Genomic DNA, 56828 nt, shown 5'->3' on the forward strand with positions numbered 1-56828 from the left:
TGGTACAGCAGGTCCTCGAAACTGGCACGGTCCTGCTTGAAGCCGGTCGTGTTGGTGTTGGCGAGGTTGTTGGATACCACCGACATGCGCGTCTGCTGCGCGTCCAGTCCGGTCTTGGCGATCCACAGTGCCTGGTTCATGGTCGGTTCCTCTGCGTGGTGTCCGGCCCAGCGGGGCGGGGCAGGTACCTGCGAACGCTCGCAGGTGCTTCACCAGGGGTACTGCAAGCGGCGTGCCATTGCGGCGCGCCGGTATTCCGTCGTCGGCGTGGACTCAGCCGTTCAGCCGCAGCAGACTATTGGCGCTGCGCGCGTTTTCGTCGCCGTGCTTGATCACCTTCACCTGCATTTCGTACTGGCGCTGCAGCTGGATCATCTGCACCAGCGCACCGGCGGCGTCCACGTTGCTGCCTTCCAGCTGGCCGCTTTCCAGTGCCTTGCCCTGGGTCTGCACGAACGGCTGCTGCGGATCGGTGTTGCGGAACAGGCCATCGAGCCCGCGCTCCAGCCGCGCATCATCGGCCGCCACGACCTTGATCCGGCCGACCACCGCCATGGTCTGTGGACCTTCGCCGAGCGGGATGATGGAGATGGTGCCGTCGTTGCCGATCTCCATCGCCTGGTGGGGCGGGATGGCGATCGGGTTTTCGTTTTCATCCAGCACCGCATGGCCGCCGGCGGTGACCAGCTGCCCATTCGGGGTCAGCGACAGTGCCGCACCGCGGGTATAGGCCTCGCCACCGCCTGGTGCCTGCACGGTCAGCCAGCTGCCGGCCTGCAGGGACAGGTCCAGCGGATTGCCGGTGATGTGCTGGGCACCGACGCGGCGGTTGAAGCCGGCGTCGACATGGATGGCGTCCACACGCGAAGCAAAGCCCTGCCCGCGGATCGCGAAGGCTTCGGTGTTGGCCAGCGCTTCCTTGAAGCCGGGCGTATCGGTATTGGCGATGTTGTGCGACACCGTGCCTTGCGCCTGCAGGGAGGCGCGGGCACCGGTCATCGCGACGTAGAGGGCCTTGTCCATGATGGAAGCTCCGTGCTGCGGTCAGCCGGCCATCATCAACGGATGTTGATGATGGTCTGGGTGACCTGGTCCTGGGTGCTGAGCATCTGCGAGTTGGCCTGGAAGTTGCGCTGGGCCACGATCATGTTCACCAGCTGCTCGGTCAGGTCCACGGTGGACGATTCCAGCGCGCCGGCCTGGATCTTGCCCAGGTCCGAAGAGTCCGGCGCGGAGGTGCGCGGCGAGCCCGATGCGAAGGTTTCCACCCACATGTTGTCGCCGGTGGACTGCAGGCCCTGGGCATTGTTGAAGTTGGTCAGTGCGACCTGGCCCAGCGCCTTGTCATCGCCATTGGAATAGCGCGCATAGACCACACCCTGTTCGGAGACGCTGATCTCGTTGAGCTTGCCCGACGCGTAGCCGTCCTGCTGGAAGTTGCGCAGCGCGAACTTCTCGCCGTACTGGGTGGAGCCGGCCACGTCCAGGGTCAGGTTGAGCTGGCCGGCACCGGTGCCCGGGGTGAAGCCGTCCAGGGTGATCTGGCCGTTGGCCGGGGCCACCAGCGCGCCGCTTTCATTGAACTGCAGGGTGGTCGGTGCGCCGGCGGCCTGGCCGTCGACGTAGTTGTAGACCTGCCATTCGTTGGCGGCCGTCCCCTTCACGAAGTACGAGGTCTGGGTGTGGCTGACGCCGAGCGAGTCATACACCGTCACGCCGCCGCTGGACTGGCTGTAGCTGTTCGAATCGGTCGGGTCGAACGGGGTCACGGTGGGCTGGGTGCTGTTGGCCGGCAGGGTGAAGGCCAGCTGCACGCTGCCGGTCTGCTTGGGCGGGCTGTCGGTGGTCAGCAGCTGCAGGTCGGTCAGGCGACCGGAGTCGAAGGTGGTGCCGTCGGCATTCGGGGTGAACACCTGCAGGCGTGCACCGGCCGGGTTGATCACGAAGCCCTGCGCATCGGTCTGGAAATTGCCGGCGCGCGAGTAGGTACGCTGGCCGTTCATGCTCATGGTGAAGAAGCCTTCGCCGGACACGGCCAGGTCCAGGCTGCGCCCGGTCTGGCTGTTGTTGCCCTGGCTGAACTGCTGGGCGACGTTGGACACCCGTGCGCCGGAGCCCACCGCATTGCGTGACAGGCCATAGCTGGTGGCCGAGAACAGGTCGGCGAACTCGGCGCGCGACTGCTTGAAGCCGGTCGTGTTGACGTTGGCGACGTTGTTGGCGGTGACGCTGAGGTCGGTGTTGGCGGCGTTGATGCCGGACAGCGAGACATTGAAAGCCATGGTGGACTCCTCGATTATGCGGTCTGGGGGCTCAGCTGATGCGGAGCACGTAGTCGATCGGGGCGGCGCCCAATCCTTTGAGATTCAGGTACAGGCCGTCGGACCCGACGGTCACGCTTTCCACCGGGGCCTCCACGTAGGTGCCGAGCTTGGTCTGCGCACCGGCGGTGTCGGTGTGGTTGGCCACCAGCGAATAATTGCCCGGCGGCAGGCGGTTGCCGCTGCTGTCCTTGCCATCCCACTCGAAGCTGGTTTCACCGGCGGCGGTGGCTTCCACGCTGATCTGGGCGACCTTCAGGCCGTTGGCATCGGTGATGTCCACGTTGATCATGCCGGCGCCCGGTGCGGCGACCACGCCGCCGACGCTGCCTTCGGCTTCCAGCACCATCTTTTCCGACGGCACCAGCACGTCGTGGCCGACCAGCGCGGCGCCACGCAGCACCTGGTCGCTGGCCATCGAGGTCTGGAACCCCTGCACGGTGGTGTTGAGGTCGGTGATGCCCTGCACGGTGGACATCTGCGCCATCTGCGCGACCATCTGGGTGTTGTCCATCGGCTTCAGCGGATCCTGGTGCTGCAGCTGTTCGGTCATCAGGCGCAGGAAGTCGGCCTGCTCCAGGGTGTCCTTCTTCTTGCTGGCGCTGCTGTTGGGCGAGTTCAGGCCGAGGGCGGCGTACACGTCCTGGCTGGACTGGGTGGTGATGGCAGTACTCATGGGGAGATCCTTGCGGGCGCGCGTCAGCGGCCCATCGTCAGCGTGGCGAGGGCCAGTTCCTTGGCGGTGCTCAGCATTTCCACGCCGGCCTGGTAATTGCGCGAGGTGGAAATCAGGTTGACCATCTGCGCGACCGGGTCGACGTCGGCCTGGTAGATGTAGCCATCGCCGTCGGCCAGTGGATGGCCGGGCTCGTAGCGCTTGATCGGCGCGGCGTTGCTCTGGCTGATTTCCTTGACCTGCACCGTGGTGATGTTGGGATCGGTGCGGCTGGTGACGGCCTGGAAGATCGGTTCCAGCGGTTTGTAGACCGCCTCGGCCGAGCCGGCCACCGAATCGGCGTTGGACAGGTTGGAGGCGATGGTGCTCATGCGCACCGACTGCGCCTGCAGGGCGGATCCGGCGATGTCGAAGATCGGCAGGTTGCTCATGGCTTATTGCCCCGTGATGGCGGTGAGCATGGAGCGCACCTTGGATTCGACGAAGCTCAGCGAGGCCCGGTATTCCAGCGCGGCACGGCCGTAGGCGGCGCGCTCGGTGTCCGGGTCCACGGTGTTGCCGTCGAGATTGGGCTGGATGCCTTCACGGGAGATCTGGAAGGGGTTGAGGCCCCCGCCGATCGCCAGGTGCTGTTCGTTGGTGGTGGCCATCAGGCCGTTGCCGGACTGGCCCTGGGCGCTGCGCAGGGCGGCATCGAAGTCCAGGTCCTGGGCCTTGTAGCCGGGGGTGTCGGCGTTGCCGAGGTTGCTGGCGATCAGCTTCATGCGCTGCTCGCGCAACGGCATGGCCTGGGCATGGACACCCAGGTAGTCGGAAATCAGGTTGGACATGGCGCGCTCCCACGGAACTGTGCCGGGGAGGCTGCAACCTTTGTGCCAAAGCGGCGGCGTTGGGCTGGGGGCGGGGTGGCGTGGGGGCGTGGTGGCGGGCAGGCCTGGGCAGGACACGCCGCAAGTACGTCCGTGTAGGCTGCATCGCCGCATATATGCGGCTCAGCGTCCTGCCCAGGCCTGCCCGCCACCCCGCTTCATTTCATCGAACGCGGGAACGCTAGCGCCTGGCCGTGCTCGGCGGTGATGCCAGGGGGGCGTGGGGTCAGGCGGCTTCGGCGACGCGGCGCAGGCGGTCCAGGACGAAGTCGGCCAGTTCGTGCGGGGAATATTTGGCGACGAAGGCGTTGGCGCCCACCCGTTCGACCATCGCGTTGTTGAACACGCCGGACAGGGAGGTGTGCAGCAGCACGAATAGTCCGGACAGGCCCGGGTGGCGACGGATTTCGGTGGTCAGGGTGTAGCCGTCCATCGCCGGCATTTCAATGTCGGAGATCACCATGGCGTAGCGCTGGGCCGGGTCTTCGCCGGCGGCATGGATCTGCAGCAGGTGGTCAAGCGCCTGCTTGCCGTCGGACAGCAGGGTCGCGCCGACGCCCAGCTGGTCCAGCACGCTGCGGATCTGCTGGCGGGCCACGCGCGAGTCGTCCACCACCAGCACCTGCATGGGCGGTGCATCGGCGGGCAGGGCCATCGTCGGGTCCAGTATCGCTTCGCTGCGGGTCTGGGCGATGTCGGCCAGCACGCTTTCCACGTCGATGACCTGGATAAGCTCGCCCTGGAAGCGGGTCACCGCGGTCAGGTAGCTGGATTCGGCCCCCAGCTCCGGCGGCGGATGGATGTCCTGCACGGCGATGTTGACGATGCGCTCCACCCCGCTGACCAGGAAGCCCTGGATGGACCGGTTGAATTCGGTCACCACCAGATACCCCGGGCCTTCGCCATTGGTGCCGCGCTCGGGATGGCCGATGGCCACGCCCAGGTCCAGCACCGGTACCGAGCGGCCACGCACATCCGCTACCCCGGAGAACTGGCTGGGCAGGCCGGGAACCTGGAACAGGGCAGGGCGCCGCAGCACTTCCTGCACTTTGAACACGTTGACGCCAAAAAGCTGGCGTCCGCCCAGGCGGAACAACAGGAGTGCCAGCCGGTTGTGTCCAGCAAGCCGGGTGCGTTGGTCGATGCGGTTGAGCAGGTCATGTGACATGCAGGCTGTATCGGCGCGCCGGCGATGTACTTGAGCGGCGCGGCGGCGTTGCGATTGGCACGGCGCTTGCAACAGGGCGGCTGATCCCATGACCGGAGGTGGCATGCCATCCTTCAAGACGATGTGCTGGTTGATGCTGGCGATGGCCGCGCCCGCCGGGGCCGCGCCCTCGTGGCAGCCGGTGGACAGCATCCGCGCTGCCGCACTGTCCACGCTGGCGGCCGGTGAGCAGGGCGAGGCCGTGGTGGCCGATGCGCTGCGCCTGCCTGCGTGCGCGCAGGGCCTGGCCGCCCAGCCCACCGCCAGCACCACCGTGGAAGTGAGCTGCCCCGATGCCGGCGGCTGGCGCCTGTTCGTGCCGGTGAAGGTGCGCCGCGAGCAGACCGTGCTGGTGCTGGCGCGTGGTATTGCCGCTGGAGAAACGCTGGCCGCTGCCGATATATCCACCGCCCAGCGTGATGCAGCGCGGATTGCCGGCGCCGTGCTGGCCGACCCCGCCGCGGCCGTCGGCCGGGTGGCACGCCGGACGCTGCAGGCGGGCAGCCTGCTGTCCGCTTCTGACCTGGTCGCACAGCGGCTGGTCCGGCGCGGCGACAGCGTGGCGCTGGTGTCCCGTCGCGGCTCGGTGGAAGTCCGGGTGGCCGGCAAGGCGCTGGGCGATGCCGGCGAGAACGAACGCTTGTCGGTGGAGAACCTGACCTCGCGCAAGATAGTGCAGGGCACCGTGGACGCCAGTGGCGACGTTTTAGTGACGCGCTGAAAAAAATCGTAAAACCCGCTAAAGATCACGGTCCGGTGGCCGTTATCGTTACAGTACGGCAACCCTTGGAGCTCCAATGAGCCAAAAAATCGACGGTACCCTGCAGGCGGCGCAGACCCTGCGCGCGGTGGGTCCGGCCAGTCGGCCCGGCATCAGTACCGATGCGCCCGCGCGTCCGGTGCAGGCAGCCGACAGCTTGAAGCTGACCGGTGAAGCCACCAATCTGCAAGCCCTGGAACGCAGCCTTGCGGCCGCCCCGGCGATCGATGCCGAGCGCGTGGCCGCAGTGCGTGAGTCACTGCAGAACGGCAGCTACCGGATCAATCCAGAGGCGATCGCATCGCGCATGCTTGATCTGGACCAGCAGCTGCAGGGATGAGCACGCCCATGAGCGAGCCCATGCAACGGCTGAGCGAAGCCCTGGATGCCGAGCGCCAGGCCTTGGTCGCGCACGACGTGCATGCGTTGATCCGTGCCACCGGGGCCAAGCTGGATGCCCTGCGCGCACTGGACAGGGCGCTGCCGGTCGGCGAATCCAGCCAGTTGCAGGAACTGGCCGAACGCAACCGCGCCAACGGCGTGCTGCTGTCGCGCCGACGGCGCGAGGTCAACTGGGCGTTGCGCCAGCTGGGCCGCAGCGAGGATGCGCCGGCGTATGACAGCAAGGGGCAGTCCCAGCAGATGACGGCCGGACGTCCGCTCGCCGTCGCCTGAAGCCGAGCGGCGAAACGGGGCGCACCCGCGCCGCCTTGCGGCACGCAGGCATCGTATAGTGGCACTCATCCCTGCCACGCCGAGCGCCCGTGCCTGCCGCCTTCCCGAACCCGACGCCGTCCTTCCCTTCGCCCGCGCTCCTGCAGGCGCTGCTTGCGCCGGTGCGTGAAGGCCTGCTGCTTTTCACCGACGATGATTCAGTGATCCTGGCCAATCCGGCGGTGGAGGCGTTGCTGGCCTCCGGTCCGGCCAGTGGTGCCGGTCCGGCGCAGCGGCTGCGCGCGCTGCTGCCGCCCGATGCGATGGCTGTTGCGCGGCGCGAGGGGCAGTGGAGCGGCAGCCTGGTGATGGGCGAAGCGGTCGTCACCGCCCAGCTTTACCACCACCGTGACCAGGGTGCAGGGTATTACCTGGGCCTGTTCCGCCGGGTCGAAGGCCAGGAAGACTACGAACGCGAACTCCAGCAGCGGCACGCAGAGCTGCGCCAGGCCTATCTGCGCCTCAACGGCGCACAGGAAAAACTGCTGCAGTCGGAGAAGATGGCTTCGATCGGCCAGCTGGCTGCGGGCGTGGCGCACGAGATCAACAACCCCATCGGTTACGTGCATTCCAACCTGGGCAGCCTGCAGGAATACCTGCGCAGTCTGTTCACGGTGATCGAGGCCTACGAGCGCGCATTGCGTGCGCCGGATCCGAAGACGCTGATCCCGGAAATCGATGACATCCGCGATCGCCTCGACATCGACTTCATCAGCCGGGATCTTCCGCAGTTGATGGCTGAATCGCGCGAGGGAATCGAGCGGGTGACCCGCATCGTGCGCGACCTGAAGGACTTCTCCTATTCCGGGCGTGACGAGTCGTGGAAGCTGGTCGACCTGCACTCCGGGCTGGAGTCGACCATCAACATCATCTGGAACGAGCTCAAGTACAAGGTGGAACTGCACCGTGAGTTCGGCCAGCTGCCGCTGGTGGAGTGCCTGCCTTCGGAGCTCAACCAGGTCTACATGAACCTGCTGCTCAACGCGGGCCATGCGATCGCCGAACGGGGGGTGATCACCGTGCGTACCGGGGTGGAAGGCGAGCACGTGTGGGTGGAGTTCCAGGACAGCGGCGGTGGCATTTCGCCGGAACTGCGCCAGCGTATTTTCGATCCGTTCTTCACCACCAAGCCGGTGGGCAGCGGCACCGGCCTGGGCCTGTCGATCTCCTACAGCATCATCAACAAGCACAACGGCCGGATCGACCTGGACAGCACGCCGGGGGTGGGGTCCACGTTCCGGATCGTGCTGCCGATCAAGCAGCCACGGTAGTTGGTGTGTTGCCGGGCTGCGCCCGCACCTGCTCAAGCCAGAGCGACGGCAACGGCAAAAGCTGCATGGCTGTTGCGTTGGCGGGGCGGGGTGGGTTCGTGGGAATCGCCGTGAATCCGTCCATGGAGGCTCGCCATCCGCTTGCTCGCCGGTGCAGTCCTGCACAGGCGGCAAGACCTGCGCTGGGCTCCTGCCCAGCCCGTCCGGCGCATGCGCCGGACCCATGCGGATGAGCGTTCCCACGAACCCACCCCGCCCCACCTTCGACAGGTTCATGGCGGCCTTGGAACCGCGGTAGCGCCGACCCATGGTCGGCGGAATGTTTCCGCCAAGGGCCCGCTGCGCTCGCCGACCATGGGTCGGCGCTACCGCTTTTTCTTTCTTTATTACGCGGGTGGCGGCCACCGGAACCTGTCAGGGGGTCGGGCGGGGAGGGTGTGCGGGGCCTTGAGCGGCAGGAGCCGCGAAGAGCTACATGGACGTACTTGCGCGTGCCCCGCATAGCCTCCGCGCCCGGCCCAACCCATGGCTGTTGCTTTAAAGCCACCCGCGAGGGGGGTCCAACCCGTTCGACCCTCCCTCAGCGCAACACCGACCGATCATCCAAAGACTCCACCGGCTCCGCCGCAACGGAACCGCCATTGCTGCGCCGCTGTTCTTCGTACGTGCGGAACGCCTGGTGGATGTGCTTGCGCAGCTCATCGTCATTCCACGGCTTGGTCAGGAAGCGGTATATCGCCCCACGGTTGATCGCATCGGTGACCGTGTTGAGGTCGGTATAGCCGGACAGCACCAGCCGGATCGTGTCCGGGTAGAGCATCTTCACGCGGCCCAGGAACTCGGTGCCGCTCATGTCGCTCATGCGCTGGTCGGACAGGATCACCTGCACATCGTTGATCGCCAGCAGGTCGAACGCATCGCGCACGTTGCCCGCCGCCAGGATCCGGTAGCCGTCGCGGCGGAACAGGCGCACCAGCGAGCGCAGCACGTTTTCTTCGTCGTCCAGCAGCAGCAGGGTGCGGTCCGGACGGGTTTCGGCGAACGCTTCTGGGCGCAGGTAACGCCGTCGCAGGGTCATGCCCGCCGCATCGGCGGACATCGGCTCGCCGAACAGGTAACCCTGGAACACATCGCAGTCATTGCGGCGCAGGAAGCCGAGCTGGGCCTGCGATTCCACGCCATTGGCGATCACGGTCATGCCCAGCTGGTGGCCCATGGCAATGATGGCGCGGGCGATCGCCGCCTCACGATTGCCGGCCGGGGCGCTCTTGATGAAGCTGCGGTCGATCTTCAGCTTGTCCACGGGGTAGCGCACCAGCGCACTCAGGCTGGAGTCGCCGGTACCGAAATTGTCCAGGCTAAGGCTGATACCTTCATTGCGCAGGTTGACCAGGGTTTCGTGGACGAAATTGACATTGTTGGTCAATGCGCTTTCGTTGATTTCCAGGGTCAGCATCGGCGCCGGAACGCCGGCGGCCTGGATCAGGCCCATCACCTCGGTGAAGAAATTCGGGCGGAGCAGCTGCAGGGTGGAGACGTTGACCGCGATGGTGAAGTCATCGAAGCCCTGGTCACGCCACAGCCGCGCCTGCTTCAAGGCGCCTTCCAGCACCCACGTGCCGATCTGCACGATGATGCCCAGCCGTTCTGCCGTACGCATGAAGCGTTCAGGAACCAGCATCCCCAGCGTCGGCGACTGCCAGCGCAGCAGCGCTTCCATGCCGACCACGTGGCCATCGCGTGAACTCACCAGCGGCTGGTAGCGCAGCTTGAGCTCGCCATTGGGAATGGCGTCGATGATCTGCCGGGCGATGATGCTCTCGCTGTGCGCGCTGGGGACGGTATCCACGGCGTGGATGCGCACCGCGTTGCCGCCTTCGCGCGCCGCCTGGTAGAGCGCGTCCTCGGCGTGGTCGAGCAGGCGCGAGGCGGTGCTGGCGTGTTCCGGGCACAGGCTGACGCCCAGCTTGCCGGTCATGAAAAGGGTGTAGGGCAGCACCGAAAGGGGCAGCTCCAGCTGCTGCCGCAGCTCTTCGGCGAAGTCCTCCGGCAGGGCGACCTCGCCGGTACGCGGCACGGCCACCAGGAACTCATCGCTGCCATGGCGCCACAGCGTGCCACGGCCGCGCAGCCACGATTTCAGGCGCTGGGCCACCAGCACCAGCGCCTGGTCGCCCACTTCGGCGCTCATGTTCTCGTTGACCGATGCAAAGTGGTCGATGTCCACATGCATCACCATCATCGGGGTACCGCCCGCGGCCGCTTCGGCGACCATCGCCTGCAGCTCGGGGTTGCCGGCGCCCAGTCGGTCCGGGGCGTCCTCGATACTGACCGGAGGCAGGGAGGTATTCCACATCAAAGGCGTGATTCCAGCGGTTCGTCCGGCATCATGCCGACACGGTAGGGGAGATGCAGTTCGATCAGGGTACCTTCACCCGGAGCCGATTCGATGCGCAGCTGTCCGCCCACGCTCTGCGCACGTTCGCGCATCACGATCAGGCCCAGGCCGCGCGGTCCGTGCGGATCGAAGCCTTCGCCATCGTCGCGCACCTGCAGGTGCAGGCGGTCCTGGTCGATGTCGCGCAGGTGCAGCAGCACCTGGCTGGCCTTGGCGTGGCGCAGGGCATTGGTCAGGCTTTCCTGTGCGATCCGGAAGCAGGCCTGTTCGATGGCGTTGTCCGGGCGCTGGGGCAGGGTGTCGATGCGTGACAGCAGTTCGGCCTGCGAAGAGCGGAACAGCACGCCGGCCTGCCAGCGCAGCGCGGCCTCCAGGCCCAGCGCATCCAGCTGCGGCGGACGCAGCAGCGTGGACAGGTCGCGCAGCTTGGCCACGGTGCCATCGGCCAGGCTGACGATCTGCTGCAGGTCCTCGCGGCGGCGGGCGCCGTCTTCTTCATCCAGCGCTGCCCAGGCCGAAAGCTTGATCGCGGTGATCGCCTGGCCGATGTCATCGTGCAGGTCGCGCGAAATGGCGCGGCGTTCGTCTTCCTGCAGGGAGAACAGCCGGCCGGCCATCGCCTGCAGTTCGCGATTGCTGTTCTCCAGTGCCGCGCGCGTGCGCTCGGCATCACTGAGGTCGCGCACGATCAGCAGACGGCAGTCGCGCCCGCCGTAGCGCACTTCGCCCACCGCCAGCCCGGCCTGGAAACGGCTGCCATCGGCGCGCTGCATGCCGATGATCGCGATGTGGCCGGCGCTGGCTTCCGGCACCGGGTTGCGCAGCTGTGCGCGCACCGCAGGCAGGCATGCTTCACCCACCAGCGCCTGCAGCGGCTCGCCCAGCAGGGTGTGGCCTTCATAGCCGAACAGCCGCACGGCGAACGCATTGGCGTACAGCACGTGTTCTTCGGACAGGATCACCACGCCATCGGGCAGCACCCGCACCAGTTCGCGGAACTGTTCCTCGCGCTCGCGCAGCAACCGGCGCGACTGTTCGCGTTCGGTGACGTCCTGCAGCGTGCCCATCACCCGCGGACGGCCCAGCTCGTCCACGCCACTTTCGGCACGCAGGTGGGTCATCAACGGTCGTCCATCCATGCCCAGCAGGGGCAGCAGCACATCCACGTGGACCGGCTCGCCGCTGCTCATCCCGGCCAGCAGCTGTTCGGTCATCGCCGTGGTCGCCGCATCGGCCGGCACCAGCAGTTCATCGAAGCGGTGCCAGGTGCGTGCCTGCGGCGGACGCCGGCCCAGCAACTGGTAAACCTGCCGCGAGAAGCTGGCCAGGCCAGTGGCGGGGTCGAGCTGCCAGGCGCCGATGCGGGCCAGTTCATGGGCTTCTTCCAGCCGCTCCAGCGCTTGATCGCGGCGCGCCAGTGCCTCGTCTTCGGCCGTGCGGTCAATCACGATAAGCAGCCGCGCGGGGCGTCCGTCGACGTCGATCGCATTGCTGCGCAGTTCCATCTGGCGCAGGCGTCCATCGCGCAACTGCAGCGGCGCGCGCAGCAGGCAGGTCTGCTCCGGGTGCTCGCGCAGCTGTTCCAGGGTGGCCTCCAACGCGCCCTGTCTGCCCGCTGGCCAGAGCAGGCTGACCGACTCCTGCAGCAGTTCTTCCCGGCTCCAGCCGAACAGCGCGCAGGCGGCGGGGTTGGCGTCGAGGATCCGCACCGATTGCAGGTCGTAGATGAGGATCGGGCCGGGGTTGCCGACGAAAGCCTGGCGATGGCGCAGCTCGGAAGCAGCCAGGCGGGCATTGGCCTGCAGCACGTGGGCACCGAGCGGGCGCAGCAGCAGGTACAGCATCGCGGCACTGGCGAAGACGAAGAAGACGCCCTTGACGGTCTGCAGCCAGGCCGCCATGCGGGCATCGCCGATCATCGCGCCCACGGCTACGTCGCTGCTGACGATCCAGGCAACGGCCAGCAGCAGGTAGACCAGCACCACGCGCCGCCGTTCCCGCCGCAGGGTGTTGGCCAGCTGGGTCGGGCAGACCGTCATCGGGTTTTGCCAACAGGGTGCAGGGGCATGGCGGGACGGGGCCGGGTCGCGGAAGGAGGGCAGCAACGAATCGCATCTTAACTCGCCGCGATGACGCCCATGCAGCCAGCCGGTACTCAATTATCCCGCCCGCTGGCCGCTAACGATTTCGTTCCCGGCTGTCGGGGGCGTCATTGGAGCAAGTTGCGTGGACCAAGGGATCATTGCCAGCCTGTTGCAGCACCCGCTCGCCTCCGCGCTGGTGATCCTTGACCGCGATGGTGCGCCACTGGCCGCCAATCCCGCCGCGCGCGAGCACGGCCTGCCTGCGGCAGCGGCTGCCTACCAGTCCATGCTGGAAGACATCCGCCTGCAGGCCGCCGACGGGGGCATCGTGCCCTGCAGCCTGCCCGGCGGCCCGCGCGGTCGCCACGACGGTTGGATGCGCGCGGTGCATGACCAGGGCGGCCACCTGCTGGCCTTCACCCTGAGCATTCCACACCCCGACGGCAGCCCGTCCGGCGAGCGCTGGGAGCTTGCGCTGGAAAGTGCCGGGCACCGATTGTGGGACTGGGACCTGGCCAGCGACCGCGTGCTGCGATCGCCGCCGGTCGAGGGCAGGATCGAGGTCCAGGAACGCGCGGGTGCGCTGCTGGAGCGGATCCACCCCGACGACCGCGCCGGCGTGCATGCGCAGGTCCAGCGCCACCTGCGTGGCGAGGTCGACCAGTACAGCGCCGAATTCCGCTACCGCCAGCCGGACCAGAGCTGGCGCTGGGTACTGGATCGCGGACGGGTGGTGGCACGGACCGCCGACGGCCAGCCGTTGCGCATGGTCGGCACCCATACCGATATCGAGCACCAGAAGCAGTTGGAAGCCCACCTGCACGACCAGCAGCTTCACCTGCGCCAGGCGCAGCAGATCGCCAGCATGGGCAGCTGGTCCTGGGAGCCCGGCTGCCGTCGGTTCTGGTGGTCGGCGGAGCTGCATGCGCTGCTGGGCACGGCAGGCAACCCTTCCTTCAGTCCGCGCGCCTGGCTGCGGCGGCTGCAGCCGCGCTCGCGCGGTGCGCTGCGGATGGCCTGGCGCCGGCTGTGGCGGGACGGCCAGGCGGTCAACCTGGACCTGGAACTGCGCAGTCACCGGCAGCAACCGGCCCTGCAGCTGCGGCTGTGGATGCAGCCATTGCAGGCCGCCGATGGGCAGATCCAGCGCCTGCTCGGCCAGGTCCAGAACATCAGCGAACAGCACCAGACCGATGCATTGATCCGCTGGCGCACCGAATTGTTGAACCGTGTTTCCGCATTGGGGCGCATCGGCGGCTGCGAGATCGAAGTGGACACCCGGCTGATGCAGTGGACCGAGGAGTGCTATCGCATCCATGGCCTGCGCAAGGAGTCGATCAGCCTGGACCAGGCACTGGCGCTGTACACCGAGGACTCGCGCGCCGCCTTCGAATCCGCGCTTGAGCGCATCGCCGCCGGCGGCCTGCCCGAACAACTGGACCTGTGCTTTTACCGGCAATCCGGCATGCGCGTCTGGGTGCAGGTGTTGATCGAGCTGGACCGCCGTGACGGCCTGCCGCCGCGGTTCGTGGTGCTGTTCCGTGACATCACCCGCGAACGCGAGGCCAATGAACGCATCGAGCTGCTGGCCCACTACGACCTGCTGACCGGGCTGCCCAACCGCATGCTGCTGCGCGAGCAGACCACTGATGCGATCGAAGAGGCGCGTGGTCGCGGTACGCCGCTGGCGATGCTGTTCATCGACCTGGACGGCTTCAAGACCATCAACGACAGCTTCGGGCATGCCACCGGCGATACCCTGCTCAAGGCAGCGGCAAGCCGACTGCACCAGAACCTGCGCAACAGCGACCTGTTCGGGCGTTTCAACGGCGACGAATTCATCGTCGTGCTGCGTGACCTGGCCGAAGCCGAAGACGCCGGCCACGTGGCGCGCAAGCTGATCGCCTCGTTGGCCGAGCCGCTGCATCGCGGGCAGGACCTGCTGAAGGTCGGCGCCAGCGTCGGCATCGCGATGCTGGAAGACGGCCGCGAAGATTTCGATTCCCTGCTGCGTGCCGCCGATGCGGCCATGCACGCGGCAAAAGAGGCGGGCCGCAATACCTACCAGTACTACAGCCAGGATGCGCTCAGCCGGATCCAGCGCAGGCTGGATATCGAACACGCCCTGCACGGGGCCATCGAGCGTGAAGAGTTCAGCCTGGTCTACCAGCCGCTGATGCATGCCCAACCCGGGCAGCCGCCCGCTATCGAGGCGCTGCTGCGCTGGCACCGCCCCGGCCTGGGCTACTGCAGCCCGGCCGAGTTCATCCCCATCGCGGAGAAGTGCGGCGAGATCGTGCGCATCGGCGACTGGGTACTCAACGAAGCCTGTCGACAGGCCTCGGCCTGGGACCGTGCGGGCCTGCTGTTTGACCGGATCGCGGTGAACGTCTCGGCGGTGCAGCTGCGCGAGCGGGGATTCGCCGAGCGGGTCATCGAGGTCTGCCACGCGCATGGCCTGTCGCCGACCCGGATGGAGCTGGAGCTCACCGAGTCGGCGCTGATTCGTGACACCGAAGTGCTGCGGCACTGTTTCGACGTATTCGAGCGGCACAACGTGCCGCTGGCGGTGGACGACTTCGGCACCGGATTCTCCAACCTGCACTACCTCAACCGGTTCCCGGTCGGTCGGCTGAAGATCGACCGCAGCTTCGTGCAGGGCATGCTGGAAGATGCCGGTACCGCCGAAGTCACCCAGGCGATCGTCCACCTGGGCCACGCGCTGGGTATGAAGGTCGTGGCCGAAGGGGTGGAAACGGAGCAGGAAGAAGACCTGCTGCGCCGCCAGGGCTGTGACGAGATCCAGGGCTACCTGTATTCGCGGCCGCTGGTGCCGCGCGAGCTGGCGCACTGGCTGCGCGATGCAGCCACCGGGGCATCGATGCGGGACACCGCTGCGGTGCTGGCGGGCTGAACACGGTGGGCGTCGCGCATGCGGCGCCCGTTACCGGGGCTGATGATCGTCGCCCGCATGTTGCTCCGGACTCACCCTTCGTGGCGGCCTGCCGAGCGCGTCAGCGCACCGTTGCCCCCGATGCGTGACCTGCGCCGGCAGGCGCCAGGTCCCTTGCATCCAGCCCCAGGTCCCAGCACAGGCTGGCCTGCTCAAGGCTGTGTCGCTTGGCCGCCTGCCGGCCGGCCGTCAGCTCCAGCTGCGCCAGCTCTGCCTGCGCCAGGACCTCAAGCTGCTGCAGTTGCTGGCGCGGTGTCTGCGCTTGCGGCACGGTGCCAGCGGCGCGTGCGTGCTCGGCCGGCGCCGGGCACGACAAAGCCCCGGCAGTGCCGGGGCTTTGGGGTTCACCTGGGGCGTCAAGCACCACGCGGGATCAGAACAATTCCACCGTTCCGGCACCCATGCTCTGCTGGGTGACCGGCTTGTGCGGCGGGCGTTCCCATTCGCTGCGCAGGTCACGCAGGCGATTGCCGGTGCGGGCCAGGGCGGTGACCATTTCTTCGTCGGCCGCGCCGCCATGGCGATGCAGCAGCTCCTGCAGGGCCAGCGCTTCGCGGTTGATCGAGGTCAGGCGGTCCAGGTGGACATGCACGCCGCCGAGTGCCTGGGTGGCGATGTCTTCGAACTGCAGGGCACGCACCGCTTCGGCCACGCTGCCGTCGATGGCGCGGGCGCACTCGGACACTTCGCGCATGCCATCGCCCAGTGAGGCGTTGATCTGCGCCACGTTGTCGACCATGGAAGCGGCTTCCATGCGGGCTTCGCGGGAACGATCCATGTCGCGCGAGGCCATGTGGGTGACCGTCTCGCGGACCTTGGCGATGGCGTCCTTGGAGCTGTGGGCCAGCTTGCGGATCTGCTCGTTGAACGTGGTCGAACGCTCGGACAGGTTGCGCACCTCGTCGGCCACCACGGCGAAGCCGCGGCCGGCTTCACCGGCACGGGCCGCTTCGATGGCCGCGTTCAGTGCCAGCAGGTTGGTCTGGTCGGCGATCGACTTGACGTCTTCCAGCAGCGCGAAGATGCCATCCAGGTGCTGCGCCATCTGGTCGATGTGCTGCACGGTGTTGCTGCTCTGGCCGCTGACCTGTTCCAGCGCTTCCACCAGCTGTTCCATCTGGTGGCTGGCGTGCTGGGCGAAGCGCGCCACGTCCAGTCCGGCCGAACCGTCTTCACCGGTGCGGTCGACGATGCGGGCCAGTGCCTGGCTCTGCTGGCGGGACTTGCGGTTCATCGCTTCGAAGCTGCCGCCCAGGCCGGACACGGCCTGGCGGATCAGTTCGCGGGCGCGCTCGACTTCGCTGCGCGAGCCGTCGATTTCATTGCCGACGAAGTTGCGCAGTTCGGTCAGCAGCTGGTCCTGCTCGCGCAGGATGCGGTCCTGTTCCGGCGAACGCCCGACCGGAGCACGGGTGCTCCACCAGGCGTGGCCGAGCCAGCTCAGCGTCATCGTGGTAAGGATCGCCCAGCGCAGGGCCGCAGGCCACTCCAGAGCAAAGGCGAGGGGCAGAAGCAGGGTCAGCACCAACGGTGCGGCCAGACGGATGATGGTGCGAGAGTACATGGACGTTCCCGGGAGAGTCACAAATGCAGTATCGGCCGTACCCCGGTTCTCTTTAACGCCGATGTTGCATCTGCGTTTGGTTCGCCGCTGCGCTCGCCGAGCATGGCTCGGCGCTACCGGCCTCGGTAGTGACGGCCGCTGGCCGTCATGCTTCGGCCCTTGGTGGGTGACGACCGTTGGTCGTCACGCTGTTGCTTTGCCGCTGCGCTCGCCGAGCATGGCTCGGCGCTACCGTGCGGCTCAGCGCAGCGCGCGGTCCACCGCTTCCACCATCGCCTTGCGTGCCAGCAGGAAATCCCAGTAGCTGCCACCCACCTGGCGCCACAGCACCGCCGAGCGCACCGCCGCCAGCAGCAGCGCGCGGATTTCGGCCACCACCCCGGCCTGGCCCAGGTAATGCGGATTGCCCTGCACCATGACCCGCGGCTTGAGGTGGCTGATGGTGTCGGCATAGACGCCGCCCAGCGTGGCCAGCACGTCCGGGTGCCCGCTGTCGCCCAGCTCACGGCCCTGGCGGCTGGCGCGCTCGATGCCGGCGGTGACCTTGGCGATGGTGTCCGGCTCGCGCACGAAGCGGCGCTCCAGCTGCAGCACCGCCAGTGCCAGCTTGGGGAGGATCGGGTCCTGGCCCTGGTTGCGGAAGTAGTTGTGCAGCAGGCGCAGGCCCGGCTTCAGCGATTCGCGGTCGCCGTACACGTCCTGCGGTGATGCGGCGTCGATGCGGAACACGCTGTCCATGGCGGTGCGCACCGCACCCGCTTCGGAGTGGCCGGTATCGGCGATGCGGCGGACCTGTTGCAGGGCCTGTGCTATGCCGGCCAGGGCCAGTACGCGGTCGTCGACAGTGAAACTCATGCAGCAGGTACCTCGAAAGGAGAAGGAGTAGGGCGCAACCGCTGTTCAAGCGGCGCGTCGGTGGCGGCGATCACCGCACCACCGAGGCAGACATCGCCCTGGTACAACACCAGCGACTGGCCGGGGGTGACCGCCCGCTGGGGAGTGGGGAAGCGGACATGCAGGCTGCCATCATCGCGCACCTGGACCGTACAGGCCTCATCGGGCTGGCGGTAGCGGGTCTGGGCGGTGCACTCGAAGCGGGTGGCGGGCGGCGCACCGGCGATCCAGTGCGCGCTTTCGCTGACCAGCTCGGTGGACATCAACCAGCGGCTTTCGCGGTCCTGGTCGACATACAGCGTGTTGGAGGCCACGTCCTTGCCCACCACGTACCACGGCGCCGCCGGGCGACCACGGACCCCGCCGATGTTCAGCCCTTCGCGCTGGCCCAGGGTGAAGTAGAACACCCCGGGGTGCTCGGCGATCTCCGCCCCGTCCGGGTCCACGATGCGGCCCCGGCGTGCGGGCAGGTACTGGCCGAGGAACTCGCGGAAATCACGTTCGCCGATGAAGCAGATGCCGGTGGAGTCCTTCTTGGCATGCGTCGGCAGGTTGGCGTCACGCGCCATCCGGCGCAGGTCGCTCTTGTTCAGATCGCCGATCGGGAACAAGGTTGCCGACAGCTGTGCCTGGCCCAGCTGGTGCAGGAAATAGCTCTGGTCCTTGCTGCGGTCGGCGCCGCGCAGCAGCAGCCACTGGTTGCCGTCGCGGGCGATCCGCGCGTAGTGGCCGGTGGCGATGCGCTCGGCGCCCAGCTCGCGGGCGGCATCCAGGAAGTGTTTGAACTTCACTTCGCGGTTGCACAGCACATCCGGGTTGGGGGTGCGTCCGGCCGCATACTCGGCCAGGAAGTGTTCGAACACGCCTTTCCAGTACTCGCTGGAAAAGTCGCGGAAGTGGAACGGGATGCCGAGCAGTCCGCACACCGCCACCGCGTCGCGGCGATCATCCTCGGCGCGGCATTCGCCGCTGCCATCATCGGCCCAGTTCTGCATGAACAGTCCGGCCACCGGCTCGCCCTGCTGCACCAGACGCCAGGCGGCAACTGAAGAGTCCACGCCGCCGGACACGCCGACCATGATCCGTGGCGCGCTCATGGAGCGACCTCCTTGACCAAGGAGAGGGGATGGCGCTGGCCGGCGAGGAAGTCGGCCACCACCTGCCAGACCAGCGGGCTGCGCAGCCGCTGGCGCGCGGCCAGCAGCTCGCCGGGCTGCAGCCACAGTGCGCGTTCGATACCGGTATCCAGCGGGCGCAGCGGATCGTGCCGGAGCGGGCGCGCGGCATAGCTGAAGCGCAGGAACGGCGTGCCATCCGGAGCGGTCCACTGGTAGGTGCCGATGAACGCGGTCAGTTCGACCTCCCAGCCGGTTTCTTCGCGCGTCTCGCGCAGCGCGGCCTCGGCCAGCGACTCACCCGGTTCCAGGTGGCCGGCGGGCTGGTTGAGCACCAGCTCACCATCGATGCGTTCTTCGACGAGTAACAGCCTGCCCTCGTCGACCACCACGGTGGCAACGGTGACGCGGGGTGCCCAGCGCGGCGCAGCAGCATTCACTTCAGTATTCGTCCTGCTTGGTCAGTTCCAGTTCCATCGCATCGGCGGTCCGGCTGGCGGCCTCGATGGCATCGTCCAACGCTTCGGAAGAGGCATCGGCATCCACTTTCACCACGAACATGGCGACCTTGTCCTGCTTCACCCAGCCGCCCATTTTCGCATCCTGCGCATCTTCAAGCAGGCGGTTGGCCACCGCCACCGGGAACTGGTCGGCGTTGGCCTGGTAGCCGGGCGACCAGATTTCGCGCACATGCTGGCTGCCGAACTCTTCCACCACCGAGCGTACATAGACCAGCTGGGTGCGCTCGCCTTCCATGTCGAACACCATGCGGTAGTCGCCGTCCTCGTCGATCTCGTAGGGATAGCCCAGTTTGTCGAGATGGCGTCCGATGGCCTTGTCCGGCTCGGCGGCGAAGGAGGGGGCCGCCGCTGCGGCGACAGCCAGCAGCAGGGCGAAGCGAAGCGTCCTTTCCATGAGAATCCTGTGAAGGTAGTGCGGGGAGTCGCGCAGATTGTGAAGGCGCGTCGGCTTGCCGTCCAATCCGGCCAAGGCAGCCACTATAATAAGCGGATGCCTCGCGACACTTCCCACGAATCCCATTCCGACCATGGCGTGCTGCTTGAGCCGGCACGCCCGGAGGTCGCCCCCCCGCCGTTCTACCAGGTCATGCTGTTGAACGATGACTACACCCCGATGGATTTCGTGGTCGATGTACTGCAGCAGTTCTTCAACCTGGACCTGGACCGCGCGACGCAGGTGATGCTCCATGTGCACACCCGGGGCCGCGGCGTCTGCGGTGTGTTCACCCGCGAGGTTGCCGAAACCAAAGTGGCACAGGTCAATGAATATGCCCGGATGAACCAGCATCCGTTGCTCTGCACGATGGAAAAGGCCTGACCAGACCGGCATGACCGCAGCGTGGTAGTCCGGTGCGTTCCATGTACGGCACGATCGGGCTTCCCGCCGACGACGCAGTTGGCGGCAGCAATGCGCCTCTCCTCCCCTGGTTTGCGGCGCGACTGGCCGTGGATCGCCTCATGCGGGGTGGTTCAACGCGGGCAGGCAGCGCCCGGCGGGGAAGCGGTTTAGGTTATGGTGGAATCACCTTCGCCGGACGCGCGACGGGATGCTAACGCCGTATGAACGGGCAGTTCCGCTAGGGTGATGGAAAACGTGTGGTCAGGCCGCATATTGTCTTCAACTGCCGCCGGAGTAGAGCATGTTCAGCAAAGACCTCGAACACACCATTGGCCAGTGCTACAAGCGGGCACGGGAAGCGCGGCATGAATTCATGACCGTCGAACACCTGTTGCTGGCGCTGCTGGACAATCCCTCGGCCCAGGCCGTCCTGAAGGCCTGCGGGGCCGAACCCGAGCGCCTGCGCCAGGAGCTGGAGCAGGCCATCGAGGCGTCCGTCTCGCGGCTTGCCGAAGATGATGGGCGCGACACCCAGCCGACCCTTGGCTTCCAGCGCGTGTTGCAGCGCGCGGTCTACCACGTGCAGTCTTCGGGCAAGAAGGAGGTCACCGGCGCCAATGTGCTGGTGGCGATCTTCGGCGAGAAGGATTCGCACGCGGTCTACTACCTCAACCAGCAGGATGTCACCCGGCTGGACGTGGTCAATTACCTCTCCCACGGTATTGCCAAGCTTGGTGAGGAAGGCGAGCCGTCGTCGCCGGCCGATCCCGAGGGCCGTGCCGAAGCCGGGGAAGGCGAGGGCAAGGGCGATGCGCTGGCCGAGTTCGCCAGCAACCTCAACGAGCAGGCCCGCAACGGCCGGATCGATCCGCTGGTGGGCCGTGCCGACGAGATCGAGCGCACCATCCAGGTGCTGTGCCGCCGCCGCAAGAACAATCCGCTGTATGTCGGCGAAGCCGGCGTCGGCAAGACCGCCATCGCCGAGGGCCTGGCCCGCCGTATCGTCGAAGGATCCGTGCCGGAGGTGCTCGCCGATGCGGTCATCTACTCGCTGGACCTGGGCGCGCTGGTGGCCGGCACCAAGTACCGCGGCGACTTCGAAAAACGCCTGAAGGGCGTGCTGACCTCGCTGAAGAAGGTGCCGAACGCGGTGCTGTTCATCGACGAGATCCACACCATCATCGGTGCCGGATCGGCGTCCGGCGGTACCATGGATGCCTCCAACCTGATCAAGCCGGCGCTGGCCTCCGGTGATCTGCGCTGCATCGGCTCGACCACCTTCCAGGAATACCGCGGCATCTTCGAAAAGGACCGCGCGCTGGCGCGGCGCTTCCAGAAGATCGACATCGTCGAGCCGACCGTGGGCGAAACCTACGAGATCCTGCAGGGACTCAAGCCTAAGTACGAAGCGCACCACGGCGTGACCTATGCCGACGATGCGCTGCAGGCGGCGGTGGACCTGTCGGTCAAGCACATCGGCGACCGGCTGCTGCCCGACAAGGCGATCGACGTCATCGACGAGGCTGGCGCGCGCCAGCGGCTGATGCCGGAAGGACAGCGCAAGGAGCTCATCGACATCGAGGAGATCGAGGCGATCGTGGCCAAGATGGCACGCATCCCGGCCAAGCAGGTCAGCGCCACCGACAAGGACGTGCTCAAGCACCTGGAGCGCAACCTGAAGATGGTGATCTTCGGCCAGGATCCGGCCATCGAAACGCTGTCTTCGGCGATCAAGCTGGCCCGCTCCGGCCTGGCCAACCCGGAAAAGCCGATCGGCAACTTCCTGTTCGCCGGCCCCACCGGAGTCGGCAAGACCGAAGTCACCAAGCAGCTGGCCCTGCAGCTGGGGATCGAGCTGGTCCGCTTCGACATGTCCGAGTACATGGAAGGCCATTCGATCAGCCGCCTGATCGGTGCGCCTCCGGGCTACGTGGGCTTCGACCAGGGTGGCCTGCTGACCGAAAAGATCGTCAAGACGCCGCACTGCGTGCTGCTGCTGGATGAAATCGAGAAAGCGCACCCGGATATCTTCAATATCCTGCTGCAGGTCATGGACCGCGGCGTGTTGACCGATACCAATGGCCGTGAAGCGAACTTCAAGAACGTGGTGCTGGTGATGACCACCAATGCCGGTGCGGCGCAGGCCTCACGGCGTTCGATCGGATTCACCAAGCAGGATCACGCCACCGACGCGATGGAGACCATCCGTCGCAGCTTCACCCCGGAGTTCCGCAACCGGCTGGATGCGGTGGTGCAGTTCCAGGCATTGGGCTTCGAGCACATCCTGCGCGTGGTGGACAAGTTCCTTATCGAACTGGAAATGCTGCTGCAGGAAAAGCACGTCAGCCTCTCGGCCACGCCGACCGCGCGCGACTGGCTGGCCCAGCACGGCTTCGATCCGCTGATGGGCGCACGCCCGATGGCCCGTGTCATCCAGGACAAGGTCAAGCGTCCGTTGGCCGACGAACTGCTGTTCGGCAAGCTGGTCAACGGCGGCAGGGCCAGCATCGACGTGCGCGACAACGAGCTGTTCGTGGAAACCTTCGCCGAACCGGAGCGTCTGCTGCCGGCCACGGTGGAATAATCCGCTCCATGCTGCAGCGCCGGGTCCTGCCCGGCGCTGGGGCGGCTGGACGCCAGGCAGGGTTCGACACCAACGACATCCAGGCACGCCAAAAGGCCAGCTCGATGGCTGGCCTTTCTCGTCGACGCGGATGCGTCGGACCGCTTACTTCATGCGGTAGGTGATACGGCCCTTGGTCAGGTCGTACGGGGTCATTTCAACCTTGACCCGGTCACCGGTCAGAATGCGGATGTAGTTCTTGCGCATGCGGCCGGAGATATGGGCAATGATTTCATGACCATTTTCCAGGCGGACGCGGAACGTCGTGTTCGGCAGCGTCTCGCTGACGGTGCCTTCGAACTCGATGGAGTCGTCTTTCGACATGTAATCCTGTGCGGTTCAGAGAGCGGCCACGGGGGCCTAAGCCGCTGCATTTTACGCACATGCACCCCATTTTGCAAAGATTGCGTTAACCGTCATTCCGTTGCGGGATAGGCCCCTCCCGGGATCGGCCCACCATTCTCTCTTGGCAGGGTCAGAATTTGCCGTCTTGAGCTATTTCGAGCCCCATATCTCGTTGCTATCGTGCCTCTCATCACAGGATTCATCCGTCAATTCGCCCAGGTCGCCGACGTCGCGGCCACCTGGCGCAGCGCATCTGTAGGGAGAACGAGCAATGAGCCATCCTCAGCACGCAGCCGAGGCCGTTGTCCAGGCCATTGCCCGGACGCTGGCCTTCCACCAGCGGTGCGACCGGGCGAGGGCCCCCACCAACGCGTTGTCGGATCCGGTCACGGCGCGGTTACGCGGCTTCGTCCGGGCGGGGGAACCGGTCCACATGGTCCTCCCCGCATTTCCCGCCAAATCGCCCTCCCTTCGAAAGGTCCTGGGGCCGCTGCCTGACCTGGCCGAAGCGCTGTCGCTGGATGCACTGGATCGGATGTGCGCCCGTATTGCCGCGATCCACCCTGCAGGCGCCCGGCTGACGATCTGCTCGGATGGCCATGTATTCGGACCCACCATCGGCGTTTCCGACCCGGTCATCGATCACTACCAGGCGGCCATCCGCGCGATGATCGCTCGTCGCAGCCTGGCCCACCTGGACACTTTCTGCCTGTGTGACTGCACTTCAGTGTTTGCCGGCAGCACAAGCCACGATGATCGCCGTGCGGCATTGCTGGCGCGGCATGGCCAGTCGCTGGATGACATCCGGACCGGGCTGCTGCGATCCGAAGACGGAGTGCGGCAGCTGCGCGGCATCATCCGCTTCATGGCCGAAGATGATTGGTGCGCCGATGATGCGCGAAGTGCCACGCAGGTCCAGCGCGAGGCCAAGGCGCGCGCGTACCAGGTCGTGCAGCGCAGCCTGGCATGGGGCAGTCTTCTGCAGGCGGTCTTTCCGCGCTCGGTCCGCTTGTCCATCCATCCACAGGCGCGCAGCAGCGACAAACTGGGCATCCACATGCTGCCCACCGCTGACGCCTGGCTGACGCCCTGGCATGCGGTGGCGGTCGATCTCGGGGATCGCGCCGTGTTGATGAAACGGCACCAGGCGGAGAGCCAAGGAGCCAGGCTGATTCATGTGGACGGTCGTCCCAGCCACTACAGCGCGTGGACGGACGGACGTCCAAGCGCGCTCCACGAGCGTGCCGCAGCCTGAGTCCGTGCTCAGTCGGGGAGGTAATGCCGCAACGGGAGCCGGGCCCCTGCCGCCGACCAGTTGCCAGGCGCCACCGGCTGTTGGATGGCCTGCCGCACGTGCGCCAGGAAACGCTCGCGTGGCCATTGTGTCGCCCCCATCCGCACCAGGTGAGGGTTGTGCACCTGCGCATCCAGTACGGACACGCCCCCCGCATGGAGCAGCGAGGCCAGCGCAGCCAAGGCCACTTTCGAGCCCCCGCTGCGTGCGCTGAACATGCTTTCGCCGAAAAACATGCTGCCCAGCGCCACGCCATAGATGCCGCCAACAAGCTCCGGCCCCTCCCACACTTCGACCGAGTGCGCGTGCCCCAGTCGATGCAGCTCGGTATAGGCATGGATCATGTCGGTACCGATCCAGGTGCCGTCCTGACCTGGTCGCGGCACCGTAGCGCAGGCGCGGACGACCTGTTCGAAGGCGGTGTCGGCGGTGATCTCCCACTCCAGGGTCCGCAGCTGCCTGCGGAATCTGCGTGACAGATGCACGCCATCGGTAGCGAACACCGTGCGGGGATCCGGTGACCACCACAGGATCGGCTCACCCTGGCTGAACCACGGGAAGGCACCCTGCGCGTAGGCGTTCAGCAATCGCTGCGGGCGCAGATCACCACCGATGGCCAACAGACCGTCCGGGTGGCGCAGCGCCGTTTCAGCGGGTGGAAAAGCAGCATCTTCGGCCTCGCCCAAGCGCCACGGAAACTGACGGCTCATTGGCCGGCTGCTGCACGGTGGCAGCGGGACAGGCCGCGGCTGCAGGCTGTGACATGACGCAGGCGGCGGGTGTGGCCGTCTTTCCAGGGCGAAGCGGTGGCGTGCATGCGGGCAGGATACTGCAGCTTGCGCGTCACCGTGGCGCAGGCGGCAGTTCTTGCAGTGGACGTCGGAAAACCACTCGCTTTCAGGTGGTCGGATGCCTAGCGTGGTCCAGGCCGGGCACGGGCCCGAGAACAGGAACGCCGATGCCATGACGACTCCCGTCACCCCCCTTGAGCCGTTCGGCGTCATGCTGCAGGCCGCATCCCCGAATGACGCCGTCACTGACCTGTCCGTCGATGCACTGCGCATCCTCGCCCGACACCATCACCTGGTGCTGCTGCGCGGATTCTGCGGCCCCGAAGACCCTGCAGACCTCGTCGCGTACGGGGAGCGCTGGGGAAGCATCGCCGAATGGCCGTTCGGGAAAGTGCTGGAGCTTCTCGAACGGGAAGCGCCGCAGGATCATATCTTCGACAGTTCGGCCGTGCCGCTGCACTGGGATGGCATGTACCGCCGGCAGGTGCCGGAGTTCCAGATCTTCCAGTGCCTGCGTGCACCCGGACCCGGCTGCGGAGGGCGGACGCTGTTCTCCCACACCGCGCGCGCATTGGATCAAGCACCGGCGTCGGTCCGGCTGCTGTGGGAGCGCGCCACGGGGCGTTACGAAAGGAAGATGGAGTACTACCACAGCGTGGCCGAGGCGCCCGTCGTGACCCGGCACCCGGACCGTGACGCGGCGGTCATCCGCTACAGCGCACCACAGGACCAGCAGGGCGAGGCCTTCATCAACCCTGCATCGGCGTCGTTCACGGGGATGGAGGAAGCGGATGCCGCGCTGTTGCATCGCAGTCTCGCCGAGGCGCTGCACGCGCCCAGCTGCCTGTATGCACATGCCTGGGAGGCCGGTGACCTGGTCATCGCCGACAACCACACGCTGCTGCACGGGCGTGAGGCATTCACCAGTGGTGCGCCACGCCACCTTCGTCGGCTGCACATCCTGGGTGATCCGCCGCTGGACAACCCGCACCTGGTGGCCAGCGCATGATGGCCGCGGGCATGGACACCGACGTGGATGTGGTCGTCGCAGGCGCTGGACCTGCGGGGCTGATGTGCGCCTACCTCGGCAGCCAGCTTGGGCTTCGGGTGCTGATCGCCGACCACAGCGCCGGCCCGCTGCAGGCCGGGCGCGCGGACGCGCTCAATGCGCGCACCTTGCAGCTGTTGCAGATCGTGGACCTGTTCGATGATCTCTATCCGCACGGCAAGCCGTGCAACACCAGCTCAGTATGGGCCGAGGGCACATTCGTCTCCCGGCAGTCTGACTGGTGGGATGCCTTGCAGGGGTGCTTCCACAGGCATTTCCTGATGATCGGCCAGTCTTTCGTGGAGCAGCTGCTGGATCAGCGCCTGCGTGCGTCGGGCATCCCCGTGCAGCGCGGCACCTCGGTGAGCGGCGTGCAACAGCAGGCAGGGGGATGCGTAACCCGACTCTCGGACGGGCGGTCCATCACCTCACGCTTCGTCATAGGTGCTGATGGCGCACATTCGTTTGTCCGTGAACACCTTCAGATCCCATTCGAAGTGACCCGCCCGCGCATGACCTGGGCGGTCGTGGACGCGGTGATCGACACCGATTTCCCAAAGGTGCCGGAGATCATCGTCTTCCAGGCCGAATCCTCCGACGTGGCCTGGATCCCGCGTGAGGGCGAGCTGGATCGGTTCTACGTCCGCATGGATACCCGTGAGTTCACGTTCGAACAGGTCATGGCGCGGGTCAACCGGGCGACGTGGCCCTACAGCGTGCGATTCAGTGACGTGCGGTGGTTCTCGCAGTTTTCGGTCAAAGAGGCTGTGGCCGCACGCTTTGGCGTGGAAAACCGGGTCTTCCTGGTGGGCGATGCATGCCACATCCATTCCGTCCACGGCGGCCAGGGCCTCAACACGGCGCTGGCCGATGCCTTCAACCTGATGTGGAAGATCGGCATGGTGGTCAACCAGCTCGTCCCGGCTGGTCTTCTGGGCAGCTACGAATCCGAACGTAAACCGGTGGCGTTGGGCGTGGTGGAAACATCGCGCCTGCTGGGTCTTGCCACCCGTGACCCGTCCAGCCGGCAGCATGCGACGGACTACGTGGGCATCGTGGCGCAACGGTCCGGATACGTAACAGGGATGGGGGTGCGCTACGCGGGCGAAGGGCTGGCCGGCGAGCGCGTGCATGATGTCCTGATGGGGCCGGATGCAGGCCGTCCTTCACGGCTTTACCCGCTGCTGGACTATCGTTGCTTCACGCTGCTGGTATGCGGTACCCGGGGTGCCGTGCCCACGATGCCAAGCTTCGTGCAGGTCCTTCGGATCGACGATCCGTCCTGCCCGTATGCGGGCCTGCTGGTGCTGGTTCGTCCCGACAGTCATATCGCCACGAGTGCTGCGCTGGATGATCCCGCACCGGTGCTGGATTACCTTGCCGCGTTCGGATCAGCCACTGCGGAAGGGCGAGTGCAGTAGCAGTTCGTCACGATAGCGCGTGATGTCCGCACGCTCGTGCGCGCACCATTCGCGCAGGGCCTCGCTGAAATCAGCGTCGGCCATCCAGTGCCGGCTGCGCACCACCGTTGGCAGGAAGCCACGCGCCAGCTTGTGCTCGCCCTGCGCGCCAGGCTCGAACCGTGAAAGACCTTCGCGCAGGCAATACTCGATGCCCTGGTAATAGCAGGCTTCGAAGTGCAGGCCGGGCAGGGTGGTGCCGCCCCAGTAGCGGCCATACAGGGTCTGGCCACCGCGCAGGCACAGCGCGCCGGCGATCGGCTCGCCGTCCTGCTCGGCCAGGAACAGCACCAGCCCCTTGCCGAGCGAACTGGCGAGATGGCGCAGGAATGGCTCGGTCAGGGCAGGGGCGTTGCCATACTCCAGGAAGGTCTGCAGGTAGAACCGGTACATCGCCTGCAGGTCGGCACGGCTGGCCTCGTCGCCATGCACCACGCGGAAGCTGATCCCCTGCCGGGCGACCTTGCTGCGTTCCTGGCGGATGTTCTTGCGGTGCTTGTGGTTCATCGCGCCGAGGAAGTCATCGAAGGTCTGCCATTGCCCCGGGTTCTGCCACTGGAACTGGATGTCCTCGCGCAGCAGCCAGGCATCGCTGAAGTCGCCATCCTCGTCCTTGCGATGGAAGTTGATGTGCGCGGAGGAGACCCCGAGTGCGGGTAGCTTTTCCACCAGCGCGGCCAGCAGCGCTGCACGCGTGCCAGGGTCGCGGGCCAGTACGCGCGGTCCGGTCACGGGCGAGTAGGGCACTGCGCCCAGCCATTTGGGGTAATAGTCGTGACCGTGGCGGGCATAGGCATTGGCCCACGCGTGGTCGAACACGAACTCGCCGTGGGAGTTTTCCTTCAGGTAGCCTGGGACGGCGCCGATCAGCGTGTCGTCCTCCCACAAGGTGAGGTGCCGCGGACGCCAACCCCAGTCCTCGCGCAGGCAGCCGTACTGTTCCATGCCGGACAGGAAGGCGTGGCTGACGAACGGGTTGTCGCCGTCGTGGAGGGCGTCCCATTGGGACGCAGTGAGCGTCTGGAGGTCTTCGAGGAAGCGGATCTGCGGCATGGGGACAGGATAGAGCACCAGGCCTGAGTCCGGCACTCGCTTCAGATCTTGTGGCGACTGCTACTGATGAGCCCGATTCTATTTTTGAATAGCGTGAATCACAGCACGTTGATCTGCTGTGGCGCGGCCCATTCTCGTGCTCTCCCGCAGCCTGATTGGCTGCAAGTACCAGGAGCCATCTAGAAAAATGAACGGGATAAGTAAGTTGACCGAGACCGACCCGGCAGTCGTTTCACCGGCATGTGTCGCGTCTGCAGACGTGGCGGGTGGTGCCGGCGCATCGCCACGCTTTGGCGGGCGGAGCCTTGGCATGTCAATCACGCTGGCGACACTGCTATCGATGGTGGCAACATGCCAGGCCGGAGCAGGCGAGGCACGTGATCGCAGTTTGGATGCGGAAGTGACTCGTGAGGCGCAGAGGATTCTAGATCGACTTGATCGGATCGCGGGCCAGAGCAGCGGTGGGCGCGTCCACGCATCGGTTGATCTGGCTACATCCACCATCACACTTGAGTTTGGACGGGACCTTATCCCGCAGTACGCGGGGGCCGATTTCGAGCACCAGATGGACCTGTTCCGTCACGGCGTAACGGAGGCGGTGAGGAAATACACGCCACCTGGAAACGTCGAGTACAAGTTCGACGGGCGCGCGATCATGCATTACTTCCCTGAACAACAACAGGAGGACGCTGATGCGCGCAGACGCGGAATTCGGGGTTCGGGGATGGCGATGGTTTCCGCCGCGCATGGCTATTACAGGCATCAGCGCAAAGCAGCCTGGTTATGGCAGCGCCCTCTGATGAATGATGTGAGAGAGGACCTGGTTACGCCAGCTTACGCGGAGGAGCTGAAGCACTGGATCCAGGAGCGAGGCCGCATGCCTGTGGTAAGGCCCCGGACATCGTCATTTGATCTGCATGAAGAAAGTGGCGTGGAATGGTGGCAGGTCGCGGCCAAGTATCACCTGGAGGAGAGATTTCCGGCCAACCCAGAAATCTGGAACTCGCCAGTAGGCGATTCGAATCGTGACTATGATCAGGACCTGCGCAGTCGCCCTCTGCTGGCGAACCATCTCGGTGCAGATGTCGCCTTGCATCTGCACACCAACGGTTCCGACTCTGAAATTCCGAGCGGAACGAGGGTGGTTTATCAGACGGGGAGAGAAGAAGATCGCGCTTTGGCGCGCAGTGTTCTCTGCTACATGCGCGAGCTGATCACCGGCCAGGATGATTATTCCGGATTCAATGTTGAGTCGGATCCCCGTGCTGACAACAAAGGGGAGAACCGTATAGCGAATATGGCATCGATCATCATCGAAACAGCGTTTCACTCCAACCCCAACGACGCACTCGCCTTGCAGGATCCCGTTTTTCGAGAAGCTTCGATGAAAGGCGTCGAAAAGGGGTACCGCCTCTGGCGCGAGGGCAAGGGGTGCGACCCGCTGAAAGTTGATCCGATCCAGACCATCCGCGTGGCGGCCGGCCAATCCCGGGTGGTGGATCTTGCCTTCGCCGGCTTTCCCCAGTACCCCGTCGTGATCGAGACGAAGAACCTCGGATGCCCTCCCGGCTGGAAGTGCACGGATGGAGCGGTGACGCTGCCTGACGCAGACACCAAGCCAGCCCAGATCACCCTGCGTTGCGAGAACGCCGGAAGTGCGCCGATCTACTGGGACACCCGGATGGTTGACGACGACGGGGTGAAGTCACCGCCGGTCCGGCATATCGTGCAGTGCGTCCGGGGGCCGGGCATGGTCGCGCCACAGGCAACGCACGGTGAGGATGGCGGGGCGGCGACAGCCCGCAAGCTACCCTGAACCGAGAAAGCCGGCGTAGAAGCCGGTTCGGCTGGCAGGAGGGAGCGGTCGGATGAGTTCAATATGAATAACCATGGCGCGGGAGATGGCATTCAACCTGGGGTGTGCACTGGCCAGCGCCAGCGCGTGGGCGGGCGCATCTTCGCCGCCGCGGCGCGCGCTGAACATGCTTCCGCCGGAAGACACCTCGCCCACCGCCACGCCGGAGTTCCGCCGACAAGGACGTCATGCTGCCAGACCTCGATGGAGCGGCCACGGCCCAGGTCATGCAGCGTAACTTAGGCCTGAACCATCGTCTCGCTGATCCATGTGCCGTGCTGGCCTGGACGCGGCGTCTCGGCACAGGTGCGCATCTCTTGCTCGAAGGCGTTGGCTGCGTAGCTGACGCTGGAGCCGCCGCGACAGGTGCCACCGTCGGTCGGGAACCCAATGCGTGGTTCAAACGACCACCAGAAAATCGGCTCCTCGCCGCTGAGCCACGGGAAGATGCCCCTGCGTAGGCGTCGGGCAAGCGCGCGGATACACGGGCAACCAGCGTTTACCCGGCCCGCCGGACGCGCGTCGCATGCCACCCGGCGTGTCGGTGCCTGGCCTCGATGTGGCCTTCATCGATCAGCTTCGCCAAGCGACCGGCCAAGAAGGCTTCCGACAGTGGATTGCGCATGTCATCGTGCCCCATCACGTTGCCACACACGCGAGCGGCAGGCCACCACTCGCGCGGGCAATGCGCGAGTATTTCGTGATCGTGACACGAGATGGCGCGTAGCTCGAGGACGCCCTCCTGGCTGCATTCCCGCAGTCCTTCGGCAGCCGCCACGGTGGGGAATGCGGCGGCGAGCTGCCTGCGGCGGGAGGCGCTGAGCGGCGTGGCCCGTGCAACGAGTGGCGCCAGCACGCGCGGTGGATTCGCGCCCATGTTGTACAGGCCCTGGACGGGAGGTACGGATACTTCATGCATCGGCAGGAGCGATCCGGCAAGCCGGTGGCATGCCATGTGCAGGAACGTCTGGTCCTGGCCAGACCCGGTGTGCCATACCACGATCTGCTGCTGCGGCTGTTCTAGCAGATGGCTGTCCAGGGCGTCCCATGCAGCAAAGGGCCTGGCGGTATCCACCCCCGGTTCCGCAGTGTCGGGGAAGCCGGCGAGCCACCGCCGCCAGAAGTCGCTGCGCCGTCCTGCGTCCCGCAGCGGTCCTACGGCATAAAGCTCAGGCAGCGCCATTATGCGATGGCCATCCAGCCCGGGGCCGAGCCCGGCGCGCAGGGCCTCGGCAGAACCCTCGGAGGGAAACAGGTGCAGCAGCGGGTGCGTCATCAGCGTCCCTCGGAGGAAAGTCACCCGACGATCCTCTATGGGGGCGGGGTCAGGGCCACTCTCCCACGGCGCTTCTTCAGGCGCCGTGATCGGCGGACACCGTGCTCTCGCGCCGCACTCGATGCAGCGGGGAGGTGGCCCGAGTCCCTCGTTGTTGAAACGGAAAGGCCGGCACCAAGGCCGGCCTTTCAAAAACCGCCCTGCGGCATGCCTCAGCTCGCCTTACCCTGCGCGTCCAGGTAGCGCTCGGCATCCAGCGCGGCCATGCAGCCGAAGCCGGCCGAGGTGATCGCCTGGCGGTAGTGCTGGTCGGCCACGTCGCCAGCGGCGAACACGCCTTCCACCGAGGTCTGGGTGGCATTGCCGCCGAGGCCGGAACGGATTTCCAGGTAGCCGTGGTTCATCGCCAGCTGGCCGTCGAACAGGGTGGTGTTCGGGTGATGGCCGATCGCCACGAAGAAGCCATGGGCCTGGATGTCGCGCGTGCTGCCGTCCTGCACCGACTTCACCCGCACGCCGGTCACGCCGGCGTCGTTGCCCAGCACTTCGTCCACTTGGTGGTGCCAGACGGTTTCGATCTTGCCGGCGGCGACCTTGGCGAACAGCTTGTCCTGCATGATCTTTTCCGCCTTCAGCGTGTCACGGCGGTGGACCAGGTAGACCTTGCGGGCGATGTTGGACAGGTACAGCGCTTCTTCAACGGCGGTGTTGCCGCCGCCGACCACCACCACGTCCTGGTCACGGTAGAAGAAGCCGTCGCAGGTGGCGCAGGCGGACACGCCGCGGCCCTTGAAGGTCTCTTCGGACGGAATGCCCAGGTACTTGGCGGTCGCGCCGGTGGAGATGATCAGCGCATCACAGGTGTATTCGGCGCTGTCGCCGATCAGCTTGAACGGGCGCTGGGACAGGTCGGCGGTGTGGATATGGTCGAAGATCACTTCGGTTTCGAAGCGTTCGGCGTGGGCCTGCATGCGCGCCATCAGGTCCGGGCCCATCAGGCCATGGGCGTCGCCCGGCCAGTTGTCGACCTCGGTGGTGGTCATCAGCTGGCCGCCCTGCTGCAGCCCGGTGATCACCACCGGCTTGAGGTTGGCGCGGGCAGCGTAGACGGCGGCAGTCCAACCGGCCGGGCCGGAACCGAGGATGACAAGCTTCTGATGGCGGGAGGGCAGCGTGGTGCTCATGTAGACTCGCGAAAGGTAAGGGGATCAAGGCGCGGCGACGGTTTGCGCGCGCTGGGGGCAGACCATAGAGTGATGGCAGGGGCAGGGGGTTTCAACCCGCACGCCTGGAACGCGGCGATGCGCCGGACCGGTCAGGCCGTGTTCGACGGGGCCGGCCAGGCCATGGCGTATCGCGGTCAGCCAGCAGTGACGGAAAACCGACGCGCTTCGTTTATTATCAACCACTAACAGCGTATTCCAAAGGTAGTGTCCAAGGTGGCGAAGCAGGTCCCCGAACGCAGCCGATCGAGCGAAGGCAAAGCCCGTCGCCGCGATCCGTCTCCGTCTGAAAACCCCACGCGGCAGCGCTTGTGGCGCGATCTGGGTCTGATCGCAGTGGCCCCGGCGTTGCTGTACCTGGTGGCCAGCCTGTTCACCTATTCGGCGACTGATCCGGGCTGGTCGCACACCGGCAGCATCGTGGCGCCGGTCAACAACATGGGCGGGCGTGCCGGGGCGTGGATCGCCGACGTGCTGCTGCAGCTGTTCGGCTACATGGCCTTCGTGCTGCCGGTGATCCTCGGCGCGCTGGCCTGGTTTGCGATGTTCGGGCTGAAGCGCGAAGCCAAGGGCGAGAACGACCTCGACCCGGCGCTGCGGCTGGTCGGCCTGGTCGGCTTCCTGATCGCCGGCACCGGTTTCCTGCACCTGCGCCTGTTCAGTGCCGACGTGGCCTCGGCCGGCGGCATCCTCGGCAAGCTGGTGGGCTCTTCGCTGAGCGTCGGTTTCGGGGCGTTGGGTGCGAATCTGTTCGTGCTGGTGCTGCTGCTGGCCTCGATCACCTTGGCCACCGGCCTGTCGTGGCTGATGGTCATGGAACGCATTGGCAAGGGCGTGATGGCGCTGGCGCCGCTGCTGGAAAAGAAGAAAGAGCAGGCAACCGAGTGGAAGCAGACGCGCGTGATGCGCGAAGAGCGCCAGGAAGTGCGCAAGGTCGATGCCGAGGTGCGCGCCAAGCGCGAGCCGGTGAAGATCGAGCCGCGCCCGGAACCGGTGATCGAGAAGAGCGACCGGGCCAAGCGCGACAACCAGATCCCGATGTTCCAGGGCGTCAACGGCGATGGCTCGGACCTGCCCCCGCTGGCGCTGCTGGATGATCCCAAGCCGCAGCCCAAGGGCTACGACGAAGAGACGCTGGAAACCCTGTCGCGGCAGATCGAGTTCAAGCTCAAGGATTTCCGCATCGATGCGGTGGTCGTCGGCGCCTATCCGGGCCCGGTGATCACCCGCTTCGAAATCGAGCCTGCGCCGGGCATCAAGGTCAGCCAGATCAGCACGCTGGACAAGGACATTGCCCGCGGGCTGTCGGTCAAGTCGGTGCGCGTGGTCGATGTGATTCCGGGCAAGTCGGTGATCGGCCTGGAGATCCCGAACGTCACCCGCGAGATGATCTATCTCTCCGAGCTGCTGCGTTCGAAGGAATATGACAAGGCGACCAGCCCTCTTACCCTGGCCCTGGGCAAGGACATCGCCGGCCGCCCGACCGTGGCCGACCTGGCCCGCATGCCGCACCTGCTGGTGGCCGGTACCACCGGCTCGGGCAAGTCGGTGGCAGTCAATGCGATGGTGCTGAGCCTGCTGTACAAGGCCAGCCCGAAAGACCTGCGCATGCTGATGATCGACCCGAAGATGCTCGAACTGAGCGTCTACCAGGGCATCCCGCACCTGCTGGCGCCGGTGGTCACCGACATGAAGGAGGCCGCCAACGGCCTGCGCTGGTGCGTGGCCGAGATGGAGCGCCGCTACAAGCTGATGAGCGCGGTCGGCGTGCGCAACCTGGCCGGCTTCAACAAGAAGGTCAAGGACGCGCAGGACGCCGGGCAGCCGTTGATGGATCCGCTGTTCAAGCCGAACCCGGAGCTGGGCGAGGCCCCGCGCCCGCTGGAAACGCTGCCGTTCGTGGTCATCTTCATCGACGAATTCGCCGACATGATGATGATCGTCGGCAAGAAGGTCGAAGAGCTGATCGCCCGCCTGGCACAGAAGGCGCGTGCGGCCGGCATCCACCTGATCCTGGCCACCCAGCGGCCGTCGGTGGACGTCATCACCGGCCTGATCAAGGCCAACATCCCGACCCGCATCGCCTTCCAGGTCAGCTCGAAGATCGATTCGCGCACCATCCTGGACCAGTCCGGCGCCGAAACCCTGCTGGGCCACGGTGACATGCTGTACCTGCCGCCCGGTACGGCGATGCCGGACCGCGTACACGGCGCGTTCGTGTCCGACGAAGAAGTCCATCGCGTGGTGGAACACCTGAAGGCGATGGGGCCGGCGGACTACATCGAAGGCGTACTGGACGAAGTGCAGACCATGGGCGATGGCGTGGTGGTCGGTGCCGGCGGCCTGCCGGAAACCGCATCGTCGGGCGATGAATCCGATCCGCTGTATGACGAAGCGCTGCGGGTGGTGACTGAAACCCGCCGCGCCTCCATTTCCGGCGTGCAGCGCCGGCTGAAGATCGGCTACAACCGCGCCGCGCGCCTGATCGAGGCGATGGAAGCGGCCGGCGTGGTCAGCTCGCCCGAGCACAACGGCGACCGCACCGTGCTGGCCCCGCCGCCGCCCAAATAATGCAATCCCGGTAGTGCCGGCCGCTGGCCGGCATCCACCCCCTGACCAACCGGAACCCCTCATGGCACCCCTCCGCAACGGATTGCTGGCCGCCCTGCTGCTGCCTTTCGGGTCCGCCCTGGCGGTGGAGGTCCCCGCCATCCCCGCCGCCGCCCCGATGCAGGGCGCGGCGCCGGCCGAGGCCAGCAACAACTTCAGCTTCGCCCGTTACCGCGCCGATTACGTGGTCGATGCCGATGCCGGCAACACCCAGGCCGAGCACTACGACATCCTGCTCAAGACGCGCAGCGCGGTGGACCAGTTCAGCCAGGTGCGGCTGAGTTACAGCGAGAAAATGGAAACGCTGGAGGTGCTGGAGGCCTACACGCTCACCGCCGATGGCCAGCGCCGCGATGTGCCGGCAGACCGCATCTACACCCAGGAAAGTTATTCCAGCGCTTCGGCGGCAATGTACGCCGACCGCAAGGTGCGGGTGATCGTGTTTCCCAACCTGGCGCCGGGCACGCGCGTGGTCTATGCCACCCGCCGCAGCCAGCGGCAGCCGTACTTCCCGGGCTACTTCGGTCTGTGGGAAACCTTCAGCGTGTTCAACCAGTACGACGATGCGCAGGTCACCCTGAGTGCGCCAGCCAGCCTGCCGATGAAGGTGCTGAGCAGGGGCGTGCAGGGCAGCGATGCGCCCACGGTCCGCGCTGGCCGCGCGCAGTGGAGCTGGACCTATCGCCGCGGCACGCCGCTGCCGGCGCAGAACTGGACCGCCGCGCCGTGGGAGTTCAGCCCGACCATCATGGCCAGCACCTATGCGGACTGGCCGCAGATGGCGCGTGCTTACCAGCTCAAGGCAGGGCAGGCGGCGAAGGTCACGCCACAGCTGCAGGCGCTGGCCGAGGAAGTCACCCACGGCATCGCCGACCGCCGTGGACAGGTGGATGCGCTGTATCGCTGGGTGGCCCGCAACATCCGCTACGTGGCCGTCTATCTTGGCAACGGCGGGTTGGAACCGAACCCCGCGCAGAGCGTGCTGGACAACCACTACGGCGACTGCAAGGACCACGTGGTGATCCTGGAAGCACTGCTGGCGGCCAAGGGCATCGACAGCACGGCGGTGTTGATCGGCGCAGGCGGTGGGCCGACCCTGCCGGCGGTACCGACGCTGGGGCGCTTCAACCACGCCATCACCTACGTGCCGGAATTCGACCTGTACCTGGATTCCACCAGCGCTTGGGCACGTCCCGGCCAGCTGCCCGACGGCGACCTCGGCACGCCGGTGCTGCTGACCGGGCCGGCCAAGCTGGCGCGCACTCCGGCCAACGATGAGCTGCGCAATGGCATGGGCTTCGAGGCGGATTTCGTGTTCGATGCCGCCGGCAACCTGAAAGGCAGCACCCGGTTGCAGCCCGGCGACAGCGCGGAAATCGGCATGCGCGCCTCGTTCGCGCGTTTGAATGCGCAGAACCGCGCCCGCGCCGAGGCATCGATGGTGGCGGCCTCCGGCTTCGACGGGCAGGGCCGCCTGGAACTGCAGGGTGACCCGCAGGATCTGCAGCAGCCCTTCAATTACACCTTTGATTTCAGCGCCTCCGATTACGTGGATTTCAACCTGGTCGGCGGCATGCAGCTGCCCGATCCGCCCGGCGCGGAATCGTTCCGTGACGCCTACGCGGCGACCTCGGCGCCGGACAATGCCACCCCGTTCCAGTGCGATGCCAGCCTGCGCCAGGAAATCTACCGGGTAACCCTGCCGCCCGGCGTGCCGCTGATCGCGGTGCCGCATGACCAGCAGTTCAGCAACGCAGCCGGCCAGTATTCGGTCAGCTGGGAGCGTGAAGGGCAGCAGGTCATCGCCCGCCACCGGCTGCGCCAGAATGCAGTGCGCGGCAACGATGCGCTGTGCCAGCCCGCCGACTATGCCGCCTTCCGCGAGCTGTTCCAGCAGGTGCGGCGCGGCTTCCGCGGGCAGATCGTGTACGGTCGGGTACCTGCGGCAAGCGGCGGCTGAGCGCTGCGCCCACTGCAGTGGATCGCCCATTCAGGATGCTTTGGGCACACTTCATTCCATCCTTCCACGTTCTTTCTGGATACCCTCATGCACGCCAGCTTCCGCCGCACCCTCGCTACTTCCGTGCTCGCCGCCGCGTGCCTGGTTTCGACCAGTGCCTGGGCCGGCGCGCGTGATGAGCTGAAGACCTTCACCGCCGGCCTGAAGGGCCTGGACGGGCGGTTCAGCCAGCAGGTGTTCGATACCCGTGGCAAGGTCAAGGAAACCACCAGTGGCCGTGTCGCGCTGTCGGCGCCGCGCCTGTTCCGCTGGGAATACCAGCGTCCGCACGTGCAGCAGATCGTGGCCGATGGCACCAAGGTGTGGATGTACGAACCGGACCTGGAACAGGCCACCGTGCGTGCACAGGGCAAGGAAGAGCAGAACAGCCCGCTGACCGCACTGATCAATCCGGCGCTGCTGGAGCAGCAGTACGACCTGAGCGAAGAAGCCGCGCCGCGTGATGGCCTGCAGTGGCTGTCGCTGACCCCGAAGCGCGAAACCGAGGCCAGCTTCCAGTACGCCGCGCTGGGCTTCAATGGCAGCGGGCTGGCGAAGATGGAAATCACCGATGCGGTTGGCCAGCGCACGGTGATCGCCTTCACCGGCTGGAAGCGCAATCCGTCCTTCGCCGCCGGCACTTTCCGCTTCACCCCGCCGGCCGGTACCGACGTCATCGGTGAATGACGGTATGGCCAAGCGGTACAATGCCGCGTGGCCAGACAACGTACTTCTTCATTCCCCGGCCCTGATCTGCTGAGCGTGGATCGGGATCACCTGCGACCGCTTGCCGAGCGCATGCGGCCGCGCGCCCTGGACGAAATGGTCGGGCAGAAACGCCTGCTGGCCGCGGAGAGCGCATTGCGCCGCGCGGTCGAATCCGGACGCGTGCATTCAATGATCCTGTGGGGGCCGCCGGGCTGTGGCAAGACCACCCTGGCGCTGCTGCTGGCCGAATATGCCGACGCCGAATTCCGCGCGATCTCCGCGGTGCTGTCCGGCCTGCCGGAGGTGCGCCAGGTGCTGGCCGAAGCGGCCCAGCGTTTCGCCGAAGGCCGACGCACGGTGCTGTTCGTCGACGAGGTGCACCGCTTCAACAAGACCCAGCAGGACGCCTTCCTGCCGCACATCGAACGCGGCACCATCGTGTTCGTCGGGGCCACCACCGAAAACCCGTCCTTTGAACTGAACTCCGCGCTGTTGTCGCGCTGCCGCGTGCACGTGCTGGAAGGCGTGTCACCGCAGGACATCGTCGAAGCATTGCAGCGGGCGCTGGCCGATAGCGAGCGCGGGCTGGGCGGGGAGGGCGTGCAGGTGGAAGACGCGCTGCTGCTGCAGATCGCCAGCGCCGCCGATGGCGATGTCCGGCGCGCGCTCACCCTGCTGGAAATCGCCGCCGAACTGGCCGTCGACGAAGGCGGCCGGATCACCCCGCAGACCCTCACCCAGGTGCTGGCGGACCGCACCCGCCGCTTCGACAAGGGGGGCGAGCAGTTCTACGACCAGATCTCCGCGCTGCATAAATCCGTGCGCAGCTCCAACCCCGATGCGGCGCTGTACTGGCTTACGCGGATGCTCGATGGCGGCTGCGATCCGTCCTACCTGGCGCGCCGGCTGACCCGCATGGCGATCGAGGACATCGGCCTGGCGGATCCGCGCGCGCAGTCGATGGCGCTGGAAGCCTGGGATATCTACGAGCGGCTGGGCAGCCCGGAAGGCGAGCTGGCATTCGCCCAGCTGGTGTTGTACCTGGCGAGCACGGCCAAATCCAATGCCGGCTATGCCGCCTACAACCAGGCCAAGGCCGAAGTGCGCGCGTCGGGCACGCTGGAAGTGCCGCTGCACCTGCGCAATGCGCCGACCAAGCTGATGAAGAACCTCGGCTACGGCGCGGACTATCAGTACGACCATGACATGGAAGGCGGCATCGCGCTGGACCAGACCGGCTTCCCTGATGCGATGGGCGAACAGGTCTATTACCAGCCGGTGGCGCGAGGGCTGGAGATCAAGCTGAAGGAGAAACTCGATCGCCTTCGCGCTCAGCGCGAGCAGGCGCGGGCCGCCAAGCTCAGCGGACAGGGCGGCGGATGACCGCGGTCTGGTGGCAGCAGCTGGGGCTGGTCATGGCCGGTGGCGCACTGGGGTCGGCACTGCGTTTCGTCATCGGTGACGCCATGCTCCAGCGCTTCGGCCAAGGGTTTCCCTGGGGCACGCTCAGCGCCAACTTCATCGGCGCCTTCGCCGCCGGTTACCTGCTGGTGTGGCTGCAGCAGCGCGGCGGCAACGTGACCCTGCTACGTGCGTTCCTGGTGATCGGCCTGCTGGGTGGGCTGACCACGTTTTCCTCGCTGATGCTGGAGACCCTGGTGTTCGCGCGCAGCGACCGCGGCGGCATGGTGCCGCTGTACCTGGGCGTCAGCCTGGCAGGTGGCATGCTGCTGGTATGGCTGGGTGCGCGGCTGGCCGAGGCGGCGCGCTGACCCTTCGCGCGTGTGGCCCGGGGTAGGGGCGACCCATCTCACTGCGCGCAGCATTGCGCCCAGCGAAAGCGAGAACCATTCGCGTTTGATAGACTGCTCGGCGACCCCCGCTGTGAGCCGTGCCCCCCATGCTTCACCGTCTCCTTGGCCTTGCCGCGCTGTTCGCGCTGGCTGGCGCCTCGTTCTGCACCCATGCGCAGCAGCGCAATCCAGACCAGATGATGGGCCAGACGGTGCTGGACCAGCCCGCTGGCAGCTATCGTGTCGAACGTTTCGTTATAGGCAGCGCGGACGGCCAGCGCCGTTGGCGGGTCAATCTGCTGGTTCCCGGCAAGGCCTCCAGCGCGCCTTCGCCGGTGCTGTACGCCTTGGATGGCAACGCTGTGGCGATGGTGCTGGACCGGTCGATGTTGGACCAGCTGGCCGCCAGCAAGGCGCCGCCGGTGCTGGTGCTGATCGGCTATGACAACGAGCGTCGCATCGACTCGGCCCAGCGCACCCGCGACTACACCGCCTGGATCGACCGTGCCGATGATGAAAGCGGCACCCAGCAGGTGGTCGGCGGCGGGGCGTTCGCCTTCCAGGACGTGATCGAACGGCAGATCAAACCGGAAGTCACGCGCCGCGCAAACGTGGACACCCAGCGGCAGGCGCTGTGGGGGCATTCGCTGGGCGGACTGTTCGTGCTCAGCAGCCTGTACACCCGCCCGGCCGCCTTCCAGCAGTACGTGGCGGCCAGTCCGTCGCTGTGGTGGAGCCAGGGCGCCGCGCTCGGCGACCTGGAAAAACAGTTCGTCGAAAACCGCGCCGGCCAGCCGGCCCAGCTGTGGGTGATGCTGGGTGGCGATGAGCGCAGCGGCAACCGCGGCGTACGTGACATGGCCAACCCGCGCGTAGTCGCGCACCTGCGTCGCATCGGGGGCGCCGCACCGGATGCCGCGCACGCACTGGGCGAGCGCCTGGGTGCGCTGCCCGGCCTGCAGGTGCAGTACCGCGAGTTCCCCGGGCTTGGCCACGGGCCCATGTTGCCGGCATCGTTCAAGGCGACCTTGTCGGCGCTGTACGGCATCGCCGACCGTAGTGGCGAGGCCGCCACGCCGTGAACCCCGCAGGAGTAACGTCCCCATGTATTCGAATCTGATCCGCGCTGCCAGGACGCTGCCACCGTCGTTAGCGCTGGCGCTCGCGCTTGCCGCGTGTTCCGGCAGGGGCGAGCCTGCCGCGCCGGCACAGGCCAGCGCGACGCCGCCCGCTTCGGGTGCTGCGGCGGAGCACGACGCGCTACCGGCAGGCTGGCAGCGCGTCGGCGGCGAGACCGCCCCTTCGGTGGCGGCGGGCGCGGCCACGTTGCCGGCCACCGTGCATTCCGATGATGGCGTGGACGTGCAGGTCGACGATGCCAGCCGGATCATCGCCGGTGGCGACGACATCATCGCGGTGATCGAAGCACTGGGGCAGGGCAGCCAGGTATTCGCCGCACCGACCAATGCCACCACCAACGCCGGACGCGCCGCGCCACACCGGTTCCTGTTCAACCGCACCACCGGCGTGGAAGGCGTGCTCAGCCTGGGCGGCTCGCTGTTCCTGGGCAACAGCCTGCGTCGCCACAGCGACCTGGCCGAAAAACTGCGCGCGGTGGGCCAGGATGCGGTGATCATCGATGATCTGCAGCCGGCACCGGACAAGGTGCGCAAGGTCGCTGCGGCGATCGGGCGTGCCGAGGCCGGCGTGGCGCTGGCTGATGCGGTGCAGAAGCAGCTGGACGAGGCCGCCGGGGTCGCTACGGCGACAACGCGCAAGCCGCGGGTGATCCATGTCTCGGCCACCGGCGCAGGCGCCAACCCGACCGTGGCCGGCGCCGACAGCGCCTCGGGTAAGCTGATCGCGCTGGCGGGCGGCCTCAACATCGGCACCGAAGCGGGCGTCGCCAATTTCTCCGCTCTCAGCAACGAAGGCGTGGTGGCAGCGGCCCCCGAAGTGATCCTGGTCACCGAACATGACCTGCAGTTGTTCGGCGGTGCCGACGGGCTGTGGAAGGCCTATCCGACGCTGAAGCAGACCCCCGCCGGCCAGGCTGGCCGGGTCTGGGTAATGCCAGACCTGCAACTGAAGTACACCAGCGTGGGGTCCGGTGCCGGCGCGTTGGCATTGGCGCGCGCGTTGGCGGCGCTGCCGCCGGCATGACGCCACCGCGGTGGACGATGGCCGGTGACCGGCGCCGACGTCGCGGCCAGCTGATGCTGCTGCTGGTACTGGGCGCGTTGCTGCTGGCGGTGCTGGCGTCGTTCGCGGTGGGGCCGCTGCGGCTGCCGCCGTTGGCCGTGCTGCAGGCCATCGGGGTCAAGCTGGGGCTGCTGGATGCCGCGCACGCGAGCGCGCGCGACGTCGCGGTGGTGTGGCAGCTGCGCATCCCGCGCGTGTTGCTGGGTGCCATCGTGGGCGCCTCCTTGGCGATGGCCGGCGCCAGCCTGCAGGGATTGTTCGGCAATCCGCTGGCCGACCCCGGCATCGTCGGGGTCAGCCAGGGCGCCGCGCTGGGCGCGGTGGCGGCGATCGTGCTGGGTGCGGCGACGCTGGGCAGTTGGGTGATCCCGCTGGCGGCCTTTGCCGGCGGTGCGGCGGCGATCAGCCTTACCTACCTGCTGGCACGACCCGGGCGCGGCGATGGCAATGCCACCCTGCTGCTGGTCGGCATCGCGATGGCCGCCTTCTGTTCGGCGCTGATCGGCTTCTTCACCTATATCGCTACCGAAGCGCAACTGCAGTCGCTCGTCTTCTGGCAGCTGGGTTCGCTGGCGAGCGCCGATTGGCGCGACGTCGCGGCGGTCATGCCGCTGTTCGCCGTGGGCATGTTCTGCCTGCTGCGCTTGGCAACGCCGCTGGACATGCTGGCGCTGGGCGAGCGCCAGGCGCAGCACCTCGGGCTGGATGTCGCGCGTACGCGCCGGAGGCTGGTGGCGTACAGCGCATTGCTGGTGGGCGCGGCGGTGGCGTTCGCCGGGTCGATCGGCTTCGTCGGATTGGTGGTGCCGCACGTGTCGCGGCTGCTGGTCGGTCCGGGCCATCGCTGGCTGTTGCCGCTGTCCGGGTTGCTCGGTGCGTTGTTGATCGTGGTGGCCGACACCGCCGCGCGCACCCTGGATCCGCCGGCGGAAGTTCCACTGGGGCTTTTTTCTGCGGCACTTGGCGCACCGTTCTTCCTGTGGCTGGTGATGCAGCGCCGGGGCAGGGTGGGGGCATGACCAGTGCACTGCTTTCCTTGCGGCAGGTCGGCGTGGTGCGGCAGCAGCGGCCGATCCTGGCCGATGTCGAGCTGGTGTTCGAGCCCGGTACGTTGACCGCGCTTGTCGGCCCTAACGGGGCGGGTAAATCGACGCTGCTGGGCATCGCCTGCGGCGACCTCCGGCCGGACAGCGGTGAGGTGCTGCTGGCCGGCAGACCGCTTTCGGCGCTGCGTGCGGGGGCATTGGCGCGCCAGCGCGCGGTGATGCCGCAGGAACATGCAGTGCGCTTTGCCTTCAGCGTGGAAGAAGTGGTGGCGATGGGGCGCCTGCCGCATTTGCCAGCGCCTGCCGAGGATGCGCGCCACGTCGAAGCGGCGCTGGACGCGGCCGAACTGCAGGCCCTGCGCCAGCGCGAAGTGCAGCAGCTGTCCGGCGGCGAATCGGCACGCACCACTTTCGCGCGCGTGCTCGCGCAGGACACGCCGTTGCTGTTCCTGGACGAACCCACCGCCGCGCTGGACCTTCGCCACCAGGAACGCACGCTGCGCAGCGTGCGTGCGCTGGCGGACCGGGGTGCCTGCGTGATCGTGGTGCTGCATGACCTCAACCTGGCCGCCGGCCATGCCGACCGCATCGTGCTGCTGGAACGCGGCCGTGTGGCCGCCGATGGCACCCCGCGCGAGGTGCTGACCGAAGACACCCTGCGCCGCGTGTACCAGCAGGACGTGCTGGTGCTGCAGCATCCGCGGCGGCCGGTACCGCTGGTGGTGGTGACATAGCAAGCCTCCCCCTCAGCGTTCTATTTTTGCTGTCAATAGGCCCTTGCTTCCCCCGCAAACAGGCGCACACTAGCGGCTCCCATCCGTGGTGAGTCCAATGAACGCTTTTCCGCTGCTGACGTTTCAGATCCTGCTCCGCGCCTGCGCGGAACGGGTGCGTCTGCCCGGCGGAAGACAAGGCGGCTGACCGCATTGCGGTTGCCTTGGACCCCCAGCAGAGCGCCCAACCGGGCGCTTTTTTTATTTCCGATCCACCGATCCACCGATTTACCTGAAAAGCGAAGGAGAACGTGCCATGCACCCGCTCGACGACACCCAGACCTAGCCGCGCGCCCTGCCGCCAACCGGGACGCGCGGTCCTCCGTGGTTGGCATTGCAGGAGCAACTCATGAACACCCAGACCCTTTCGCTGCGTCGCAATCTCGGCATCATTGCCCATATCGACGCGGGCAAGACCACGTTGACCGAACGGCTGCTGTGGAAAACCGGCCAGATCCATCGCGTCGGTGAAGTGCACGACGGCGCGGCGACCACCGATTTTTCGGCAATCGAGCGCGAACGCGGCATCACCATCGGCGCGGCTGCCGTGCAGGCGCAGTGGGCGCCGCGCGACCTCCCAGCGCACCGGCTGACCCTGATCGACACCCCAGGCCACATCGATTTCGCGATCGAAGTGGAGCGCTCGCTGCGCGTGCTGGATGGCGCGGTGGCCGTGTTCTCGGCGGTGGACGGTGTGCAGCCGCAGTCGGAAACCGTCTGGCACCAGGCGCGCCGGCATGGCGTGCCGCTGCTCGCCTTCGTCAACAAGATGGACCGCATCGGTGCGTCCTTCGACCGCGTCGTGGCGCAGCTTGCTGATCGCCTGCAGGCGCGCCCGCTTGCGCTGGGCCTGCCGCTGGGCAGCGAAGCCGCGTTCGATGGCTGGGTCGACCTCGTGGACCGGAAGATGCTGCACTGGGATGCCGCCGGTTCGCTGCAGCAACAGCCGTGGACCGATGCGCAAGCGCTGCAGTGGCAGCCCCAGCGTGATGCGCTGGTGCAGGCCGCGGCCGAGCTGGACGATGTGCTTGCCGATGCCTGGCTGGCCGGCTCGGCGGTGGACGCCGATGCGCTACGTGCGGCGGTGCGACGCATCACCGTCAGCGGTGCCGGCGTGCCGGTGCTGGCCGGTGCGGCGTTCAAGGGCAAGGGCGTGGAATCGTTGCTGGATGCCATCGTCGATTACCTGCCCTCGCCGCTGGACAGGCCCTCGGTGAGTGCCATTGCCGGCGAAGAGACGGTGCAGTTGCTGCCTGACGCGGAGGGTCCGCTGGCCGCGCTGCTGTTCAAGGTCACCCACATGCAGCAGGGTGCGCTTGCCTTCATCCGGGTGTATTCGGGCACGCTGCGGGTGGGCGATCGCATCGCCAGTTCGCGGCACGACGCGCGTCGGGTGGGACGGCTGGTGCGAGTGCAGGCTGACCAGGTGCATGACATCGAACAGGCCGAGGCTGGCGACATCGTGGCGGTGATGGGCTGGAAGGATGCGATCAGCGGTGAAACGCTGTCCTCGCTGCAGCAGCCGTTGCTGCTGGAAGCCATCCACTCGCAGCCGGCGGTGCTGGCGTGGCGGCTGCAGGCCGGCCGCGCCGGTGACCTGATCCGGATCAGCCAGGGCCTGGCAAGCCTGGTCCAGGAGGACCCGTCATTCCGCGTCGAGGCCGATGCGGAAACCGGCGAAACGCTGGTGTGGGGCATGGGCGAGCTGCACCTGGAAGTGATGGTGGAGCGCCTGCGCAGCGAGTGGAAGGTCGAGGTCCAGGTCGGCCAGCCGCGCGTAGCCTATCTGGAGAAACCACGTAGCGCGGCGCTTGGCGTGGTCGGCCGGGTGGTCAAGCAGAGTGGCGGCCAGGGACAGTTCGCGCATGTAGTGCTGGAGGTGCGCCCGCGCGAGGATGATGCGGTGGAATTCAGCGACCGCATCGCCGGTGGCGTGGTGCCGCGCAGCTTCATCCGCGCGGCGGAGCAGGGCGTGCGCGCTGCGCTGCAGGACGGTCCGCAGGGCCATCCGGTGGTCGGCCTGGACGTGGTGCTGGTGGATGGCCAGACGCATGCGAAGGATTCATCCGAGCAGGCGTTCCATCGCGCCGGGATGGAAGCGGTGAAGGCGGCACTGGCCGAGGTGGGCACGCAGCTGCTGGAGCCGGTGATGGCGTTGCAGGTGCTGTCGCCCGCGGCCAATGTCGGTGATGTGGTGGGTGACCTGCAGCGGCGCCACGGACGGGTGCAGGCGATCGACGAGCGGGAAGGTCGTTCGCAGGTGAGCGGGTTCGCACCACTGGCGCAGCTGCAGGGCTACAGCACGGCCCTGCGTTCGATGAGCCAGGGCCGGGCAAGCAGCACCATGCAGTTGCACGGCTATGCGCCGGCGCAATGATCCAACGGGTAAGGGGCGGCTTCGGCCGCCCCTTTTTTTTGCGGGTAGCGCCGACCCATGGTCGGCGAGCGCAGCGGAAGGCAGGAGCGTGACGACCAACGGTCGTCACCCACCGAACGGCCGTCACTACCGAGCGTGTCTTGGTGCTACCAGCCCAATCGCGCGGTGGCCATCACCGTGCGGCCGCTGCCGTAGTAACACGACGACACCGTCGTACAGGTGGACACATAGCGCCGGTCCGCCAGGTTGCTCAGGTTCACGGCAAGCTGCAGGTCGCCGTTGCCAACCCGCCCGACGTCATAGCGGATCGCCGCATCGAACAACGTGTACCCCGGAATCCGGTACAGGTTCGCGCTGTCGCCGTAGCTGCGGCCGTTGTAGCGTGCACCCGCCGCCAGGCTCAGGCCCTCCAGGGCGCCGCCCGCGAAGGTGTAATCAGCCCAGAACGAGGCGGTGTAGTCAGGCACCATGATCAGCTGCCTGCCCTGGTATTGATCGGAACGGGTCATCTCCGACTCCATCCAGGTTGCTGCGCCGATCAGGCTGAAACCTTCGAACGGGGTCACCCGTCCTTCCAGTTCCACGCCGCGCACGCGGCCTTCGCCATCCTGGATGGAACAGCGTGCATTGGCAGTGGCGCCGCAGGTGTTGTGGGTCGGGTCGGGATCCTGGGTGAGCAGGTTCTGCTGGCGCAGCTCATACGCCGACAGCGTGACCAGGCCGTCGATGCGGGCCGGCTGGTACTTGAGGCCCGCCTCCCACTGGGTGCCGGTGACCGGATCGAACGCGCTGCCATCGAAGTTGTTCAGCGGGCTGGTGGAGGAGGGCTGGAACGATTCGGCGTAGCTGATGTACGGGGTAAGCCCGTTGTCGAACACGTACAGCACGCCGGCGCGGCCGGTGAAGGCTTCGTTCTTGATCACGCTGCGCGGCTGGGTCACCGTCGCACCGGTGACCGGGTTGCGGGTCGCACTCGAAGCATCGTCCTTGGTCCAGTCGTAGCGGCCGCCCACGGTGAGGCGCCACTGCCCCAGCGCCAGTTGGTCCTGCAGGTAGATGCCGCTCTGCCGGTTGCTGCCTTCGGTCGGGCTCAGGCTGGTCACCTGCGGCACGTAGCCGGTGTAGACCGGGTTGAAGATGTCGATCGGGCGCGGACTGCTCATCGCGCCGCGCACGCCTTCCCAATCGGCGCGTTGCCAGTCCCAGCCGAGCAGGGCGACATGGTCCACGCCGCCGGTGCGGAAGCGTGCCTGCAGGCGCGTATCCAAGGTGTCGCCATCGGAATCGCCGGTGCCGTAGGTGGCGCGTCGTGCCTGCGTGCGGCCATCGGCGTTGAGTGCGCCATTGGTGACCACGCCGCGGTAAAGCGAATCCACATGCGTGCGGCGCGCACTCTGGCTGAAGGTCAGGTGGTCGTTGAAGGCGTGCTCGAACATCCAGCCTGCGGTCCACAGCGTGCGGTTGAACGTGTTCCAGGACGGCTCGCCGATGAAGGTGGTGTTCTTCATGTGGCCATATGGCGTGGCGCGCAGCGTGCCGTCCATCGGCAGGAACTGGTAGGTCGATCCGCCATCGTCCTTCTGGTACATCCCCAGCAGCGTGATGCGGGTGCGTTCGGCCATCTGCCAGGTGTAGCTGGGGGCGAGGAACCAGTGCTCCTGTCCGGTATGTTTGATCTGGGTGTCGCCATCGCGATACAGGCCGACAAGACGCGCCAGGTGCACGTCGTCGTCGCTGCCTGTGCCCACGTCGAACGCGGCGCTGTACTGGCCGTGCGCGTCCAGCCCGAGTCGCAGCTGCTGCAACTGGCCCGGCTGCGGGGTCTTGCTGACCTGGTTGACCATGCCGCCCGGTGCGACCTGGCCGTACATCACCGCCGAGGGGCCCTTGAGCACTTCCACGCGCTCCAGGTTCCAGCTGTCGAACATGCTGCGGTTCCACTGGCTGCCCTGCGGCGCGCGCATGCCGTCCAGGGTCACGTTGTTGGCCCAGCTGCCGGCATCGAAACCACGGATGCGGAAGTCATCCACGCGGTTGTCGATGCCCGAACTTTCCAGGCTTACGCCGGCCACGTAACGCATTGCATCGTTGAGTGACTGCACGCCGCGCGCATCCAGTTCGGCGCGTTCGATGACCGACACCGATTGCGGCGTTTCGGCGACCGAGGTGCTGGTCTTGGTCGCGCTGCTGACACTGTTGGCCGCGCGGTAGGCGTTGACGCGCACCGCGTCCAGGTCGGTGGCGGCCTGCTGCGCGTGGACTGCAGGAGTGCATGCAGTGAGCGCGCAGGCAACGGCCAGCGGGCGGAAACGAAAGGGCGAGGGGAGTGCGGTGGGTCGGGTCATGGGCGTGCGCGGGCGTGCCTGCGTGCGCCGGATCGATGATCCGGAGGCCGCTAGCGATGCAGTCGGAGAGGTGGGCTCCAGTCTACTGCCGCACCACCGGCAACGCAATTGCGACCCATTCGCAACTCTCTTGGCGGTGGATCAGGGGGAGCTGGGTTTGGGCCGGGCGGTGGGGCTGGGCGGGGGACGGCAAAAGCCGCTCCTGCGGGCCTCGTTTCGCGCCATCCATGGCGCTCAACGCCCCCGCCCAGCCCCACCGCCCGACCCCCTGACAGGTTCCGGTGCCGCCACCCTTGGGATGAGAAAAGCGCTGGCGCCCGCGACCGGAAAAACAGCACTTTTCGTTCGAAAAGACTGGATTAAAGTGATGCCTCACGATAAAGTGCGCGGCCGTTTTCCGCTCTACTTCCGCATGCGCGACGACAAAGACCCCGGCACGTTCGAACTGGCGCTCCCGCGCAAGCGGGGCAGGCCGCCGAAATTCGGGTACGCGATGAGCGATGCGCAGCGTGCTGCCCGTTATCGCGCGCGCCGTGCGGGCCAGGCCAACCATGCCGACGTGCGCAAATGCTCGGACATGGTGCTGCTGGACAAGATCCGTGGCGCGATCAGGGGCAAGGATCCGGAGCTGACCGGCTTCCTGGTGCACGTGCTGTGGCAGCGTTATCCGCTGCAGCTCAAGTAAGGCGGCAACGGCGGGGTGGTGATTGCCACGTGGCTTGTTGATAATGCGGGCTTCATGTTCCACCCGCATTCGCGCCCGGGATGGCTGGCGCGTTCAGTAGAGATGGCTTTCTGATGACCACCGGCAACGACACCGCGCCTGCAGCAGGCTCCCCTTTGTTCTACAGCCGCCCGGTGCCGCTGCAGTCGGATATCCACGGCGACCTGCGCATCCTGCCGGGCAAGCTGGGTTTCGCTGCCAAGACCAACGCGATTCCGTTGATCGTCAACGAATTCTCGTTGGCACTGCACCACTTCCCGATCCTGTTCGCCGGTCCGGAAGCAGTGCCGATGGCCGCCCTCGGCGTGACCGAGGACAACCTGTTCGTCACTGACGGCCAGTGGGAGCCGGACACCTACGTGCCGGCCTATGTGCGCCGCCATCCCTTCATCTTCATCGACACTGACGGCAGCCAGAACTACGTGCTGGGCTTCGACGAGGGCACTGAGCGCATCGTCAAGGGCGGGACCGAAGGCGAGGCGTTGTTCGTCGACGGCAAGCCGAGCGAGCTGCTGCAGCAGGCCATGGAATTCTGCGGCCGCTTCACCGCCGACCACAACCATACCCAGGCCTTCTCCAAGGCCCTGATCGAGCAGGACCTGCTGGTGATGCGCAATGCCAACGTGCGCCTGCCCAATGGCCGCGAACTGACCCTGCAGGGCTTCAACGTGGTGGACGTGGAGAAGTTCCAGAAGCTGTCCGATGAGGTGGTGCTCGCTTGGCACCGCAATGGCTGGCTGGGCCTGGTGCACCAGCACCTGATGTCGCTGTCGCGTTTCGGCGATCTGACCCGCAAGCAGGCCCAGCGCGACGCCTGATGGCTCGGCGCTACCGGGCCTTCGGTGTACGTTTGCGCGTCGCTGCGGCCGTTGGCTGCGCTCGCTGCTCCATCCACGCCAGCGTGTCGGCGTAGGCAATGAAATGCCGCAGGTAGTCCGGTGACAGTGCCTGCATCGCGTCGAGCATGCGATGCACCAGCACGGCGGAATTCAACGGGCCACCTTCGGCCGGTGTCTGCTGCAGGGCGATACGCAGCCGACTCTCGGCGTGCAGCTGCTGCCAGGCATCGCGCATCGGCTGCAGCGCCGGCAACTGCGGATAGTGCTGCAGCGAAGCAGAGCCGGCGTCGAGGTCGCGCACCAATGCCGCCAGCCCCTCGCCAGCGGTGCGATCAGCGCGCTTCGCCCGCATCGTTGGCCTCCTTCGTGCCCGGCCGCGGCATCGGCGCGATTTCCACGCGTCGGTTGCGCGCGCGCCCGGCTTCATCGGCGTTGGAGCTGACCGGTTGCTCGGCGCCGAACGCGGCGGCGAACACGGAAGACGACGGCAGGCCCTCGGCGATCAAGGTGCGCGTCACGGTCAGCGATCGCTGCGCGGACAGTTCCCAGTTGTCGGCGAACTGCCGGTTGTGCGCGTGCACCGGCTGGTCATCGGTGAAGCCGCTGACCATCAGGATGTCCTGGCGTTGCGCCAACCATCCCTTCAACGGGCCGGCCAGGCTGCGCAGCACCTCGCGTCCCTCCGGCTGCAACTGGTCGGAATTCAGCGCGAACAGGACATTGCCGCTGATGCCGATGCGGCCATCCACCAGCGTGACCCGGCCGCCCGCCAGCGGTCCGGCCAAGGCCTGTTCCAGTGTCTGCTCGGCGGCCTGGCGCTGCTTAGTTTCCGCATCCAGTCGCCCGCTCAGCTCCAGCTGCATGGCCACCACGCCCACCAGGATCAGCACGAAAGCGCCCAGCAGCACCGACATCAGGTCACCGAACGCGGCCCAGATGGGCGTGCCGCTGTCGCCATCCAGTTCGTCGTGACCGCTCATGCGTTCCCTGCCGACGTGCGGCCATTACCGAGCTGGCGCAGCTCTTCGGTGATCTGCTTCTGCGACAGCAGGCTCAGGTCCACCACTTCGCGCGCCTGCGCCACGTAGTAGGCCAGTTGCTCATCGCTGCGTGCCAGCGAAGCGTCGAGGGCGCCGGCCAGCTGTTCCAGATGGGTCGACAGGCTGTTGCTGGTGGCGGTAAACGCGGTAACCGCGCCGTCCAGTCCGGCGGCCAGTTCGCGGCTGCCGGTGGCGGCGTCGGCAACGCTGCCCACCAGTGCCTGCAGGGTGCCCGCTTGGGCGTCAACCTGTTCGGCGAAGCGCTCGCCGGTGCGCTGCATCAGCCCGGCGGCGTTTTCGATCAGCTGGTCCACCGCCGTGCGCTGTGCACTGGACGTGGCCTGGATCGACTCCATCAAGCTGCCGACCGTGCCCAGCAACTGGGCGCGCTCTTCAAGCATTGATGTATCGCGCACCAGGCTGTGGGACAGCCGCTGGCGGAGCTCGGCGACCACTTCGGCGGCGGCGCGTGGCGCTTCGCTGGCGACATCCAGCAGGCGGGCGATTTCGGCGATGGTGGCGGCGGACTGTCGGCGCGCCTCTTCGCCGATGCTGCTGGCGGTCTGCTGCAGCGTTTCACTGATGTGCTGCTGCTGCGCGGTGGCCCGTTCGCTGTGCGTGGCCCACTGCACACCCGCCTGTTCGGCCAGCGCGGTGAAGGCCTGCGACCACTGCTGCAGGCGCGCCTGGTCGTCTTGTGCGCAGCGCTCCAGCAGGGCCTGGTGTGTGTTCTGCAGCTGGGTCACCAGCTCACGCGCATGGGCTTGCTGCGCCTCCAGTGCCGCCGCCCGCGCAAGTCCGTCGCGTTCGCTCGCCGCGCTGGCCGCGGCCTGCTGCTGCTCCGCCAGCGTGGTCCAGTGGGCGCCCAGCTGCTCGACCTGCCCGCGCAGGCGGCCATCGAGTTCGCCCAGCAGTCGATCAGTGCCGTCCTGCTGGCTGGCGATGACGTTGGACAGCGCGCTGCCAAGTGCGGTGACAAGCGCGGCATTGGCAGCCTGCTGCGCGTCGAGCGCGCCGTCGAACTGCGCGCGCAGGTCGCTGGATACCGTCTGCGTCGATGCCTGCAGTGCGTCAAGCTGGCGCTGCACCGCGTCGGTAACACTGGCCTGGGTGCGCGCGGCGGTGGCTTCGATGCTTCCCAGTGCATCCCGCAGCAGCGGTTGCAGCGTGGTGCCGATGGCTTCACTGCCGGTGTGCACGCCGCGCTGCAGGGACTGCTCCAGTTGCGCGGCCAGGCGCGCCTGCGTGGCGTCATGCCGGGCGATGAAAGCCTCCTGGCGTGCCTCCAGCTGTGCATGGCTGGCCGCAGCTGCCTGCTGCACGCCTTCCACCATCTGCTGCAACTGCTGCACAAGGGCAGGCAGCACGGCCGCCTGGTCCTGCATCAGGCGCAGGCCTTCCGAACGCTGCCACGCCGGGCCATGCACCGACAGGTCCGTGCGGATGTGCTGGTCAAGCACCTGCACGGCGGCCAGGCGCTCACGCCGCAGCAGGGCCGACAGCAGGCCGAGCATGGCCGATGCCGCGACACCGGCGATGGAGGTGCCGAACGCTACGGCCAGTCCTTCCACCGGCGATGCCAGCGAGCCGCGGATGGCCTGCAGGTCGGTCGCGCTCTGCAGGGCCATGCCGGTGCCGCGCAGCGTCGCCATCATGCCCAGCAGCGTCCCGAGCATGCCCAGCAGTACCAGTAGGCCGACCAGGTACGGGGTGAGCGCGGGGCCGGGCAGGGCGGTCCGGTTGCCTTCCACGCGCAGCCGCACCGGCCCGCGCAGGGGAGATGGAACGCGCGTGAGCCAGTCATCCAGGCTTTCCCGGTCGCCCCCATTGCGGGTGGCGCCAAGCAGTGCGTCGGTCGCGCGGCGGAACTGCAGCAGCTCCCACCCGCCAACGCAGTAGCACGCGGCGATGAGCAGTGCGACGGCGGCGCCGAGCGTGTTGTGGCCGATGTAGCCGATCCCGATCCAGACGGCAGCGGCAAGTCCGAGGAGGAAAACGATCAGGTGCAGTACGTTACGCAGCATGGGGCGGTGCTCGGTGCGGATGGACGGCGGCGGACAGCCCGTCGATCGGGTGGAAACGGAGGTCGAGTTCGGCCAGCAGCAGGTCGCGCACGGTATCGCGCAGCGCGGGCGGCCAGGGCGGCTCGGGCAGGGAGTCGGGCATCACGGCAGGCGATGTGGCGTCCGGGTTCGCGGAAGTGGCATCTGCGGTCGCGATGGCGGGCAGGCAGCCGGCCAGGTGGGCGGGCAGGCGGCTGAGCAGCCGGTACTCCCGCGGGGCCAGCACCTGCTCCATCACGGCATCGATCTCGGCCAGGCGTGCGCCTTGCTCGCCGGTCCGCGCCAGCACGTCGCGCAGGCGACCGCGAAGGCGGCCGGTGCTGGTCAGTTGGGCGCGCTGGAGCGCGGCGTGCCGCCGCTCGAGTTCGGCCGGCCCCATCGGCTGCAGCAGGGCGGTCACCAGCGCGTGGATGGCCTCGGCGTGGGCGCTGCGCGCACGCGCGCATTCTTCGACAAGGCGGTCAGCGTCGGTGTCCACCGGCGGCTCCGGGAGATCAGGAAGGCTGCCATCCAGCGCCCGTGCGAGGGCGACGGCGCGGTTCCAGTCGACCCAGCCGCCCAGCGCCGCAGGCAGCGCGGGGCTGTCTGGTGTACCGGAATGATGATCAAGCCGCTGCAGTGCGCGGATCAGGGGCGGCCCGGCAACGGGCGGCCGAGGTGACGGTTTCGCCATTGTCAGGAGGCCAAAAGACGCGATTTTACACGCTTGCCGGCGCGGCTGCCTGCGCCGGACCGCCATCCGCCACGTGAACGGCCGTTGCTTCACTCGACATAACTGTACAGGACGTCCGGTATAGTTACGTCCATCCCGCAAGCGTTGCCTATCGTCATGTCGTTGACTGCCCCCGCTCCTTCCACGTCCGCATTGTCTCCCGCACGCCGCTGGAGCCTGCTGTTCACCGTAGCGGCCGGCCTGTTGCTGGTCACCTTGGACAATTCGGTGCTGTACACCGCGCTGCCGACGCTGGCCAGCGAGCTGCATGCCAGCGACAGCCAGCAGCTGTGGATCATCAATGCCTATCCGCTGGTGATGGCCGGCCTGCTGCTGGGCGCTGGCACCCTGGGCGATCGCATCGGTCATCGGCGGATGTTCCTTGTGGGATTATCTGCGTTCGGCGCGGCGTCACTGGCGGCGGCGTTCTCGCAGTCCGCTGGCCAGTTGATCGGCGCGCGCGCCGCACTGGCGGTTGGTGCCGCCGCGATGATGCCTGCGACCCTCGCACTGATCGGGCTGACCTTCCATGAAGAACGGGAGCGCAACATCGCCATCGCCATCTGGGGTTCAGTGGCGATCATCGGCGCCGCGCTGGGCCCGATCATCGGCGGACTCCTGCTGGCGCGTTTCTGGTGGGGATCCGTTTTCCTGGTCAACGTGCCGGTGGTGGTGCTGGCCTTCATCGCCACGTTCGCACTGGCGCCGAAGGGCGTGCCTGACGGCAGCCGTCGCTGGGATTTCGTCTCTTCCCTGCTCGCACTGGCGGCATTGTCCGGGCTGGTGCTGGGGATCAAATCGGTGATTGCCGCGCCGCCGGCGTGGGTCACGGCCGCCATCGCGGCCAGCGTGGCCTCGATCGCTGCCGCCGCCTTCGTGCGCCGCCAGCGCGTGCTGCCGTATCCGCTGCTGGACGTTGCCATCTTCCGTAATCCGGCCTTCCTCTCCGGCACGCTGGCGGCGGTGTTCACCTTGTTCGCGCTCGCCGGACTGCAGCTGGTGACCACCCAGCGCTTCCAGCTGATCGCCGGATTCACCCCGCTCCAGGCGGGCCTGCTGGTCTCGGTGGCGGCGGTGGGCAGCCTGCCGAGCGCGCTGTTCGGCGGGATGTTCCTGCATCGGGTCGGCCTGCGACCATTGATCAGTGGCGGCTTGGCGTGTGGCGCCTTGGGCGTGGCGGTGGTCGCATTGGGATTCGCCCACGGACTGGGATGGGCCATCGCCGGCATGGCAGTCACCGGGGTGGGGATGGGTGCGACGATTTCCGTGGCGTCCACGGCCATCATCGGCAATGCGCCGGCCGACCGCGCCGGCATGGCCTCATCGGTGGAAGAGGTGGCCTACGAATTCGGCGGGCTGCTGGCCGTGGCGGTCCTGGGCAGCCTGGCGGCGGCGTTGTACAGCGCCTTCCTGCCCGCCGACGCTGCGTTGCCGGCGGCGGCACGCGATGGCATCGGCCAGGCGCTGCAGGCTGTGGGGACCCCCGCGCCGCAGTGGCTGGATGCGGTACATGCCGCGTATGACCGGGCGTACCGGTGGGTGCTGGCGGTCATTTCGGTGGCGCTGACCATCGGCGCGATGCTCACCGCGTTGCTGCTCCGCGGCGGGCCCGGTGGCCGCGAAGCCGCACCGGTTGCCGTACATTGAACGCATGAGAACGAGCAATAGAACCCGGATCCTCGATGCGGCCGTGCGGGTGATCAACCGCGATGGCGTACGTGCGGTGACGTTCGAATCGGTGTCCACCGAATCCGGACTGACCCGCGGCGGACTGCTGTATCACTTCCCTTCGCGTGAAGCGCTGCTGCGGGCTATCGACGAGCATCTTGTGCAGCGCTGGGAGGCTTCGATGCAGCAGCTGCTCGCGGTGCCAGCGAGCGAATCGAGCGCGATTGAACGGCACGCGGCCTACCTGCGGGTTTCGGCACAGAGCGCTACCCGCGCCGAGCTGATCTTCATGCTTGAATCGGTCGAGCCGGATACCGACGTGGCGCCCTGGAGCGAGGCCATGGCGCGCTGGGCGCCCGCGCCGCCACGGCCCGGCGAGACCGATCCGGCGGCTTGGGACAACTTCATTGCGCGGCTGGCCGCGGACGGCCTGTGGGTGTACGAGGGAATGTACAACGGCAAGATCGCCGAGGACGTGCGCGCCGGAGTCGTGCAGCGCTTGCTGGCGATGCTGCAGCCGGTGACGGCCGGGCCGGTCAGGTGACGATGCGCTCCACCAGCCCTGCTTCGCTTGGCTTCAGTGAATCAGCGTAAGGGAAGTCGAACAGGGTGAACATGTCGATGACCAGCAGGGCAGGCTGAGACGGACGCATCGGTTCGGTCCTCGCAGCCGCTCAATCGCCGGTCTGGCTGTGCGGAGCAGCCAGTGGCTTGGATTGGGGTGAGTCTTTCTGGCGCAGGAAGATGGTCAGGATCACCAGCGACAGCACGGCAAG

The 56828-nt window shown here is 66.9% G+C and carries 51 protein-coding genes (2 of these 51 running past the window's edge); 25 read left to right on the top strand and 26 right to left on the bottom strand.

Annotation, left to right across the window (positions count from 1 at the left end; all coding sequences use genetic code 11):
• The 7 genes from flgG to IFT63_RS05465 form a co-directional block, all read right to left on the bottom strand.
• Window positions 1-140: the 5' portion of a flagellar basal-body rod protein FlgG gene (gene flgG / locus IFT63_RS05435; RefSeq protein WP_042615437.1), read on the bottom strand. 646 nt of this gene lie to the left of the window's left edge; 140 of the gene's 786 nt are visible here — the first part of the coding sequence; it begins with the start codon at window positions 138-140; its stop codon lies off the left edge, out of view.
• Window positions 141-273: 133 nt separating this feature from the next.
• Window positions 274-1023: a flagellar basal body rod protein FlgF gene (locus IFT63_RS05440; RefSeq protein WP_042615438.1), complete on the bottom strand. Its 750-nt coding sequence runs from the start codon at window positions 1021-1023 to the stop codon at window positions 274-276.
• Window positions 1024-1058: 35 nt separating this feature from the next.
• A complete protein-coding gene (gene flgE, locus IFT63_RS05445; protein WP_042615439.1) occupies window positions 1059-2282 on the bottom strand; it encodes a flagellar hook protein FlgE in 1224 nt (407 codons plus the stop codon).
• A gap of 31 nt (window positions 2283-2313) precedes the next feature.
• Window positions 2314-2997 (bottom strand): flagellar hook capping FlgD N-terminal domain-containing protein, encoded by a 684-nt coding sequence (locus IFT63_RS05450; protein ID WP_192083454.1) that lies wholly within the window; start codon window positions 2995-2997, stop codon window positions 2314-2316.
• 23 nt (window positions 2998-3020) lie between these two features.
• Window positions 3021-3428, bottom strand: a complete 408-nt coding sequence (flgC, locus tag IFT63_RS05455) for a flagellar basal body rod protein FlgC (RefSeq protein ID WP_042615441.1) — start codon at window positions 3426-3428, stop codon at window positions 3021-3023.
• Between the two features lie 3 nt (window positions 3429-3431).
• Window positions 3432-3827, bottom strand: coding sequence for a flagellar basal body rod protein FlgB (gene flgB / locus IFT63_RS05460; RefSeq protein WP_042615442.1), 396 nt, complete (start codon window positions 3825-3827; stop codon window positions 3432-3434).
• A gap of 265 nt (window positions 3828-4092) precedes the next feature.
• Window positions 4093-5034, bottom strand: coding sequence for a chemotaxis protein (locus IFT63_RS05465; RefSeq protein ID WP_042615443.1), 942 nt, complete (start codon window positions 5032-5034; stop codon window positions 4093-4095).
• A gap of 103 nt (window positions 5035-5137) precedes the next feature.
• Between IFT63_RS05465 and flgA the strand changes: the two genes are divergently transcribed.
• The 4 genes from flgA (at window position 5138) to IFT63_RS05485 (ending at window position 7818) form a co-directional block, all read left to right on the top strand.
• The gene (gene flgA, locus IFT63_RS05470; protein WP_192083455.1) at window positions 5138-5794 is read left to right on the top strand and encodes a flagellar basal body P-ring formation chaperone FlgA; all 657 of its coding nucleotides are present in this window, start codon (window positions 5138-5140) and stop codon (window positions 5792-5794) included.
• 76 nt (window positions 5795-5870) lie between these two features.
• Window positions 5871-6173, top strand: coding sequence for a flagellar biosynthesis anti-sigma factor FlgM (gene flgM / locus IFT63_RS05475; RefSeq protein WP_042615445.1), 303 nt, complete (start codon window positions 5871-5873; stop codon window positions 6171-6173).
• Window positions 6170-6508: a flagella protein gene (locus IFT63_RS05480; RefSeq protein WP_042615446.1), complete on the top strand. Its 339-nt coding sequence runs from the start codon at window positions 6170-6172 to the stop codon at window positions 6506-6508. Before flgM ends, IFT63_RS05480 begins: the two co-directional genes overlap by 4 nt.
• Window positions 6509-6597: 89 nt before the next feature.
• Window positions 6598-7818, top strand: coding sequence for an ATP-binding protein (locus IFT63_RS05485; RefSeq protein ID WP_042615447.1), 1221 nt, complete (start codon window positions 6598-6600; stop codon window positions 7816-7818).
• 580 nt (window positions 7819-8398) lie between these two features.
• Here the strand turns inward: IFT63_RS05485 and IFT63_RS05490 are convergent.
• Both IFT63_RS05490 and IFT63_RS05495 read right to left on the bottom strand, forming a co-directional pair.
• Window positions 8399-10174, bottom strand: a complete 1776-nt coding sequence (locus IFT63_RS05490) for an EAL domain-containing protein (protein WP_192083456.1) — start codon at window positions 10172-10174, stop codon at window positions 8399-8401.
• A complete protein-coding gene (locus IFT63_RS05495) occupies window positions 10174-12255 on the bottom strand; it encodes a PAS domain S-box protein (protein ID WP_192083457.1) in 2082 nt (693 codons plus the stop codon). The genes IFT63_RS05490 and IFT63_RS05495 overlap by 1 nt, the downstream gene beginning before the upstream one ends.
• Window positions 12256-12442: 187 nt before the next feature.
• Between IFT63_RS05495 and IFT63_RS05500 the strand changes: the two genes are divergently transcribed.
• Window positions 12443-15214: an EAL domain-containing protein gene (locus IFT63_RS05500; protein ID WP_192083458.1), complete on the top strand. Its 2772-nt coding sequence runs from the start codon at window positions 12443-12445 to the stop codon at window positions 15212-15214.
• Window positions 15215-15314: 100 nt separating this feature from the next.
• On the opposite strand, the gene IFT63_RS05505 is transcribed toward IFT63_RS05500, so the two are convergent.
• From IFT63_RS05505 to IFT63_RS05530, 6 genes are all read right to left on the bottom strand, one after another.
• Window positions 15315-15524, bottom strand: a complete 210-nt coding sequence (locus IFT63_RS05505; protein WP_042614123.1) for a hypothetical protein — start codon at window positions 15522-15524, stop codon at window positions 15315-15317.
• A gap of 102 nt (window positions 15525-15626) precedes the next feature.
• On the bottom strand, window positions 15627-16817 hold the full coding sequence (locus IFT63_RS05510) for a methyl-accepting chemotaxis protein (protein WP_192083459.1): 1191 nt from the start codon (window positions 16815-16817) through the stop codon (window positions 15627-15629).
• Between the two features lie 240 nt (window positions 16818-17057).
• Window positions 17058-17672: a high frequency lysogenization protein HflD gene (hflD, locus tag IFT63_RS05515; RefSeq protein ID WP_192083460.1), complete on the bottom strand. Its 615-nt coding sequence runs from the start codon at window positions 17670-17672 to the stop codon at window positions 17058-17060.
• On the bottom strand, window positions 17669-18808 hold the full coding sequence (gene mnmA, locus IFT63_RS05520; RefSeq protein WP_192083461.1) for a tRNA 2-thiouridine(34) synthase MnmA: 1140 nt from the start codon (window positions 18806-18808) through the stop codon (window positions 17669-17671). Before mnmA ends, hflD begins: the two co-directional genes overlap by 4 nt.
• Window positions 18805-19266 carry an NUDIX hydrolase gene (locus IFT63_RS05525; protein WP_042614119.1) on the bottom strand — a complete coding sequence of 154 codons (462 nt, stop codon included), beginning with the start codon at window positions 19264-19266 and terminating at the stop codon, window positions 18805-18807. Before IFT63_RS05525 ends, mnmA begins: the two co-directional genes overlap by 4 nt.
• Window position 19267: 1 nt before the next feature.
• On the bottom strand, window positions 19268-19741 hold the full coding sequence (locus IFT63_RS05530; protein WP_192083462.1) for a hypothetical protein: 474 nt from the start codon (window positions 19739-19741) through the stop codon (window positions 19268-19270).
• A gap of 96 nt (window positions 19742-19837) precedes the next feature.
• Between IFT63_RS05530 and clpS the strand changes: the two genes are divergently transcribed.
• Both clpS and clpA read left to right on the top strand, forming a co-directional pair.
• Window positions 19838-20164 carry an ATP-dependent Clp protease adapter ClpS gene (gene clpS, locus IFT63_RS05535; protein ID WP_042614117.1) on the top strand — a complete coding sequence of 109 codons (327 nt, stop codon included), beginning with the start codon at window positions 19838-19840 and terminating at the stop codon, window positions 20162-20164.
• Between the two features lie 322 nt (window positions 20165-20486).
• On the top strand, window positions 20487-22769 hold the full coding sequence (gene clpA, locus IFT63_RS05540) for an ATP-dependent Clp protease ATP-binding subunit ClpA (RefSeq protein WP_042614116.1): 2283 nt from the start codon (window positions 20487-20489) through the stop codon (window positions 22767-22769).
• A 144-nt stretch (window positions 22770-22913) separates the two neighbouring features.
• On the opposite strand, the gene infA is transcribed toward clpA, so the two are convergent.
• Window positions 22914-23132, bottom strand: a complete 219-nt coding sequence (infA, locus tag IFT63_RS05545) for a translation initiation factor IF-1 (RefSeq protein WP_005409596.1) — start codon at window positions 23130-23132, stop codon at window positions 22914-22916.
• A gap of 292 nt (window positions 23133-23424) precedes the next feature.
• Here infA and IFT63_RS05550 point away from each other — a divergent pair, with 292 nt between their 5' ends.
• Window positions 23425-24408 carry an isocyanide synthase family protein gene (locus IFT63_RS05550; protein WP_274602573.1) on the top strand — a complete coding sequence of 328 codons (984 nt, stop codon included), beginning with the start codon at window positions 23425-23427 and terminating at the stop codon, window positions 24406-24408.
• A gap of 8 nt (window positions 24409-24416) precedes the next feature.
• Here the strand turns inward: IFT63_RS05550 and aat are convergent, their stop codons facing one another.
• Window positions 24417-25157, bottom strand: coding sequence for a leucyl/phenylalanyl-tRNA--protein transferase (aat, locus tag IFT63_RS05555; protein ID WP_192083464.1), 741 nt, complete (start codon window positions 25155-25157; stop codon window positions 24417-24419).
• Between the two features lie 253 nt (window positions 25158-25410).
• Here aat and IFT63_RS05560 point away from each other — a divergent pair, with 253 nt between their 5' ends.
• On the top strand, window positions 25411-26247 hold the full coding sequence (locus IFT63_RS05560; protein ID WP_192083465.1) for a TauD/TfdA family dioxygenase: 837 nt from the start codon (window positions 25411-25413) through the stop codon (window positions 26245-26247).
• A gap of 11 nt (window positions 26248-26258) precedes the next feature.
• Entirely contained in the window at window positions 26259-27707 is a 1449-nt protein-coding gene (locus IFT63_RS05565) for an FAD-binding protein (protein WP_192083466.1), read from the top strand.
• Here the strand turns inward: IFT63_RS05565 and IFT63_RS05570 are convergent.
• Window positions 27678-28799 carry a GNAT family N-acetyltransferase gene (locus IFT63_RS05570; RefSeq protein ID WP_042614113.1) on the bottom strand — a complete coding sequence of 374 codons (1122 nt, stop codon included), beginning with the start codon at window positions 28797-28799 and terminating at the stop codon, window positions 27678-27680. The two genes, IFT63_RS05565 and IFT63_RS05570, sit on opposite strands and share 30 nt — an antisense overlap.
• A 310-nt stretch (window positions 28800-29109) precedes the next feature.
• Here IFT63_RS05570 and IFT63_RS05575 point away from each other — a divergent pair, with 310 nt between their 5' ends.
• On the top strand, window positions 29110-30615 hold the full coding sequence (locus tag IFT63_RS05575) for an N-acetylmuramoyl-L-alanine amidase (RefSeq protein ID WP_249404335.1): 1506 nt from the start codon (window positions 29110-29112) through the stop codon (window positions 30613-30615).
• Between the two features lie 538 nt (window positions 30616-31153).
• Here the strand turns inward: IFT63_RS05575 and IFT63_RS05585 are convergent.
• Complete coding sequence (locus IFT63_RS05585; protein ID WP_152620654.1) at window positions 31154-31930, bottom strand: DUF3658 domain-containing protein; 777 nt, start codon at window positions 31928-31930, stop codon at window positions 31154-31156.
• Between the two features lie 212 nt (window positions 31931-32142).
• A complete protein-coding gene (trxB, locus tag IFT63_RS05590; protein WP_042614111.1) occupies window positions 32143-33114 on the bottom strand; it encodes a thioredoxin-disulfide reductase in 972 nt (323 codons plus the stop codon).
• Window positions 33115-33369: 255 nt separating this feature from the next.
• Between trxB and IFT63_RS05595 the strand changes: the two genes are divergently transcribed.
• The 10 genes from IFT63_RS05595 (at window position 33370) to fusA (ending at window position 46661) form a co-directional block, all read left to right on the top strand.
• Window positions 33370-35724 (top strand): DNA translocase FtsK, encoded by a 2355-nt coding sequence (locus IFT63_RS05595; protein ID WP_042614128.1) that lies wholly within the window; start codon window positions 33370-33372, stop codon window positions 35722-35724.
• A gap of 61 nt (window positions 35725-35785) precedes the next feature.
• The gene (locus IFT63_RS05600) at window positions 35786-37723 is read left to right on the top strand and encodes a DUF3857 domain-containing protein (protein ID WP_192083467.1); all 1938 of its coding nucleotides are present in this window, start codon (window positions 35786-35788) and stop codon (window positions 37721-37723) included.
• Between the two features lie 87 nt (window positions 37724-37810).
• On the top strand, window positions 37811-38449 hold the full coding sequence (gene lolA / locus IFT63_RS05605) for an outer membrane lipoprotein chaperone LolA (RefSeq protein ID WP_192083468.1): 639 nt from the start codon (window positions 37811-37813) through the stop codon (window positions 38447-38449).
• A gap of 27 nt (window positions 38450-38476) precedes the next feature.
• On the top strand, window positions 38477-39853 hold the full coding sequence (locus IFT63_RS05610) for an AAA family ATPase (protein ID WP_192083469.1): 1377 nt from the start codon (window positions 38477-38479) through the stop codon (window positions 39851-39853).
• Complete coding sequence (gene crcB, locus IFT63_RS05615) at window positions 39850-40242, top strand: fluoride efflux transporter CrcB (protein ID WP_042614107.1); 393 nt, start codon at window positions 39850-39852, stop codon at window positions 40240-40242. The genes IFT63_RS05610 and crcB overlap by 4 nt, the downstream gene beginning before the upstream one ends.
• Window positions 40243-40370: 128 nt before the next feature.
• The gene (locus IFT63_RS05620; RefSeq protein ID WP_192083470.1) at window positions 40371-41345 is read left to right on the top strand and encodes an alpha/beta hydrolase-fold protein; all 975 of its coding nucleotides are present in this window, start codon (window positions 40371-40373) and stop codon (window positions 41343-41345) included.
• 22 nt (window positions 41346-41367) lie between these two features.
• Window positions 41368-42426, top strand: coding sequence for an ABC transporter substrate-binding protein (locus tag IFT63_RS05625; protein ID WP_192083471.1), 1059 nt, complete (start codon window positions 41368-41370; stop codon window positions 42424-42426).
• Between the two features lie 53 nt (window positions 42427-42479).
• Window positions 42480-43484 carry an iron ABC transporter permease gene (locus IFT63_RS05630; protein WP_192084151.1) on the top strand — a complete coding sequence of 335 codons (1005 nt, stop codon included), beginning with the start codon at window positions 42480-42482 and terminating at the stop codon, window positions 43482-43484.
• Window positions 43481-44245 (top strand): heme ABC transporter ATP-binding protein, encoded by a 765-nt coding sequence (locus tag IFT63_RS05635; RefSeq protein ID WP_192083472.1) that lies wholly within the window; start codon window positions 43481-43483, stop codon window positions 44243-44245. The genes IFT63_RS05630 and IFT63_RS05635 overlap by 4 nt, the downstream gene beginning before the upstream one ends.
• A 388-nt stretch (window positions 44246-44633) precedes the next feature.
• Window positions 44634-46661, top strand: coding sequence for an elongation factor G (fusA, locus tag IFT63_RS05640; RefSeq protein WP_192083473.1), 2028 nt, complete (start codon window positions 44634-44636; stop codon window positions 46659-46661).
• 146 nt (window positions 46662-46807) lie between these two features.
• Here fusA and IFT63_RS05645 read toward each other — a convergent pair whose 3' ends face one another.
• Window positions 46808-49006: a TonB-dependent siderophore receptor gene (locus tag IFT63_RS05645; RefSeq protein WP_192083474.1), complete on the bottom strand. Its 2199-nt coding sequence runs from the start codon at window positions 49004-49006 to the stop codon at window positions 46808-46810.
• Between the two features lie 412 nt (window positions 49007-49418).
• Between IFT63_RS05645 and IFT63_RS05650 the strand changes: the two genes are divergently transcribed.
• Window positions 49419-49691 (top strand): hypothetical protein, encoded by a 273-nt coding sequence (locus IFT63_RS05650; protein ID WP_042612942.1) that lies wholly within the window; start codon window positions 49419-49421, stop codon window positions 49689-49691.
• A gap of 113 nt (window positions 49692-49804) precedes the next feature.
• Window positions 49805-50548, top strand: a complete 744-nt coding sequence (locus tag IFT63_RS05655) for a SapC family protein (RefSeq protein WP_101100467.1) — start codon at window positions 49805-49807, stop codon at window positions 50546-50548.
• 10 nt (window positions 50549-50558) lie between these two features.
• Here IFT63_RS05655 and IFT63_RS05660 read toward each other — a convergent pair whose 3' ends face one another.
• Genes IFT63_RS05660 through IFT63_RS05675 form a run of 4 tightly spaced genes read right to left on the bottom strand, consistent with a single transcriptional unit; the run spans window position 50559 to window position 54411 of the window.
• Window positions 50559-50921, bottom strand: coding sequence for a DUF2894 domain-containing protein (locus IFT63_RS05660; RefSeq protein ID WP_192083475.1), 363 nt, complete (start codon window positions 50919-50921; stop codon window positions 50559-50561).
• Window positions 50902-51549 (bottom strand): OmpA family protein, encoded by a 648-nt coding sequence (locus tag IFT63_RS05665; protein WP_042612833.1) that lies wholly within the window; start codon window positions 51547-51549, stop codon window positions 50902-50904. The genes IFT63_RS05660 and IFT63_RS05665 overlap by 20 nt, the downstream gene beginning before the upstream one ends.
• Window positions 51546-53633, bottom strand: a complete 2088-nt coding sequence (locus tag IFT63_RS05670; RefSeq protein ID WP_192083476.1) for a hypothetical protein — start codon at window positions 53631-53633, stop codon at window positions 51546-51548. Before IFT63_RS05670 ends, IFT63_RS05665 begins: the two co-directional genes overlap by 4 nt.
• Window positions 53623-54411, bottom strand: coding sequence for a DUF3348 family protein (locus IFT63_RS05675; protein ID WP_342450485.1), 789 nt, complete (start codon window positions 54409-54411; stop codon window positions 53623-53625). The genes IFT63_RS05670 and IFT63_RS05675 overlap by 11 nt, the downstream gene beginning before the upstream one ends.
• 90 nt (window positions 54412-54501) lie before the next feature.
• Here IFT63_RS05675 and IFT63_RS05680 point away from each other — a divergent pair, with 90 nt between their 5' ends.
• Entirely contained in the window at window positions 54502-56031 is a 1530-nt protein-coding gene (locus IFT63_RS05680) for an MFS transporter (RefSeq protein WP_192083478.1), read from the top strand.
• A 4-nt stretch (window positions 56032-56035) separates the two neighbouring features.
• Entirely contained in the window at window positions 56036-56596 is a 561-nt protein-coding gene (locus IFT63_RS05685; protein WP_042612837.1) for a TetR/AcrR family transcriptional regulator, read from the top strand.
• Window positions 56597-56726: 130 nt separating this feature from the next.
• Here the strand turns inward: IFT63_RS05685 and IFT63_RS05690 are convergent, their stop codons facing one another.
• Window positions 56727-56828 carry the 3' portion of a DUF6766 family protein gene (locus IFT63_RS05690; protein WP_192084152.1) on the bottom strand. It continues 537 nt past the right edge of the window, so only the last 102 of its 639 coding nucleotides appear in the window; its start codon lies off the right edge, out of view; its stop codon occupies window positions 56727-56729.

The sequence above is a fragment of the Stenotrophomonas sp. CFBP 13724 genome, from assembly GCF_014841975.1.
In the GTDB taxonomy this organism is placed as follows: Bacteria; Pseudomonadota; Gammaproteobacteria; order Xanthomonadales; family Xanthomonadaceae; genus Stenotrophomonas; species Stenotrophomonas lacuserhaii.

Coding starts and splice junctions, on each gene's coding strand:
- IFT63_RS05685 (WP_042612837.1), top strand. CDS start 56,036: ATGAGAACGAGCAATAGAACCCGGATCCTCGATGCGGCCGTGCGGGTG.
- IFT63_RS05450 (WP_192083454.1), bottom strand. CDS start 2,997: ATGAGTACTGCCATCACCACCCAGTCCAGCCAGGACGTGTACGCCGCC.
- IFT63_RS05660 (WP_192083475.1), bottom strand. CDS start 50,921: ATGCGGGCGAAGCGCGCTGATCGCACCGCTGGCGAGGGGCTGGCGGCA.
- IFT63_RS05550 (WP_274602573.1), top strand. CDS start 23,425: ATGAGCCATCCTCAGCACGCAGCCGAGGCCGTTGTCCAGGCCATTGCC.
- IFT63_RS05625 (WP_192083471.1), top strand. CDS start 41,368: ATGTATTCGAATCTGATCCGCGCTGCCAGGACGCTGCCACCGTCGTTA.
- IFT63_RS05620 (WP_192083470.1), top strand. CDS start 40,371: ATGCTTCACCGTCTCCTTGGCCTTGCCGCGCTGTTCGCGCTGGCTGGC.
- IFT63_RS05530 (WP_192083462.1), bottom strand. CDS start 19,741: ATGGAAAGGACGCTTCGCTTCGCCCTGCTGCTGGCTGTCGCCGCAGCG.
- infA (WP_005409596.1), bottom strand. CDS start 23,132: ATGTCGAAAGACGACTCCATCGAGTTCGAAGGCACCGTCAGCGAGACG.
- IFT63_RS05575 (WP_249404335.1), top strand. CDS start 29,110: ATGTCAATCACGCTGGCGACACTGCTATCGATGGTGGCAACATGCCAG.
- IFT63_RS05645 (WP_192083474.1), bottom strand. CDS start 49,006: ATGACCCGACCCACCGCACTCCCCTCGCCCTTTCGTTTCCGCCCGCTG.
- flgB (WP_042615442.1), bottom strand. CDS start 3,827: ATGTCCAACCTGATTTCCGACTACCTGGGTGTCCATGCCCAGGCCATG.
- fusA (WP_192083473.1), top strand. CDS start 44,634: ATGAACACCCAGACCCTTTCGCTGCGTCGCAATCTCGGCATCATTGCC.
- IFT63_RS05585 (WP_152620654.1), bottom strand. CDS start 31,930: ATGACGCACCCGCTGCTGCACCTGTTTCCCTCCGAGGGTTCTGCCGAG.
- IFT63_RS05490 (WP_192083456.1), bottom strand. CDS start 10,174: ATGTGGAATACCTCCCTGCCTCCGGTCAGTATCGAGGACGCCCCGGAC.
- IFT63_RS05570 (WP_042614113.1), bottom strand. CDS start 28,799: ATGCCGCAGATCCGCTTCCTCGAAGACCTCCAGACGCTCACTGCGTCC.
- flgA (WP_192083455.1), top strand. CDS start 5,138: ATGCCATCCTTCAAGACGATGTGCTGGTTGATGCTGGCGATGGCCGCG.
- IFT63_RS05680 (WP_192083478.1), top strand. CDS start 54,502: ATGTCGTTGACTGCCCCCGCTCCTTCCACGTCCGCATTGTCTCCCGCA.
- aat (WP_192083464.1), bottom strand. CDS start 25,157: ATGAGCCGTCAGTTTCCGTGGCGCTTGGGCGAGGCCGAAGATGCTGCT.
- IFT63_RS05630 (WP_192084151.1), top strand. CDS start 42,480: ATGCTGCTGCTGGTACTGGGCGCGTTGCTGCTGGCGGTGCTGGCGTCG.
- IFT63_RS05510 (WP_192083459.1), bottom strand. CDS start 16,817: ATGTACTCTCGCACCATCATCCGTCTGGCCGCACCGTTGGTGCTGACC.
- IFT63_RS05665 (WP_042612833.1), bottom strand. CDS start 51,549: ATGAGCGGTCACGACGAACTGGATGGCGACAGCGGCACGCCCATCTGG.
- hflD (WP_192083460.1), bottom strand. CDS start 17,672: ATGAGTTTCACTGTCGACGACCGCGTACTGGCCCTGGCCGGCATAGCA.
- flgE (WP_042615439.1), bottom strand. CDS start 2,282: ATGGCTTTCAATGTCTCGCTGTCCGGCATCAACGCCGCCAACACCGAC.
- flgC (WP_042615441.1), bottom strand. CDS start 3,428: ATGAGCAACCTGCCGATCTTCGACATCGCCGGATCCGCCCTGCAGGCG.
- IFT63_RS05675 (WP_342450485.1), bottom strand. CDS start 54,411: ATGGCGGTCCGGCGCAGGCAGCCGCGCCGGCAAGCGTGTAAAATCGCG.
- IFT63_RS05670 (WP_192083476.1), bottom strand. CDS start 53,633: ATGCTGCGTAACGTACTGCACCTGATCGTTTTCCTCCTCGGACTTGCC.
- IFT63_RS05600 (WP_192083467.1), top strand. CDS start 35,786: ATGGCACCCCTCCGCAACGGATTGCTGGCCGCCCTGCTGCTGCCTTTC.
- trxB (WP_042614111.1), bottom strand. CDS start 33,114: ATGAGCACCACGCTGCCCTCCCGCCATCAGAAGCTTGTCATCCTCGGT.
- crcB (WP_042614107.1), top strand. CDS start 39,850: ATGACCGCGGTCTGGTGGCAGCAGCTGGGGCTGGTCATGGCCGGTGGC.
- lolA (WP_192083468.1), top strand. CDS start 37,811: ATGCACGCCAGCTTCCGCCGCACCCTCGCTACTTCCGTGCTCGCCGCC.
- clpS (WP_042614117.1), top strand. CDS start 19,838: ATGCCTCGCGACACTTCCCACGAATCCCATTCCGACCATGGCGTGCTG.
- IFT63_RS05480 (WP_042615446.1), top strand. CDS start 6,170: ATGAGCACGCCCATGAGCGAGCCCATGCAACGGCTGAGCGAAGCCCTG.
- IFT63_RS05495 (WP_192083457.1), bottom strand. CDS start 12,255: ATGACGGTCTGCCCGACCCAGCTGGCCAACACCCTGCGGCGGGAACGG.
- IFT63_RS05560 (WP_192083465.1), top strand. CDS start 25,411: ATGACGACTCCCGTCACCCCCCTTGAGCCGTTCGGCGTCATGCTGCAG.
- IFT63_RS05440 (WP_042615438.1), bottom strand. CDS start 1,023: ATGGACAAGGCCCTCTACGTCGCGATGACCGGTGCCCGCGCCTCCCTG.
- IFT63_RS05465 (WP_042615443.1), bottom strand. CDS start 5,034: ATGTCACATGACCTGCTCAACCGCATCGACCAACGCACCCGGCTTGCT.
- IFT63_RS05655 (WP_101100467.1), top strand. CDS start 49,805: ATGACCACCGGCAACGACACCGCGCCTGCAGCAGGCTCCCCTTTGTTC.
- flgM (WP_042615445.1), top strand. CDS start 5,871: ATGAGCCAAAAAATCGACGGTACCCTGCAGGCGGCGCAGACCCTGCGC.
- clpA (WP_042614116.1), top strand. CDS start 20,487: ATGTTCAGCAAAGACCTCGAACACACCATTGGCCAGTGCTACAAGCGG.
- IFT63_RS05565 (WP_192083466.1), top strand. CDS start 26,259: ATGGACACCGACGTGGATGTGGTCGTCGCAGGCGCTGGACCTGCGGGG.
- mnmA (WP_192083461.1), bottom strand. CDS start 18,808: ATGAGCGCGCCACGGATCATGGTCGGCGTGTCCGGCGGCGTGGACTCT.
- IFT63_RS05635 (WP_192083472.1), top strand. CDS start 43,481: ATGACCAGTGCACTGCTTTCCTTGCGGCAGGTCGGCGTGGTGCGGCAG.
- IFT63_RS05650 (WP_042612942.1), top strand. CDS start 49,419: ATGCGCGACGACAAAGACCCCGGCACGTTCGAACTGGCGCTCCCGCGC.